We start from the raw sequence: 57,671 nt of genomic DNA, 5'->3' as shown, positions 1-57,671 counted from the left end.
AGCTGCTTCATCTTTAAGCATTTCTATCAATTGTTCTCTTGCTTCTTCCCTAGTAAGTAAGGCTACTTTTTCAAGATCGGTAATGCGTTGGTGAGTTACTTTATCCAGTTCATCTTTTCGTACCTGAACAGCATGCAACTGGGCATTGAGGTTTTCTTTTTTACTATCGAGCTCAGCTTCCTTCCTTTTGATTTGCTCCATCTCCTTAGATAGGATCTGCTCACGTTGTTTAAGTTTATTCTCATTGGTGATGAGAATATTCTTCTTTTTACCTACTTCCTCTTCAAAATCTGATTTTAGCTTAAGGTATTTTTCCTTGGCTTCTAGGATCTTGTCTTTTCTTATACCTTCTGCAGTTATTTCTGCCTCACGAACAAGGCTGCGGGCTTTTTCGCGAGCCTCGTCTTCAATTTTCTTACTGTTATTTTTAATAATTAATCCTGCCAGGAAAGCCCCGATCAAAACGCCAATTGCGCCGGATAGTATTATGTATATTGAAATTCCCATAGATATATTTGAGTTTATCTACCGGACAGAATGGGTAACTTCGTTGTTAGGCCGAATGCGACTATAATAGATCAGAGCAATGATTCAAGATTTTGGTTCACCTGTTGAAGTGCATGCTTGACTTGCTCAGTACCTTCCGTTTGGTCATCCTTAATTTCAAGGAATTCAACCATGCAATCGAAAGCCACCATTGCCAACAAGTCCTGACGATCCTCCAGTCCAAATTCCTCTCTGTACTTTTTTATTTTATCGTTAATTAATTTACCTACCCTTCTGATTCTGGCTTCCTCATCGGTCTTCACTTTCATTGGATATTCTCTATCCCCAATTTTAATTCTTATCGAAAGTGTATCCATATTATTCAGACAGGTAAGTAATAATTTTATCGATTTCTTTTATATAGTCATCAATTCTCCCCTTCAATTCAGCAGACGCTTTATTTTCTACCGGTATGTTTCTTACAATTTTACTAATTTTAATTTGATTTTTAAAATCTTCGAGTGCTTCTTCCTGCTCTAACAGTTTCTTTTGGTAGGCCAAAAGTTGATTTTTGAGGGCAGTATTTTCCTGTTCAAGGAACTTTACCTTTTTTTCAACCTGTTCAGACAGGCTCTCTAATCTTTGAAGCTCCTCATATACCTTCATATTATTTTCTAATCAAAGCACCAGCATTTTTTTCGAAGGTTTGCATTAATTTCCCCATGGTTTTGTCAATAACCTTATCTGTAAGGGTTTGCTGATTGTCCTGAAGGTAGAAACTTAAGGCATATGCCTTCTTTCCTTCCTCCAATTTATCCCCTTTATACATGTCAAAGACATTTATTCTTTTCAACAATTTGCCTCCAGCCTTGGTAGCCAATTGTTTAATTTGATCAAAGGTGATCTCTTGATCGATTACTAGGGACAAATCCCTTCTAACTTCAGGGAACTTTGATATTTCCTGAAATTTCCCCTGAGATTTAGCCAATTTGGTAAGCCTAGTCCAGTCAAGCTCTGCAAAATAAACTTCCTGCTTGACATCCGCCAACTTACCAACCTCTGGAGATAAAAGACCTATATGCCCTACAGGTTTTTTATTCACTACTAATTCCAAGCCAAATAAATGGGGGCTGGTTTCAATAACATTCACCTCTTGATTGGAGATATTTAGCTTTGTTAACAAACCTTCCACTACAGCATACAAATCTGTAAAAGTGACAGCTTTCACTGCTTGCATCCAATTTTCACGCGTAGCATTTCCGGTTAGAAAAAGAGAAAGCCTTTGCCCTTCGTCATAACCCTCAGAGCCTTTTGCGTAAACAGTTCCAAACTCAAACAATTTCAGGTCCTTCTGCCTTCTGTTAATATTGTGAGCCAACACTTCCAAGCCAGTAAACAATAAGCTTTGGCGAAGCACTCCCAAATCCTCACTTAGTTTATTTAAAATAACTACGTCCTTTTCCTGATCAAGGAAGGATGCTTGGGTGGCATAACTTGATTTGGTAAGGGAATTGGTCATTATTTCACTATAACCTATACCTGCCAACATTTCAGAAACCCTGTATTGTAATTTGTTTGTGTCCTTTTCTGGGTGCTCAGCAAGGAAATCAGCTTGGTAATCCTCTTTTAAAGGTATGGATTCGAACCCATATATTCTTAGCACTTCCTCAATGATGTCGGCCTCTCTGGTCACATCCACTCTATACGGTTTTACCACCGCAACAAAACCTGATTCGGTTTCATTACTTACCTTAATCTCCAGAGATTCAAGAATTTCTTTAATCCTTTCTTTACCTATTTCTTGTCCTATCAATCTATCGACATGTCGGTAACTGACTGGAATTTCGAAATCTGCAACTGGATCTGGGTAGATATCAGTGATTGGAGAACTTACTACGGCCCCGGTTAGCTCCTTGATAAGCAAAGCTGCCATTTTCAAGGCAAATACAGGCATATTGGGATCAGTACCTCTTTCAAAACGGAATGAAGCATCTGTTTTGATACCATGGAACTGAGCCCCTTTTCTAACTACATCCGTTCCGAAGCATGCACTTTCAAGAAAAATTGTAGAAGTTTGCTCACTTACTCCAGAATCAAGTCCTCCTAATGTTCCTGCAATACAAAGTCCTTCCGATTCATCACAAATCATCAATTCTTCTCCAGACAACTCTCTTTCTTTCCCATCCAAAGTGACGAATTTCGTTCCCGAAGGCATTCTTTTCACCTCAATCTTGTTTCCCTGTATTTTATCCGCATCAAATGCATGCAAGGGCTGACCCAAGTCATGAAGGATGAAATTGGTAATATCTACAACATTGTTGATAGGTTCAAGACCAATCGCTTTAAGGTAATCTTGAAGCCATTTTGGAGAGGGCGCAACCTTAACATTACTAAGCGTCAGGCCTGAATACCGTGGACAATCCTCGTTATCAGCTACACTAACTTCTATGATTCGGTCTGAATTGTCAATGGTAAATGCATCAACATCTGTCAGCACCAAGTCCTTTTTTAAAAGTGCTTTCAAATCTCTGGCTACCCCCAAATGGGAAGCGGCATCTGCACGATTTGGTGTTAAACCAATCTCTAGCACTTCCGTTTGTTTTATATCAAACAGTGGCCCTACAGGACTACCATTTGGAAGATCAGTATCTAACACCAAAATTCCGTCATGCCCTGCACCAAGACCTAGTTCATCCTCTGCACAGATCATACCCAAAGAAACTTCTCCGCGAATTTTAGCTTTTTTAATTTCAAATGATTCTCCGGACGAAGGATACAATATGGCACCAACGGTGGCCACGGGTACTTTCTGGCCTTTGGCCACATTCGGCGCACCACAAACTATAGGTACAATTTCATTGCCTAAATCTACTTTTGTTAGGCTAAGTTTATCTGCATTAGGGTGAGGCTCACAGCTTAGCACTTCCCCTACTACTACGCCATTAAGGCTTCCTTTAACTGATTCATAGGTCGTTACCCCTTCTACTTCCAAACCACCTGCAGTAAGCAGATCAGCAATTTCTTTGGTAGACAGATCGAACGGTATATAATCTTTGAGTCGATTGATCGAAATTTTCATTATTACGGTTTTGACTAAGATACAAATTTACAATAAATGACCTCTCCTAAAAGGTTATTTATCGTAATTTTTCTCCCCTGCCCTAATGGGGATTTCTAAAATATTCTCACGGGGTGGAATTGGGCACGCAAAATCAGGATTATAAGCGCAATACGGGTTATAAGCAAGGTTAAAATCAATGGTAATAGAGGAAGATCCATCTTGTCGTAGGTTGATATAACGTCCTCCTCCGTAAGTTTCATCGGCACTTGTTCCGTCGGCAAAAGCCAGGAAGAAGTTCCTCAAATCATTTTCATCCTCTGCCTGTAGCAAAAGAAGTCTGATTGTTTCGCCTTTTAATTCAAATTCTACAAAAGAATGCCTGATATACCTTTCTAAGGTCCCATCAGTCATAGGTATTTCCACAATTCTTTTGTTTTGAACAGGTACAAGCCTCCCTCTTACTTTATAAGCCGGGTCAATTGGAAAAAAATCCAGTGAATCAAGTTCTTTTTTTTGTTCTTCCTCTAATGGCGAATCAATATTGAACTTCAGAAACTTAAATTGCCGCTCTCTTTCTGCCGCAATATTTTCTTTATAAAGCTCGGGATCCGTTGTACCTGTAAAGGTATAGATCAGTGAACCAAGGACTACCGTACCCACTAAAGCCAGTAATAAATAATTTTTATTCATAGTAATTTAGATCATGCTTTCATCTGCAAAGCTAAAATAGCCAACATCTGTGAAAATTACATGATCCAACACCGGAAGCTCTAAATTTTTACCCACCATGCAGAGTCTTTTAGTGAGACTAATATCTGCTGAAGATGGTTTTAGGTTCCCTGAAGGATGGTTATGAACCAAAATAATGGCACTTGCTAAATTTTCCATGCCGTATTTAAAAATCAATTTAGGATCGGCGATAGTCGCAGAGGTCCCCCCTTGGCTGATCAATTGCTTTTTGATAACCACATTGCTACGATTTAAAAACAAAACATAAAAATACTCAATTGCCTCGTCTAACAACTCCGGACGCATTAGGGCATAAACATCTGCCGAGGAGGTTATTTTTACTTTCTTCTGAGGCTCTGAACCCTTCCTTCTTCTTCCCAGCTCCAGCGCACTTACTATACTTATTGCTTTGGCCTCCCCTATACCTTTGAATTTCTTCAAATCATTTACCGACAACCTCGCAAGTTGGGCCAAATCATTATTGACACTATGTAATATGTACTTGGAAAGGTCCACGGCGCTAAGATTACGGGACCCCGACCCTATAAGAATGGCGATTAGTTCTGCATCCGTAAGCTGAGACTTACCTCTCAACAAAAGCTTCTCTCGAGGCCGATCCTCTTCAGCAAGGGCAGATATCCTGATTGACCTGTAATCCTCCATAGGCAAAAAACGAATAGATTCATTTAATGAAAAAGCCCTATTTAATCGGTTTTGTTGGCACACACAAAAATATAAATACCTGATTACTTAGGGTATACCCTCTAAAAATATAAAAAAATAGGCATAAAAAAAACCTTGCTAAAAAGCAAGGTTTAAATTTCTTGTAAAACGAACTCTTAAAGTGCGTTCACAAACCTAGTCAATTTTGACTTTTTGTTTGCAGCATTGTTTTTATGAAGAACGTTCTTCTTAGCCAGCCTGTCCAACATGGAAGTAACCTGGTTTAAAAGTGCCTGAGCTTCCGCCTTGTCTTCAGTATTTTTCAATCTTTTGATGAAAGTCCTGGTGGTTTTGGCCTGGTACCTGTTTCTTAACCTTTTGGCTTCATTTGCACGAATTCTCTTTAAAGCCGACTTGTGATTTGCCATATTATATATAATTAACTTTTCCTTTTTTGCTTAATATTGGATCGCAAATTTAGCTGTTTTATTTTTAATTGCAAAACAATTAAGTAAATATGCCCAAATAGAAGATTTCAAAATCTACAATTTTTTCACTATTTTGACTTTGTGATATTACATTCAAATTTAAATAGGAGATGGATACTGTGTTTTTCCCTTTTAATGGCCTGTAGTTTTCAAGGGCTTTTGGCTTGGGGTTTTTATGCACACCGGCTGATCAACAGACAGGCTGTATATTCACTTCCGCCAGAACTAATGGTGTTTTTCAAGCCACACCTGTCCTATATCACCGACAAGGCCGTCAACCCTGACAGGCGAAGGTATGCCGCCAAAGGTGAAGCCGAAAAACATTATATAGATCTCGATATATATGGAGACAGTGCTGTTTACAAGCTTCCAAGATTCTGGAAAGATGCCAAAGCTTTATATGGAGAAGACAGTTTAAGAAAATACGGAATCTCACCTTGGAGCACTTACGAAACATTTAAAAACCTAAGCTATGCCTTTGAACGAAAAGATGTACAAGCAATTCTTAGACTAGCAGCCGACTTAGGTCATTATTTGGGAGACATCAATGTCCCTCTACACAGTACACAAAACTACAATGGACAGAACACCGGCCAATATGGTATTCATGGTTTCTGGGAAAGTAGGCTTCCGGAATTGTACGCTACAGAATATGATTTCTTTGTAGGCAAGGCCAATTACGTTCCTTCCCCTCAACTAGAAATCTGGAAAGCGATAGAAATTGCCCACCATGCTTTAGATTCTGTTTTTGGGTTTGAAAAAGTATTGACTCAGGAATTTCCTGATGACAAAAAGTACAGTTATGAGGACAGAGGCAATATTACCACCAGGGTTTACTCAAGAGAATTTAGCAATGTCTATCATCAAATGCTAAGCGGTCAGGTAGAACGACAAATGAGACGCACCATAAAATTAATTGCTGACTTCTGGTACAGCGCATGGATCCTGGCAGGGCAACCGGATCTTGGGGACCTGAATCCTGATAAGATGCAGGTCCCGTATGAAAATGACAGTAGCTATACTCCCCGAGATTCATTAAAGCACATCAGAGAGCATCGAGCTTATATTATTGATCCAGAAGTACTTTTTTGGAAGAATTCAGGTAAGTATTTATACTTTTGGCAAGCCTTTCAAAAGTATTGCGAAAGACGTCCTCGTTTTCTTCCAGTAGGGTAACTCTAAAACCTCTTAAATCAGAACAAAAGGAACTTACCGGAACCACACAGATTTTTTCGGAAGCAAGCAAGTTATAAACAAACCTTTTATCGTTTGGCATGTCCTTTTCTTGTAACCATTTTTCTAGGTGTACTTTAATAGCATCGTCCTCTACAGGGAGAAATTGATCTTCCTCCAATACTCCTTCGTCAAAAATAACTGTATTGTAGAATGCTCCTTTCGTTTTATTAAACTTAATCCCTTTCACATTCCCCAGCACCTCTTCCATTATCCTACTTCTTGTCCCTATAGCTGCATTTGCAGTAACTCGGTATTCTTTATAGGCAGGGTGGCTCATGATCTTTGGTATGGCCAACTGAGGCAAAGTGGTAGAGCACACTTCTATCATTTTGGCATTTTCCAGCGTTATACAGAGTTTGGTAAACTCTTCGGAAGTATGCTTGTTGTAAAACTCCATCCAACCGCATCTGGATCCAGGCCAAGGAAACTCTTTTGAAATGCCTTTTAAAGATATTCCAGGCAAGTCATCTCCTAAAATCTCAGCTAGACCAATGGCCTCATAGCCATTATAGGTTATATTCTGATATATTTCATCTGCAATCAAAAGCAAGTTGAATTCTCTGGCAATCTCCACGAACCGATCCAGTACTTCTCTTGGATAAACCATTCCAGTAGGATTGTCCGGATTGATGATAAGTATACCTACAACAGATGTATTGTACTTGACTTTATTGTACAAATCCTCCATATCAGGATACCAATTATTGTCAGGATCCAATTTATAAGTCAATGGTGCCGAATTGGCATGCGCAGCCTCGGCAGAACTGTGCGTTGAATAAGCAGGAGATGGGCCGATTATCCTGGCTGTAGGAGTAAGAAACTGGTACAACTTGGCAATTCCATCTCCTAACCCATTAAAAAAGAGAATATCTTCAGAACCAATTTTAACGCCCCCTTTTTCGTTGTTCAAATCAGCAAGAAACTTCCTTGTCTCGAGCATGCCTTTACTATCCGCATAGCCATAGCTATGGTCATCCTGAACGAGTTCAGAAACAATGGCCTTCATCCAGTCCGGTATGGTATTGTTCTTCTGTATAGGGTCCCCTATATTCTCCCAAGTAATACTATACCCGAGGTCTTCGATCAGACGTGCCTTTTTGACAATCCCCCTAATCTCATAATTCAATTCTTCAGCGCCTGGACGCAATAGCAATTGTCTCATCATAATCAAACGTGCTCCTAGCTTTAAAACACAAATAAACAAAAAACGAAAATAAACTGAGCGAAAATTATAAAAAAGGAAGGGCTATAGCTCAAAACTTTTATTTATCTCTGTTCATTTACGCTCTGTTCTGTAATAGCTAGCAAGCCCTATAATAAAAAAGTGCTAAAAAAAATCCCCTTTGCTACGGCAAAGCGAAACAAAGGGGACCTATCAAGTAATGGGTACTTATTTAAGTTTTTTGTATTTAATCCTTTTAGGCATCAAATCACCCAAACGTTTTTTCTTATTTTCTTCGTAATCTGAGAAATTCCCTTCAAACCAATAAACACTACTGTCACCTTCGAAGGCCAGAATATGTGTACAGATCCTATCCAAAAACCACCTATCGTGGGAAATAACCACGGCACAACCAGCAAAATTCTCAAGTGCTTCTTCCAAAGCCCTAAGTGTATTTACATCTAGATCATTGGTAGGCTCATCAAGCAATAACAGGTTACCGCCTTTTTTTAAAGTCATCGCAAGGTGAACACGGTTTCTTTCACCACCCGAAAGCACTCCAACTTTTTTCCCCTGATCAGATCCTCCAAAATTAAATCTGCTCACATAAGCTCTGGAATTCACTTCCTTATTTCCCAACTGCACAAATTCATTGCCTTCGGAAATGGTTTCATAAACCGTTTTATCAGGACCCAGAGTGTCATGCTCTTGATCGACATAGGCGATTTCTACTGTTTCTCCAATTTCAAAATGTCCGGCATCAGGTTTTTCATCACCAGTAATAAGATTGAAGAGGGTAGATTTACCAGCACCATTTGGACCAATCACACCTACAATTCCACCTTGAGGCAAAGAAAAGGTTAGGTCATCAAATAGCAACTTGTCTCCAAAAGCTTTAGAAACCCCTTTTACTTCAATAACCTTACTACCTAATCTAGGACCTGGAGGGATATACAATTCAAGCTTGGATTCCTTTTCTTTGGCATCTTCTCCGACCAATTTATCGTAGGCATTAAGCCTTGCCTTGCCTTTAGATTGCTTGGCTTTAGGCGACATTCGAATCCACTCTAATTCTCTTTCGAGCGTCTTCTGTCGCTTTGATTCTGTCTTCTCTTCCTTTTTTAACCTTTCTTGCTTTTGTTCCAACCAGCTAGAATAATTCCCTTTCCAAGGAATTCCTTCACCCCTATCCAGTTCAAGTATCCAGCCGGCAACATTATCAAGAAAATACCTATCGTGGGTAACCGCTATAACAGTTCCCTTATAATTTTTCAAATGTTGCTCCAACCAAAGTACTGATTCTGCATCCAAGTGATTGGTAGGCTCATCAAGCAACAATACATCTGGTTCTTGGAGAAGTAAGCGGCAAAGAGCTACCCTTCTTTTCTCACCACCTGACAAATTTCCCACCATTGCTTCAGCCGGAGGAAGACGCAATGCATCCATGGCTTTTTCTAGCATTGTTTCCAATTCCCAAGCGTTGGCTGCATCAAGTTTTTCCTGAACATCTCCTTGCTGATCGATCAACTTCTGCATGGCATCCGGATCTTCCATAATCGCAGGATCCATGAACTTTTCGTTGATCGCTTCAAATTCTTTTAGCAAATTAACAGTCTCACTAACAGCCTCTTCAACTACCTCTTTTACCGTTTTGGTAGGATCCAATACTGGTTCTTGCTCCAACATGCCCACCGAATAGCCTGGGGAAAATACTACCTCACCTTGAAATTCAGTTTCTACTCCAGCAATAATTCTAAGCAAGGAACTTTTTCCTGAACCATTGAGTCCAAGTACACCGATTTTAGCACCATAAAAAAACGAAAGATAGATATCTTTAAGTACTTTTTTCTGCGGAGGGTATACTTTTGAAACACCCGCCATAGAAAAAATTATTTTTTCATTACTCATGGTTAATTTCCGTTTTAATTAAATAGCAAAGATGGTAAAAAATCGGCTTTCTTAGGATAAATGGAGCATATTTAATTAATTTGCAGAAATCCGTACCACCACTAAATATTTACAACCAATCTTTAAAACATGACTGAGCATCCATTTGGATATATTATAGGAGAAAAAATCTATCTGAAAGGCTTTTTAGGCCAGGAAGATCGTGTAATAGGAGAGGTTAAAGAAGACGAAGCCTCTACCTTCCGGTATTTCGAAGATAGATTTGAAGCTGTAAAACAAAAGGTAGAAAAATTAAAAAGTGATATTCAGGAGAATCAAAATAAAGGTTCTTTTCTGATGAAACTGATCCACCTTAAATCCTCCCTAATGACATTTGATGGATTGGGAGATTTCCCTGCCCTGATAAAAGAATTGGAAGAACAAGAGGCTTTTCTTGAAGAAATCATTCAATCCAACAGACAAAAAAACCTGGAGATAAAGAAAGAGCTTATCCAAGAGGCTGAAAAGTACAAGGAAAGCACTGACTGGAAAGAAACTTCAGAGGTCTTTAAGGAATTGAAGCTAAAATGGCTTAAAACCGGCCCTGTAGAGAAAGAATTCGAAGAAGAGATCAATGAACAGTTTCAGGACATTTTAGACGTTTTTTACGGCAACCGTAAAAACTTTTTTGACGGACTGGCATTACAAGCAGAACAAAACATCAAGGTTTACGAAAACCTGTTGGAACAAGCCAGAGAAGCGCATGACATGGCAGATGTAAAAACTGCCTTTGAAATCAGTAAGAAGATTCAAAAGGAATGGAAGACCTCAGGTCGTGTTCCTGCTTCAAAAAGACAGCCTATTTGGGATGAATTTTCCAAATTAAACAACCGCATATTCAGCAAGTTCAAACGAATGAGTCAGAATATGCCAAAACTCAGCCCCGGACTTATCATTAAAAAGATCGAAAGATGGTCTGAGGAAATGAGACTAATGTCTAAAGGACCTGTTGATGAGAGCAAAGTCAACCACGCAAAGAAGCTGCAGGCTGAGTGGAAAAAACTTCCTCCAAAAAAACCAAGGAATGCACAACAAAGTATTGGTACTTTCGTATTCTTTTCAGAAATCATTTTTGAAAAATCATTCCTTGAAAATCTTTGCCATTCCAAATATGAAGGATTTGCTGACATGCCCGATGCTGAGCAAAACACCCTTAAGGTAAACTTACTGAAGGACCTAATTGCACGGGATGAGCGAGAACTAATTACAGTAAAAGAAAATGCGGAAAACTTCCGAAGCCAGGAAGGCGAATTTGACCAAATGATGCGGAAAAAAATCGCTGCCCATAAACGAAAGGTTGATGTCAAGAAAAGTATTTTAAAAGAACTTACAAACAATTAATGCGTAAATGTTTTAGTTTAAGAAAGTATTTCTATTTTTGCACCCCTTTAAGGGGATCTTTAAACTTGTGTAGATTATGTATTGGACTTTAGAACTTGCCTCCTATTTGGAAGACGCTCCGTGGCCAGCCACCAAGGATGAGTTAATTGATTTTGCTATTCGCTCTGGAGCACCTTTAGAGGTTGTCGAAAACCTCCAAGAGCTCGAAGACGATGGTGAACCTTATGAAAACATTGAGGAAATATGGCCTGACTATCCAACAAAAGACGATTTCTTCTTTAATGAAGACGAATATTAAGTACCAAGCCTTCTCTTTTTTTAAGTGAAGGCTTTTTTACTCCTTATATCCGTAAAGCCTTTTTTAGTTTCACCATTCCATTTTTACTAACAGGTAACTGCGTGCCATCTTTAAGAAAGATCAGGTAGTTTTCTTTTTGGTAGGGCTCAATTTTGCTTATTGCCGAGATATTCACCAGATGAGAACGGTGAATGCGGATGAAAGCATGTGGATCAAGCATTTTTTCGTAATAAGCCATCGTTCCTAATTTCAGGTAAACTTTCCCTTCCGAATTGATCCTTACGTAATCCCCATCAGAACTAAATGATGCAATATTATTTGCGTTGATTACTTCTATCCTATTGCCTGTCTTTACAACAACTCTCTTTAAAAACCCATCTTCAGGCAAATCCTCCCTAACCTTACCCATTTTAGCCTGAGTAGAAAGCCCCGTCTCCTCAATGCTTCTTCCTATAGCTTGGGCCAACCTGTCTTTAGAGAATGGCTTTAAAAGGTAATCAATGGCTTGCAATTCAAAAGCTTTGATCGCATAGCTATCATAGGCAGTGGTAAAAATCACTTTGGGAGGATTCTCTAAAAGCTCCAATAGTTCAAAGCCGGTTATTTTAGGCATTTCTATATCCAAAAACAGCAAATCAGGTTTAAGTTCTCCTATCGCTTTGAAGGCCTCAAATCCATCGTTACATTTTCCCAGTACTTCGATATCAGGAAAATCGGCCAAATAATCCTGAAGTAAATCCTGGGCCAAGGGCTCATCATCAACAATCAAACATCGTATCATCTTAATTGAGGTATTTTTAAGGTAGCGGTAAACTGACCGTCGACTTCCTGATATTCAAGCAAATCTTTACGGCCAAAAACAAGAAACAATCTTCTCTGTAGACTTTCCAACCCAAAACCAGTTCCAGAGGCCTGACCTAAATCACCATCACAGGGATTTTGTACGGAAATCAGGAGATCATTGTCCTTCTGACTAACATCAATTTGGATCAAAACATCACCAGTAACACCATAAAGCCCATGCTTTACTGCATTCTCGACAAGCCCTTGCACCATTAGGGAAGGTAATTTTAAAGTGGATGCATCTTCAGGTAAATTTATTTCATACTTCAACCTATGGCCAAACCGAATTTTTTCCAATTTAAGGTATTGACCAATGATTTTCATTTCATTATCCACCTGCTCCCACTTTTTTGGATCCATCTTCAGATTTCCTCTATAAAAATCAGCGAGCCCCTGAACCATCTCTCTAGCCCTCTCTGGATCTCTTAGCAATAAGGCATTGATGGAATTTAAACTGTTAAAAAGGAAATGAGGCTGCATTTGCTGACGCAGGTAATGAAGTTCAGCATCAGTGGACAGTTTCTGCCGAATCTCCTCTTGTTGAAGCATATTTAAATCTTTGGTACTGGACTTGTCCGACAAGACAATTAACCCTATAAGATGCAGTAGTAAAGTAGTAACTGTGCCCCTAAGAAAAATAGTAGTGTCAAACAGTGCAAGAGCATCGGTATATTCCAACCAACCGGACTCCCATAACAATCGATTCAAAAAGGTAAGTATACCCGCTATAGTGAGGGAAAATAAAATTGTCGGCCAACTTTTTATCTTTCCAACAGGATAATAATTTAACATTAACCTTATAAGAAAAACACCTATTCCAAGAGTGATGGTGCTAAGCAAGGCATCAACAGTACTCCACTCCAAGTTACCTTGCCAATAGTAGGTACTGCCAAAGACCCCAGCAAAAACCGTCAAAAGAAAAATCACATGGTCTCCATAATTATCATTGATCAAATAGGATTCATGTGATTTTTCCATAGCGGGTTATATTTTAGTAGGAAGTAATTTCTATCCCTCCAAAAAGGACTGTTCCTGTAAGGATTAATCTCTTTTCAGGGGATTGGGTATTTGCCTGCTGTCCATACCTTTTATCATCTATACCTGCTGCCAGGTTACTTACGCCTAACTGCACATCCCAGTGCGGAGGCACAATTAATTTTAATCCACCAAATGCGACCGAAACCTTCAATACCGCCTGATCTTGAATATCAGCATGCATTAAGTCTATATTTGACCCACCAAAAACACTGGTTACTTCTCCCCCTTTAAAGTTCTTGGACATAACCTTTCGCTTTATCCCGGTAAGAAAGGCATCTACTTTTATGTAATTAGAACTGTCTTGACCTAAGGTACCTAAATCCTCGGAAGTACTTCGGTCAAAGCCCTTTTCCCATCCAGCCATATTAAAGGGCTTGGATCTGTTTTTCTTAACAATAATGTATAACCCCAATACAATCAATCCTATAGGAAATAACAATGCACCTATGTGGTAGGGAAGAAAAAACGTGTTTTTCAATAGGAAAAAACCACCTATTAAAATCATGATTATAGAACCTGTATTCTGAAATCTACTTTTATAGCCTGTATAAATCCCAATTGCAATTAATATCATAGGCCAAGAAAAAATCCAATATGGGATAAAAAAGCCCAACTGCTTTAACAATAGTAATGACCCTATTACTAAAATCAATACCCCTAATACGAAATTTCCATTTCTTTTATCATTCATGGTCTTATTATTTATTTGATGATTGAAAGGTAGGTCAATCAGATACCAATAAATAGACTGCTTCGCCTAACGAAAAAAAAATACCGATGAACGACCTGATTTAACTGTTAATTGGCTTTACCATTTAAGCCAATTAAATAATCAGCATAACTCAAATCTTCAGGTGTGGTTAATTTAATATTTTCTGGATTCCCTGCAATCAAATGTACTTCCCACCCCATGTTTTCATATACAGTAGCATCGTCAGTAAAATAGAATTCTTCTTCAGTGCAGAATGCTTCCTTTATTTTATTCAATTGGAATGTTTGTGGGGTCTGTACTAATCGGTAGTTGTCTCTATTTTTGAATTGGGAAGATCCATTTGAGTCAATACTTCTTATGGAATCTTTTAAAGGCACCACAGCGATGGCACTTCCATATTTGGCGGCCGCTTTAAAACTCTCATGAATCACCTCCTTAGACACAAACGGGCGTACCCCATCATGAATAGCCACCAAGCCTTCCTTCTCCGCTATGCTATCCAATCCATTCTGAACAGATCTAAACCTACTAGCCCCTCCTTTTACTAGTTTATGTGGGACATTAAAACCAGATTTCACGCATAAACCCTTCCAATATTCAAATTGACTCTCAGGCAATACCAAAACTAGATGAAGCGCTTCATCATAAGCCTTGAATTTTTTCAAGGTGTGCATCAATACAGGTAAACCACCTATGGGCAAAAATTGCTTGGGTATATCTCCTCCCATCCTTACTCCTGCTCCTCCTGCAACTACAATGGCATATTTTTCTTGATCCTTTAGCATAGCTTCTATCAACTTACCAGAAGTTTAGAACATACCAATGCGGACAACACTTCTTCTTGACCACCATAAGCTACTTTCATGTTCTTGTCATAAGCCTCTACTTCCAAAATCTCTACCTCTACACCTAAAGCTAGGCCTTTGCTATTGAGGTACTTTAAAAACTCATCAGAAGTTTTGCTTAAAGCCTTTAAAGTCACCTGTTCATTGGGTTGGCAATCTGAAAGCAACCTAAATTTTTGTGTGGCAATTTCTCCATTACTTGTAGGTATAGGCGAGCCGTGTGGATCCCGTTCAGGGTAGCCTAGAATTTCATCCATTCTGTCAAAGAAGGCATTGGACTGAATATGCTCTAGTTGTTCGGCTATCTCATGTACCTCTTCCCATCCAAAGCCCATTTTCTCAACCAAATACATTTCTGTTAGCCTGTGCTTCCTAATAATCATGGCAGCCATTTTTCTGCCTTTGGCTGTAATTTTAAGCGGCTTGTATTTTTCATACTCCAGCAAACCCATTCCGGCTAATTTTTTAACCATGCTGTTTACGGAAGGCAGACTGACTTCTAAAGCCTGGGCTATACTAGTAGTGTTAACGTCATCAGTCGCTATGGCTTGATTAAAAATTACTTTAAGGTAATTCTCTATGGATTGGCTATTGGTCATTCTTTAATTATTTCAAAACAAAGATAAAAAAATATTGAAATATATTTGTTAGTCAAATCTAACTATTTAAATTTGTCTCGGCTAAATTAAAGATGAAGCTAACTAAACACAAGTTTTTATAAGTGATACCCATTCATTTAAGAATTGATGAAGGATTATTAATCACATGATTACTCAAAAAAATAAATTTTAAAAGATAATATAAAATGTTTGACATTATTGTTGACTACCTAAGTAGTATTTCTCCGGCATACGCTGCTTTGATTGCAACCACATTTACTTGGTTTGTCACCGCCGTTGGGGCTGCTTTCGTGTTTTTCTTTAAGAAAATGAACAGGCCTTTCCTAGACACAATGATGGGATTTACCGGTGGAGTAATGATAGCTGCCAGCTTCTGGAGTCTTTTGGCACCAGCCATCAATATGAGTGAAGGAGAGAGCTTTGTTAAAGTTATGCCTGCAGCCATAGGTTTTTTAGGAGGCGCATTGTTTATTTTTGTTTTGGATAAAATCCTTCCACATGTCCATATCAATTTCAAGAAAACAGAAGGTATCAAAACCCCTTGGCAGAGGACAACCCTATTGGTTCTTGCCATTACAATGCACAATATTCCTGAAGGATTAGCGGTAGGTGTTTTGTTTGGAGGAGCAGCCTCTGGTGTTCCTGAAGCAAGCATTACAGGAGCTGTTATTTTAGCAATAGGCATAGGCTTACAAAACCTCCCTGAAGGAGTCGCAGTGGCTGTTCCACTGAGAAGAATGGGAATGAGCAGAAGAAAGAGCTTTTTGATGGGACAGGCCTCTGCCCTGGTAGAACCAGTTGCAGGTGTATTGGGCGCCGTAGCTGTTTCACTTTTCACTCCCATTCTGCCTTATGCTTTGGCATTTGCTGCAGGAGCCATGATATTTGTTGTAATAGAAGAAGTAGTACCTGAATCCCAGCAGGATGGCAATACCGACATGGCCACAATGGGTTTTATTGGCGGTTTTATCATCATGATGGTTTTAGATGTAGCCCTCGGTTAAGGCAGGCTTATTTCCCTTGATGCACTTCTGGATTTACGGGATATGGCAAAGGATCTCCTTTCAGACCCGCTATGACATTCTCTACAGCACATCTGGACATTTCATCTCTGGTTTCTTTTGTCGCTGAACCTATATGTGGAAATACAACCGCATTCTCCATTTCCAATAGCGGATTGTCCTTAGACATGGGTTCAGGGTTGGTTACATCAAGGCCAGCTCCCCATATGATCCGCTCTCGCAAGGCTTCAGTAAGCTCATCTTCCTTATGTACGCCTCCACGTGCAGTATTGATAAATATTGCTGTAGGTTTCATTTTCTTGAATTGCTCCATCCCAAACATGCCTTTTGTTTCTGGGGTAAGTGCGGTATGTACGGAGACCACATCACTTTGAGCCAAAAGCTCATCCATACTTACCTTCTTAGCTCCAAGTTCTTTCTCTGCTTCGGCATTGGTGCTTCGGTTGTGGTAGAGAATTTTCATTCCCCAGGATTGGGTAACAATTTTCGCAAGCTCTGTACCTATTCTCCCTAAACCAACAATCCCGAGGGTTTTCCCAGCTAAATCAAAGCCAAGGTCCTGGGTAGGCTGCGAGGCTCCCCATTCTCCTTTTTTTATTTTATTATGTAGATAAAGCGCTTTACGAGCAACTGTCAACATCAGCAATAAGGCAGTTTCAGCAGTAGCTTTATTTAAAACATTGGGCGTATTTCCCACAGGTACACCATTCTCTGTAGCCGCTTTTATGTCCACTCCATCAAACCCTACTGAGTGAAGCGCAACAACTTTAAGGTGATTGCATTCTTTGAAAAAATCAGCATCCAGACCCGCTTGGCCAACGCTAATAAAAGCATCATGTCCTTTGCAAAACTGAATGGCTTGGCCCCTATCCAGTATTGGTTTTTCCTTCCATACGGTATAGGCAATACCTGCCTCATCAAGCAGTTTAAAACCTATTTCTGGGATAATTTTATTTATAAAAACTTTCATAAAATTTCATTTTTCCACCTAATGGTGTTAGTGTAAAAAAATAATGACGGGATTATTCCCGCCATTATTGGTCATTATTTAACGTACCTAAAATCAAATTTTTGATCAAAACTCTTTAAAAAGGCAAGCATTAAGCCAATCACATTTTCGATATCTTCCTTACTAGCCGTTTCTACAGTAGTATGCATGTATTTTAAAGGCAAAGAGATCAAAGCCGCTGGTACACCTCCATTGGAGTAGGCAAATGCATCTGTATCAGTACCTGTACTTCTTGAAGAAGCTGATCTTTGAAAAGGGATATCCTCTTTCTTAGCGGTATCAATGATTAAATCCAATAATTTTTTATGTACTGCAGCACCACAGGTTAGCACCGGGCCTTTTCCAGCAGTATAATCCCCACTGGCAATTTTGCTGTACATTGGAGCCGTAGTATCGTGACAAACATCAGTGATAATCGCCACATCAGGCTTAATTCGAGCAGCAATCATCTCAGCTCCTCGCAAGCCTATTTCTTCTTGAACAGCATTGACGATATACAAACCAAAAGGCAATTTAATATTGTCCTGCTTCAATAACCTGGCCACTTCCGCAATCATAAAACCACCGATGCGATTATCCAGGGCACGTCCAGTATAAAACTTTTTATTCAATTCGGTCAACTCATCCTTAAAAGTAATGACACAACCCACATGAACCCCCATTTCCAAGACTTCATCTTTTGACCTTGCTCCAATATCAATGAAAATATTTTCCATTTTAGGTGTCTCCTCTTTTGCTTTGTCTCTGACATGAATGGCTGGCCAGCCAAAAACACCAGGTACAATTCCTTTGTCGGTATGTATATTGACACGCATAGAGGGAGCGATCATATGGTCTGAACCACCATTTCTGATCACATAGATATAACCCTCTGGAGTGATATAATTGACAAACCAGCTAATCTCATCAGCATGGGCTTCAATAACTACCTTGTATTCTGCATCGGGATTGATTACACCTACTGCTGTTCCGTAAGGATCTGTAAAATAATCATCCACAAAAGGTTTTATATAATCCAACCAGATCTGTTGACCTGAAGCTTCAAAGCCTGTTGGTGAGGCATTGTTAAGGTATTTGTAAAGAAATTTTTCGTTAGTATCCATATATAGATTTAATTGTATTCAGTACTTGACCACAAAATAGCTGCCATTAATCTCTGTACTGAATTCAGTGCAAATAAAGCTATTCTATCAAATCAATTGGGATAAAGTTACAAACAAGATTGTTAGGGTAAAAATAGTGCTGGCACCAATCTTATGCAGAAGCTGAATATTTTGCTTTTTGTATACTAATACAAAAATTAGTCACTCCATGATACTCAAGTTTGTTGTGACTATTTGTCTCTTAATTTCTCTATCCTTAAATACTCACTTTTCATTTTACTTATTTCATTGAGCCTATTTTGCTTAGTTTTCAGAACATCGAGTGCATACTTTATCTCTTCAAGTGCATCTTCATAAAGCATTAACTTTTCATAGATACCTATCTTTATGCCACTAGTCCATTCACTGTCCCTATCCAGCTCTTTTGCTATATCTGCCAATTTCAGTGCTGTTTTCAAATCAACCTCCCTAAAAGCCAAATAAGCCGCTGCACCAGCATAATTATCCGCCACAGTATTTTTACCGGTCAGTAATTCCTCTTCTATAAATTGTTGAATAATCCCATTTGTCGTTGTTTCAATAGGAAAATTGACCTCAGTATTGGCCCAAGATAAGTAAACCCGGGCATCGTGCTGTTGCAATTCAATATCGAAATTTAAAGTCTCATAAAAACGACTTGTTACGGAAGGAACCACTACAAATCGGGCTGCATCTTTATGGTAATCATAGTCATAAGTCCCATAAAGGGTAGTGTCAGAATTGATTATTACTACCCATTCTTTTGGATTGGGAATGGTAAAAATGGAGTAACTGCCAGCAGCCACTTTTTGACCTCCAACCATAACCTCATGGTCAAATCGTATTTTGGTACAATTTCCTGCTCCTGTGCGCCAGACTTTACCCCAAGGGACTAATCCTCCAAAAATTTCTCTCTTTCTGGCTGAAGGCCTTTCGTATTCCATTGCAATCAAGGTATTTCCCACAATCTGAGAAATACTCCCTTTGGGACTAAAAGAGGGAAAGTTAAAAGCTACGCCTTGCCCTCTAACTTGAAAGGTTGCGAAAATCAGTATTGTCACAATTATAATATTTCGCATCATTTTTAAATCTAAATGTATATGAATAATAGAAGGATATTTGGCTGCGTTTATTTACAGCTTAATTTTAAATAGGGAAAAGCAAACATTTCAATGTTCTCCCATTTTGGTATCATTTAATCGAACTATTGAATGACAAAGCTTTATCAATCCAATATTCTAAATCTGCATCCCTATCAAATCCTTCTGGAATTATGAAAATATAGCCTTTCATTGGTCTACCGGTAAAATCCATTGGTAGGCAAACCTCTTTTTTTATCTCTGATTCGTAAGCTTCTGGTCCAATCTTCGCCATTAGAAGACTGTCTCCATATTTTTTATCAATATGGATGCCGCAACACATTTTACCTTTGACCATAAAAACCAATCCTCCCATCATTTTCTTGTCAATAAAAAAGATGTTTTTTGTTTGTAGGAATTGTCGAATTCGATCGCCTAAATGTTCATCATATGCCATTTTTAAAAGGTACTAAATTCAAGTGTAAAAATTAAGTCAACCACAGAAAAAACGACCCATAAAACATTAATAAACAAACTTATACAGAATACACCTACCCATCATTGCTAAGCAAATAAGCAGTTGCCTTAATATCAATTGACCTAGGATGATAAGGGGACAATGGTTCTATATAAACCCGAGGAAATTTCATCAAGGATAAAATTGTACTACTGGTTTAGCTAAGTTTCCCTTCAGAAAAAAGCCTTCTGATTTCTTTTTTGTCAAACTTTCCAGTGCTGGTTTTTGGCACTTCATTGATAAAAACAAACCTTTTAGGAACCTGGTATTTCACAAAGTCTCTTGATAAAAACGCAATTAATTCTTCCTCCGAAACCTCATCTTCCTTGTCCATTAAAACCATAGCAGCCAATGGCACCTCTACCCATTTATCGTCTGGAATCCCTATAACTGCTGCTTCTCTAATTTTAGGATGGGCCATTATTGCAGATTCCAGGGCCACGCTGGAGATCCATTCCCCTCCACTTTTAATAAGGTCTTTGATCCTATCTTTAATCTCCATATACCCATCTTCATCAATTGTACTTACATCGCCAGTTTTAAACCAGCCATCTTTTGTGAAGTTTTCGTGATTATTGGTTTTAAAATAAGCGCTAACGATCCAAGCTCCTCTAGTTTGCAGCTCCCCTATGGATTTACCATCATTAGGAGCAACCTTGCCATCCTCTTCAACAACCCTTAACTCAATCCCAGGAAGCGGAATACCCTGATTGGCCCGAACGGCAACTTTTTCTTGGTAGGAAAAAGTGTCATGTTTTGGCTGAAGTCGGCTGACAGTTGCCAAAGGAGAGGTCTCGGTCATCCCCCAGACTTGTACCCCTTTTATCCCAAAGTCTTTATCAAAGGCTTCAATAAGGCTTTTTGTCAATGCAGAACCACCAACCAGGTACTCTTCAAGCGCTAACTTTTCTTTCGGCGGATTCATCTTCAAAGCATGGTACACGCCCAACCAAATGGTCGGGACACCATTGGCTTTATTCACTTTCTCATCTATGAGTATTTGAATAATTCCCTCAGGCTTTAAATTTGAAGAGGGCAAAACCATATCTGAGCCCGACAACAAACAGCTATAGGGCAAACCCCAGGCCATCACATGAAATTGGGGAATAATCAGTAAAACAATGTCTCGGTTATTGAAGTTAAAAGCGTTTGGAGCCGTAATGGCAGATGCATGTAGGTAGGTGGATCTATGGGAATACAAGACTCCTTTTGGCAAACCTGTGGTTCCACTTGTATAACAAATACAGCAAGCGTCATTTTCATTGATTTCAGGCCATGCAAAATCATGGAATTGTTCTGCTAACAAATCTTCATAATGCAGGGTATTAGGCAATGTGGTTTTGAAATCTTTAGGGGCATTTAATAGAACATAGCATTCTACCGTTTCAAGTAAAGGAGCTATCTTCTCTAAAAGATGGACCAACGTAGCGTCAACGAATATTACCTTGTCTTCAGAATTATTGATTATATACTCGGTTTGATTGTCTGACAAGCGAATATTTATTGGATGGCATATCGCTCCTACACCAGATATCCCATAGTACAATTCTACATGCACACCATGATTCCATGCAAAAGTGCCTACCATATCCCCTTTTGTGACGCCTAATTTCTTGGTCAAGGCATTGGCTAGCTTTTTACATCGCTTGTACATGTCACCAAAAAGGTACTCTTCACGGGTTCCATCAGGCAAATAACTGATAATCTTTTTATGATGATAAACACTGTTTCCATACTCAAGAATAGTATTTGTCGTGAGTGGGTAATTCATCATTAAGCCTTCCATTCTTTAATATTTTGGGTTTTTATATTATTAATTATTCTACTTACTATTGAAGATTATAGTAGCTTTCCTATGAAACCTACTTAAAAGAAAAAACCTATTCTCCATCATTATACAATGCTAAGAATAGGTTATTACTAGGTAAATGAAACCTGTTTGAATGGCTGATTTCACTAATGAAATTAATTGCGATTATTTTATTTTTTGATGATAACCCTAGAAGGGTTCGAGTAATATCTGGAAGACTTTTAAAAAAATATCCATTCCAATTAAAAACCCTTAGGAGCCAAATACTACAAGAGACATGGTCCGAACAAACAATAAGTCCACTCCTTTTCAAAATTATTTGGGTTAAGGTTATATTCAATTTTAGGCTTCCTGCATTAAATAGTCAAACCTAAGAATAAATGCATCTCTACATTCATCCTAAAATCTTCATTACTAATCTACTGATTTTTTGAAGGGTACAAAATGATTTGTGGATACATGGTTAAAAAATAGCCTAAACCGGCTACTCCGGCATCTAATTAGCATCCCTATCCAAATTCAGAGAGGAGATTGTCAAAAGGCCTTAACCTCGGTATTGCCTGTAGGCCACAATCACTTTGTGCGAGATCGGAATACTTTTAAAATAATTATTGATTTATCAATTGTAGCAGAATCCCTAATAGCCCAATAAATAAACAGAGGGGAGAGAAAAAATTCAGATCTGCTTTTCCAAATGGGGTGTTTTTAATTTTTTTGAAAAACCCCACATACTTAAAATCACCAATGGCTCTGAAAATAAATATACTAGGGATAATCCATCCCCCATAAGTCATTACCCAAACAGGGATTGGGAGCAGTAAAAAACCTGATTTCAATAAATAAAAGAGGCCGAAAAAAGTTAAACCAAACCCAACAATTGCACTGTCAATTTTTTTTGGATTCAATACCCTTTCACCACTTTCATTGGTGGGTAAGGTTTTTTCTAAACCCCAAGTTCCTCCAAAAGCCCAGGAAAAATGAATAATCCCAAGAACTGTAAAAATAGCAAATAGCACTAATGCGCCTATTGAATGCATGATTTTTTAATTTAAATCTCCCTACAAGGTTTCGAATTTAACTATTACTTGTCTTTCCTCTCCAATATTTCATTATAAAGGGTTGTAATGCTTTCGGTGGAAGGTTCTTTTCTCATATTGCCTCCCTGTACTTCGTGAGTAGCCTGCCACCTGTACAACCAAGAAGCACCCCATTTTTTATAATAATTTTCCTTTTGCTGGTAAACCTTATCTGTCAAAGCCTCTCCCAGACTTATGAATTCATACCCTCTCTTTTTTAACTCATTTATTAATTGAGGAAGATAATCTGCATTCAGTTTAGTGTCGTGGCATAAATATATTTGATTGACAGTACGCTGATAGTCCTTAAAAGCCAGGTCTTCAAAAAATTCAAAATAAGCCAAAGTTGTCCTCAAATATTCCTCTCCGATCTCTTTCGCTTTTTCAACCTCCCCTTTATCTAGGAAATCCTCATAGACAAAATTGAACATCCAGTCCACACTCTCCACTGTATAGGGCGTAATAGTATACCCATTATCTTTTAAGAAGTTTCTTACTTGCACATGTTGGACAGAATCTTCGCCTAAATCATTGAATGGAAACCTAAAGTATTGAAGGCTTTTATTGTATTTCTTAGCAAGTTGTCGAGTGATGGCTTCCCCATTTATAATTTCACTTGCATAGGCATCTACTCCTGTGATGGAATACCGAGCATGGCTAAATGAATGATTGCCTAAGGTTATGTATTCCTTTTGGGCCCAATCGTTTAGAAGTCCAAAGTTTCTGGTTATGGACTCTGTACTATAAACACGTGCCTCGTTAATGAAAATGGCAATGGGTATTTCTAAGGAATCCAATTTCTGCATGAGAACAGATTGGAAGCCATCTTTTTCGAACCTGCGGGTGTTGGGAACATCATCAATGGTGATAGATACCATTTTTTGACAATTCGCCAACTGACAAATCATTAAAAACCCGGGTAAGAATAAGTATTTCAAATTCAATTTATTCCATGATTTTAGTTACATGCTAAGTTCTTATTATTTTATTAAAATTAGGCCATTTCAAGTATGCTTTGATTCAATTTATTAAAGAATATTCTATTGGTCTATTTAATCCCTATGAGTATATCTCTATAAAGTTGAAGTGCTAAACCCCAATTCCATCTAATAAGGACTTTAAGAAAAAGGCTTGACCATCTATTGAATAGTCAAGCCCTTGTAGTCTTTCATTTTATTCATGCCCCGCTAAGTCAGGTAAAATCAAATGATAGTCCTCGGATAAGAACTTTGCAGTTTGCAGAAACTACTTAGGTCACCTCCCATTCCATGAATCCAAATCCGATTTATTGCCAGCCTCGTTCTCGTAATAGTTTACAGGATAGCCATTTACATCAACTGTTTTCTTTTCCAGGTTGGCTGCTTTGGCATAACTTTCTGGAGAAAAGAAAAAAACAATTGTACCTGATGCAAAAATATCAAAAGCACAACGACAACGATTTTTTTAAAGAATTTTTCATGAGTGGTCCTTGTATGACGTCATTATATTATAAAAAGTATTCTTTTACATGTTGCAATAATTTACCTCCATCAGGATCTGCTTGCGTTTTTAATTGGCACAAATTTTCTGCCCATTCAGAAGTCCGTACGCGCAAAGGCGGATTTTCAGAAATAGCTACCTTCAATATTACAGCTGCCACTTCTACGCTTGTCTGGTAGAGAGAAGGTCCTTCCTTTTTAATCGCTCTGTTCTGCGCACCCTCTATGTATTTTTGAAAAATTGGCGCATAGACACCTGATGCCATTTCTCCTTTTTCATTGACTGTTTTGGCTACTGCATTGTTCATGAATTCGGTTGCTATTCCTCCAGGCTCAACTAGAGAAAAATTGATATTAAAAGGGTCGCTAACATAAGAAGCAAGCGCCTCCGTAAACCCTTCTACCGCAAACTTGGCCCCGCAATACAGCTCATTAAAAGGTTGTCCCACAAGACCACCCACTGAGGTTATGTTAATGATATGACCAGCCTTTTTCTCACGCATATAAGGCAACACAGCTTTGGTCACTCTGACCACTCCTGTGTAATTAACATCTGTTACCCAGTCAATTTCTTCTTGGGTAGTCTCTTCCAAAGTTTTGGCAAATCCTGCTCCTGCATTGTTAATTAACACATCTATTTTCTCGTCTTTTTTTACGATAAACTTTACAGCTTGGTCTATAGAATCCAAATCTGAAACATCAAGCTGCAGTAACTCAACATCCAAATTGCCTTTTTCCACTCTTTCCTTTAGCGCATCTGCTTTCGCCAGATTTCTCATTGTAGCATATACCTTAAAACCATGTTCTGCGAATAAGATGGCAGTATCTAATCCTACTCCTGTTGAAGTTCCTGTAATTAATACGTTCTTTTTCATTGTTACAATTGTTTAACTGGAATGAATATTCATTCCATTTTTTTGATAAAAAATTTTTATTCTTTTATGGCGTCCCAGACCATGTCCATTTGATTTTTAAGTGAAGTAGTTTTTATACCAGATTGAGAAAAATACCATCTTAGATAAGACATAATTGTCCCGCCTATAAAAATAAAGATCTCATCAATTTCAATAGGCTTTATGATCCTTTCTTTTTGCCCTTTAACCACCAATTTATAAACTTCTTCATAGGAATTCTCTCCCTTCACTTTACTCTCCAAACTTATGATAGGAGAAGCATGAAGTTGTTCCATAAATTTAAAATAAATAGGGTGTTCCACAAAAAAATGAATGATCGCCGTTAGGTAATTTTCAAATTGTGTTTTAATTGGCTGACCTGATACAAAGGGAGCAAATACTGACTTCTCCTCCCCTTTGATCTTCACATATATCTCATTTATTAAAATTTCTTTGTTAGGGAAATAGTTATAAATCGTGCCCATCCCAGTCCCTGCCGCTTTGGCAATTGCCGACATTGGTGTATTGTGAACCCCTTTTTCAGTAAGTAGCTTTAACGCCGATGACAATATGACCTCTTTTTTATTCACTGTACAAATGTAAGCAATTTGGAATGAATGTTCCAAATTGCTTACCCGTTTTTATTTAAATCACCCGATCATTTTATTGAAATAAAATTAAAAACTGTATATTTAGGAATGAACAGAAATATAATAATCCTATTTCTATTTGTATTAAGTTCTTGTGAGACAGCATCAGAGGACCTTTCCTACAGAATTATCCAAGTGAAGGATTTCAAAGTAATTCCCATTACTTCACAAAAGTATTATTTCGAGGAAATCATCAATCCTTCTAAAATCGGATTAGTTGATGACAAAATTCTGATCTCTGAAGCATGGAGAGTTCCTGAGGAAAATCCCCGAATCCATATTATCAATTCCAAAGATTGGACTTATGATAAACCAAAGGGGAAACATGGTGAAGGTCCTTTAGAATTGATTGATGCTAGCTTGTTTTATAAAGGAGAAAATGCTGATACTTTCTGGACCTATTCGATGAATAGGAGGAAAATAGTCGAATATTCGATGTCAGACGCTACACTTCTTGGGAAAAGTGAATGGAAAATGACTGAGCCAATGATGGGTCTTCGGTTTTTCACTCAGGCTACTGACAGTAGTTTCCTGGGAATATCAAGAGTGAGTGAAAATCGAATTCTGGAATTTGATAAAGAAGGTAATAAAATCGGAGGATATGGAGCTTGGGAAAAGGTAAAGGGTAGACCTGACCTGAATGCTCATCAACTGGCAGAATTAAACGGTAGTTTTTTTAAAGGAAATGCTGATGAAGGACTTTTTATTAGAGTGGGACTATACAGGGATAGGCTTGAGGTTTTTAACAACCGAGACAAATCCTTTATCATCATAGATGGGCCAGATCTAGCATTGCCAGCATTTGAACTAATTGGAAATGATTTATACCTGGGAACAAATCCTCACTTTCGCTATAGAGATGCTGTTGTTACTAAAAGCTATATTTTCGCATTGTATGGGGGAGTAAGCCTATCTGAATTCAACAAAACATCGGTTATGGCTGAGCAAATATGGGTTTTTGATCACAAAGGAAAGCCCCTCTGGAATTTAAAGTTGGATAGGTCACTCATCAATTTTGATATTAATGAAGATACAAATGAAATTTATGGATTGACTACTGACGAAGATCCTGGCATTGCGGTTTATACTATCCCAGAGGAGTTGTTGTAAAACAAAAAACAGCTAAAAAGGGTAACCAACCTATTTCCCTTTATTTAACCCAGAAAGCTCTTCTTTGCCAATGGTATTCATTAGTTCTGGGGACAAGCTTGTGATATTATTGGTCAATTCCTCAACGCCCGAAACATTAGAAAGGATGACCACCCCATTTTTTGCTTTCACATCTATAATCATAGAAGAGGTATAGCCTCCCGTTCCCCCATTGTGCCAATTCCATTCTTCTCCCGATTCTGTTTGAATGACACTCCAACCTAAAGCCATAGCATAACTTTCGCTTACTTTAAAAAATGCCGTTCGCGAAAGAACCAAAGCTTGGTTTGAACTGTCAAATTGTGCCAAGGCAAACTTTGACAAATCATTTACCGAGGATAAAATTCCACCGGCCCCCATCAGCACAGCCATGTCCCAATTGGACACCTCTTCCCCTTCATCATTAAGCCCCTTAACCAATTTATCCTCCACCTGGCTCCTTAGTGTAGTTGACGTATTCATCCCATATTTAGAAAAAATTTCCTTTTGAAGCATCTCTTCGTAAGTCATCTGCGCTTTATTGCTTAGCAAATAACCAAGCATTCCAACGCCAAGATTTGAGTAGTCAGAAACCTCCCCAGGTTTATGCATCATGATCAATTCTTGGGTCAGATAGGTTTTAAGCTCCTTTTCCCCAAAATCCTGGTACGGGTTTTCTAAACTCAACGCCTCTAAACTTGCTGGAACCCTGGGCAGCCCCGAGGTATGGGTCGCCAATTGCTTAAGGGTAATTTTAACATTATCCTTCAATGAATAATTTAAATAGTCGTCAATTTGATCCTCCAAATTGACCTCTTCCTCCACCAGATAATTGGCTAACAAGGTGCCTGTAAAGACCTTTGTTATGGACCCTATTTCGAAAACCCGGTCTTGATTTTGAATAAGCACCGTTGAATCCTGTACCCGTTTAACCCCGACAAAATTAACCTTCCCATTTTCAATAATGGCTATGGCAACCTCTGCTTGATTTGGCAATGCCTTTACCTTGTCAAAAATCAATTCATACTGCGCTTCAGTCAATGTTTCTACTTCTTCAACCGGAACTTTAGATTTCTTGGTTGGAGGATTTCCACAGGCATAAACGACTACTAATAAGATTAGAATTTGTAGGTACTTATTCATTAATTCCTGAGTTTATGACTTCCAATAGAAGGATTGTTATGCGCTTTTCACTTCAATACAAACGACAATAGCACTCAATTCAAATAGCCATTTAGCGATCCTTTTTAACAATGATAATGCATAGAATTGTTGATACCAAAGTCAAAAGCGTTCCAAGAATTAACTCTAATAGGCTTTCCGAAAAAAGATTCCCAATGGTATTAAGGCCAAAAAAAGCCGCAAAAACCCAAATGAGTGCATTTATTATTTTATTCTCTTTTTCCCTTTCAATCAGTTTGTATTTTATAAATAGTATGGTCATTAGAAATATATTCAACAGGATTGAGAAGGTTTCAAAAGTTTTCATCTCCTCCACAGAGTTGAGTTTTCCAGCCCAAACGATATCGTAGGGAATAAATTGAAAAAATACCAAAAAGTGAAATACCAAAATCACTCCAAGAAGGCCAAACATTATCACCAAAGCTGTTTTCTTCTTCATATTTCTAAATTTTCAATTCCTTACAAAATGTTTTACTTTTAACCCTTTAATTCTGAGTAGCTTAATTTTTCAACATTAAAAAACCCAGTAACCTACTCACCACAATACTATTAGTACTAAACAATTGACAAATCCTTTAATGACTATGTTTAACAAAAACATTTCTGTCTTTTGACCTCAGTGTAAAGGGTAATTGAAAAAGACATCAACCCAAATTGAAATGTTGAGCACCACACATCAGGAACTTTAACCCGAAATATGCAATAGACATTCTATTACATAATCCGGGTTTAACAACTCTTGTATTTGAAACTATGGAAAGTATGTTCCAAGTGAATTGGGCTCAAAACCTCCCATCCATTGGCCAATTGCCAATGAATTTAGCTCCAAAGCTGGTTTGATTTTGTTAAAATAACAGGCGCATCATCTGTGACTAAAATTGTTTGTTCGTGTTGGGTAACATATCCACCTTTGTTCCCCACCAAAGTCCACCCATCCTGCAACTCCACAGCAATATTTGAGCTGGTTGAAATAAAAGTTTCAATCGCCACAGTAGTGTTTTTCTTGAACCTTTCTCTATTGCTTCTGACCCGATAGTTTAAAATATCCTCAGGTTTTTCATGTAAGCTCCTTCCAACACCATGTCCTGCTAAATTCTTGATTACCTTGAACCCATGTTTTTTTGCTTCTGTTTCAATCAAGCCCCCAATATCTGCTATTTTCACACCTCCTTTAATATTACCAATGGCTTTGCGTAAAATATTTTTTGAAGCATCTACAAGTGGTTGGAGCTTATTAATGTCCTTTCCAATAATAAATGAGCCTCCATTATCAGACCAAAACCCATTCAATTCGGCCGAAACATCTATATTAATTAAATCTCCCTCATTAAGAATTTTATACTTGGATGGAATGCCATGCGCAGCTACTTCATTTACACTAATGCAAGTATACCCAGGAAAACCATATGTTTCATAAGGAGCTGATTTTGCCCCAAAGCCTTTTAGAATTTCACCTCCATATTCATCCAGTTCCTTGGTTGACATACCAATTTTGGCGTATTCTCTCATCAATTTCAGGGTTGTACCTACAACCTCACTGACACTTTTCATCCCCTCTAAATCGGATTCTTTTGTAATCGACATGCTTTGTTTTAAAAAGGTTAATGACCTGTATAAAAGATAGAAAAGGTAATCTCCACCTCTTAACTAATTTATAATTTTTAACCGACAAATGGATATTTACAGTAAATTCAAACCCATATTCAAAGGTTAAACAATTGAATATGGATTGAAATTCCAATTGCGAATCAGCTTATTAAACCTTTGTTGATCGCGGTTAATGCAAATTATCTCATCGACAGCAACTGGAGGTTATAATTGCTATTAACTTGAAACCTCTCCTATCATCACATCCACACCACCTGTGGCGAAATTAGGAATATCATTTACAGCAGCTTGCCCTTCAGCGGTAGCCATTTGCTTTTTTAATTCTTCTATAGAGTCGAAATACAATTCTGCCATTCTATACTGAGAAGGTTTTCCTCCATCTGGTGTTCCAATGAATTTAGTAAACTCAACACGACTTAAACCCTTAATTTTAGCGGCGATGGGAAGGTGAGTTTCAGAATAGTAAGTCTCAAAGGCTGCAGGATCTTCTGGGTGTCCATACATTACAACTAATTTTACCATGATTTATTTTTACTGTGGTTATTTTCTATAATTCTATTCCTCAATGATTCCTTAGAAAAAAAAACATCCAAGAACATGATTTGGGAAAATATTCTCTTCAAGATAAGAAAATTTAATTTAGTGGTTATTAGAACACGAGTAAATTGCAAACAATTCCCAAACTTCCATTCTTGAACTACTTAAACCTTTTTCAAACAACCGATAATTACTAACCTTTTATTGATTTCATTTATTTCTATCAGTCAGTTACTATTTCGATTTCCATTTGATTCCATTTGTAATAGGTACTGTGGTTATTTCCGGCATCAGACCAGATCAAAACCATCTTTTTACCATCTTTACTGATCCATTTTGGACTTAACTTCATGCCATAAGTACGGTTTTCCTTGTTGTCGGGATAAAAGGCATCTTTATAATAAAACTGCTTCCAGGGCCCCCAGGGGTTTTCAGAATACCAAAATCCAATGCTACCTGGTAGTGGACAGTCCCTGCACCAACCATCCCAGAAATCCTTACTTGGATCCTTTATCCCATAACTGGTCATAATATATAAATCCAGGCCAGCATTGTATACGACGCTTGGGAACCAACTGGCCCACATCCATTGCTCACCTTCACCTGCCTCAGGATACTGTATTGTAGCACCTCTCCGACGCATGTCTGAGGTCCATATAGCTTGATTGTTATTGATCCCCTGAAAATATTCATAAGCTGATTTTTCTAAAATTTTATTCTTATGAACCCTAGCCAAAGCCAGATTACGAGGATTATGCTGTTCGGGAGAGTACATATAAATAAACTCATCCTTGGCCGCTGAGTTGGCTTTCCCATTTTGCAAAAAGGCAATCCAGTTAAAGGCATAGGCCTCTTTCCCCTCTTTAGGGCGTGGGTTTTCCTTATGGAAGAAAAATGCGGTTGAGTCTAATTCTTGAAAGGACTTATAGTTCTCTAAGGTTCCATCCCAACGGTAAACCGTTTTGCCAAAATCTTTCGTATACAAAAGCCTATTGGCGGTGGCCCTTCGGTACCAGGTATCTGTTTCACTTCTCCATAGCCACATATAGATAGTACTATCTACGGCTAAGGTGCCGTACCCATACAATGGTGAATCAACTAAACTAACCGGCCATCCAGGCATTTTTTTTACGTTCTTTTCGGTAAAATTTTGATCCCCCGAAATTTGTAAGAACATAGATCCTTCCCAATCTGCTAAGCTGTTCAATTTCTCTGAACTCCCCCACCATCCATTTCCATCGTCCAAAATTGTATATACATTGTCATCAATGGCCCAGGTTTGGCACCAGTTGTCACCAAAATTTCCCTTGCGAACAAGGGTAGTAGAATCAAAGCGAACACCTATCGGATTGGTCTGTGAAAAGGCGGTAATGGTGGTCGCTATAAACAAAAGAAGTAATAAATATTTTCTTGGTTTCATGATTTTATAATATGTAGTGAAACGTGTGCAACTGATGCAAAAAGATCACAAGTACTTCCTTCTCCATTCTTTAGTTGAAAGTCAACGGTTGAAATATTATTTCTCAACAAGCTATTACAATCTCCAGCAAAATACATAAAAAAACGGAGGGCTTTATAATAGTGGGCAGACAACGAAAGCATTAAACAGGTAAAAGTAAATGTTAATGTTTTGCCTTACTTAATTCTCATCTTTGGGTAAAACATTGTATCCGTCCGATAAACCACATCTTCCAGAAATTTCAAATAGGGTTAAACTTGTGTTATGAAAAGACATTGCTAGAAAGAAATGAAAAGATATGTCAGGAAAGGTCCGAATAGGGTAAGAGCAAGTATGAATTTACGGCTTCCATGGGCCTAGTTTCTACCATGTTTTACTATCGGCAAAAAAATCCAGCACCTGAATAGAAGCACCTTCAGCAGGAAACGGTTTTCCGTTGTTGAAACCGGGTCCTCTTTTGGACGTGGCCGCATATTGGGGTATATTCTTTATTCTCTAGGTGTAAGCCTAGAACTTTATAAAAACTGTTCCACTGAATACCTTGGAGTTCTGCTCAGGTAGTGGAATATTGATTCTTTTTACTTACTGCCACTACTTTAATTATGCCTAGCAAACCGACATACGTTTTGGTATCAATACACTTTCAGAGCTATTTCAGAATGAACCTGGCTCCGATCCGATGAATAAGGACGTCTTCATGTTCATAGGCAAGCGGTCCAACCAAGTCTGGACTTTGAGGTGGAACGGGGATGGTTTTACCCTGAACATCAAAAAGCCGGGACAGGGCATTTTGAACAATCTAGGCTTGAGGGAGACGCAATGTCAAGCGTTCAACTGGTTCTGCTTTTACAGTAAAACCAATTCTATTCAGAGAACGGAATAACCCCTTAAAAAAGTGGAGAAAAAAGTGCTTTTTTATTTGATAAAAAGTGGATTAAAATGTTCATAACCAAATTTACACCTGTTTTCATAACAGGATAATAGACTATAAAGAGTTATAAGAGCATGAATTGTAGATGTTTTGTTTTATAACAACGTCTCTTACAACAACAACTCGGGTTATACCCTTGGCAAAACGACGACTACGGTTAATAATATTGAATTTAGCAATAAAGTCCCGAGTTATCGGAGTGGATTACATCACCATAACAGTTGGGATTTGTCAGATTATACGGTTTCTGCCAGTGATTTTGTAAGTTTGGATCCTAGCTCACCGGATTTCCTGCGATTGAAAGCTGGGTCAGGACTTGTGAATGTTGGATCTGATATTGGATTCCCATTCAATGGAACTGCTCCGGACCTTGGGGTTTATGAACAATACTAAATTTTAATCAATCGCATAGCTTATAAGGCGGATTCGGAAGAATGGATTAAAAACTATACATAATTGATTTATATTTACTTGAAAATTTTCATGAGACCTTTAAACTTGATCCTTGTATTCTCTGCCCTATTATTTTGGCATGATGGCTATAGCCAAATTCCAGATGAGAATACTACCAATCCTTATGCAGTATCTACCTATGAATGTACTGGCCTGTATTGGACAACACCTGAGTCTGGAATTTGCACTGTAAAATATAAAAAAGCATCGGATTCAGATTGGACGCAGGGACTTAACCTGGTGTATGATGATAGAGACGGCCAATATCGGGGAAGTATTGTCGGTCTTGAGCCTAATACTGAGTATCAAGTAGAACTATCGAGTGATCAGGACAAAACAGTCATGAATTTCACAACTCGAAACGATCAATTTCTAATTGGAAAGACAACCTACCTGCCGGAGGGCGAATCAACTGACCCCATCATTATCACAGAATCGGGAACGGCAGATGGCTACCATCTAATCACAGTACCTGAAAATACCAGTTCAGTGATCAATATGGGCAATGTTGGCAATGAGGGAATAAAAATTGATGCTGACTATGTAATCGTCCGGGGAATAGAAATACGTAATGCGAGAGTAGATGGTATTCGTATAAAGGAAAACAGACATGACATTGTCATCGAACAATGTTACATCACTTTTTGGGGAAGAATAGGCGGCCCCATCACTTACGGAAATCTAGAAGGAAGCACGGATAGTGGTATTAAAGCAGAAAGTGGCACATGGAATTTGACCATCCAAAGAAACTTGATTGAAGACCCCAGAGGTGCATCAAATGATTGGGAAACAGGTCATCCATCAGGACCTCAAGGTATCACTATTAGCCAAAGCTTAGGAGGGAATGTAATACGGTATAACGATATTCTTTCCACTGAAGATCATGGGTTCAATGATGCTATCGGTGGTGGCGCAAATTATTCCAATGTGGGCAATATGAACCGGGACTCGGATATTTATGGCAATCTGATCCGTAGTGTTTGGGATGATGCCATCGAAGTCGAAGGAGCCAATATGAACGTTCGGGTATTTGGCAATTATGCCCATAAGTTCTTCAATGGTATAGCTACCGCTTCTACTACGAAAGGCCCGATATATATTTATAAAAATATAGTAGGAGAAAGCAGGATAGGCCATCGTAACCCCAGTGGAGGATCCTTTATCAAAACTGGAGAGCGAGAACCGTTTGCCGGAGGTAGGAGATATGTATTTCACAATACGATAGTGCAACCGATGGGTGCTTCCCATGCTTTCTCTGGTCATGGTATTTCCAATACAGTCACAAGGAACAATATCTTTGATGTTCCAGGAAGACTGGCAGCTGATCGTGAAACAGTTGACAATAGCGATTACGACTACGATTATTTTTCAGGTCTATCATCGGGTGTGGCCAAGGAGAAAAATGGCATAAAATTCGGTACCACACCATCTGCCACCAGACTCTACAGGACTTCGTATTCCCTGGAATATTTCCCTCGATCCAGGATCAATTCTATAGTCTGGGGAAGGAAGCCCTATCAGTTCGGCGATGTCCAAAGAAACATTACAGATCCTGTTGTGCAAATTCGTAACCCATTGATTGATGGTGGCATCGAAATCCCGGGATTCAATGACGATTTCAAAGGGGATGCTCCAGACTTGGGTGCTTTTGAGGTAGGAGCTGCCCCTCTGGAATTCGGTAGACGTGCCTATTTGGCCCATGATGAAGGCTGGTCTGCCTGGGAGAAATAGATTAGCCCTGGATAAATTGGTTGCATGTAGTCTATAGCTGAGACCAATTATCAGTCGCTTTACCCAAAAAGAGTGCAATAGATTGTCTATTGCACTCTTTTTGATTAAACCTTACTCAGCACAATCAATTACAAATGGCGAAGCTATATTTGTTATTCCCCGATTATAATATAACTTCCATTTGTACCAGAAAACTTGACTCCCGTATTTGAAATGTCCTTAGTATCCACAGATAAATCCCCAGAACATATTACCAATGGTCTGGTTTTAAAAGGTCGCGTAAATTCCAGTGTTTCTCCACCAACAGCCAATCCTGTAAGCCTTCGCTCTGAATTGAGATTTGAACGGGAATCATAGGTAAAAACACTTAAAACAGCTACATCCGCATCTTTTGCCTGTAACCGGACCTTATGCAGGCCAAAACCCAAATTCAATATGCCCTTGCGGTTTTCCAGGTAATTAACCTTTTTGTCGGTATCGATGAAACCTATATTACAAGATTGAGACTTCATAAGCTGGTCATCAACGAAGATGTCAAGCGTCCCTGCATCAGGATCATCTACCCAAGCTACTGAAAGATCAGTACAAACAACTTCAATTTCAATGTATTCCCCAGGCTTAAGCGTGATTTTCTCTGTGCCGTATGGCGCTCCCCATTCTGAATGAAACGGCTCTATTGTTTGGCCCGATAAGTTCCAGTTTGGATTTGATACAGGAAAAAAGCGTCTATTTGGGTTTACTTTGGAATCTACGTAAGTTAATTTGGCATTCTCTCCTGCTATTTCAAGAATATGCCTGTCCCCTAAACTGGTTCGCCCGTGTCGGAACATTGAATTGCGTAGGTTGTATGATGGACTTGACCTTCTTGATTCAAACTTTACCCCATCAACATAAGGTACTGGAGGCTCACTGTCGGTTTTGCCCCAGCTATTGATTGCATTGTCTTCAAATATGAATCTATTGGTCTTTATTCTTGAGCTAGTGGAATCAAACGTTACCATATTTCCTTCCCAACCGTAAGTATTCGTATGAAGCCTTTCAGGCAATTGAAGCTGAGCTTGTCCTGCGAAAATCGGATTCCAGCACTCAAAAGCTTTCTCCACTTGTTTGAACCAGAGATAATGAGCTGCTGCTTGTGGATGTCCATCCGATGGTACCAGGGAATACTTGTTTCCCAAGCCTGTAAGATCATCAGCTATTTTTGGATAATCCATATATGGGATCTGGTATCTTAGAGATAGCGCCTGAAGGTCTACTGTATTTGGCGTATATTTACCCTGATTCTGATAAGGGCTAAACAAGAATTCCGTATTGGGATAATTTTGTTGAATCCATCGTATTGCCCCCTCAAAAACAGCTACTTCATCTGGTGTATCCGTTTTCTCATTGGCACCACTGCCAAATATCACAAGATCAGGTCTTGCACCTTCGCTGCGGTTAAAAAGACCGGGATATAAATCTTCCCAGCTTTCCCCTTCCTTATGGCCATTTAAATTAGGATTGGGAGGTATTGACAATGAAAAATACTGCTGTAATCCTGAGTGTGATTCACCGATACTTGATCCATCAGCAGCCATAAAATTAAGGCATATTTTATCGGCACTAAGGTTGAATTTTCTCATTAGCTCAAGCTTTAGCCTTCCAGCATAACTGTAATAATGCCTCCACTCTCCATAATAGCCATCAAGATCCTCTCGACCAGCTTTTTCTGGATCAAAAAGACCTTCTGAAAGAGGCTGTTTGTAGGTAGCAGAGCTCGGGTCTTCGTCGTACATGTACATGGGTGGATTGGCACTTCCCCGGTCAATACTTGAGCCCATTACAATAACATGAATGGCTTCTCCTTTCCATAACTTTTGAATTGTTCTTGGAATGTGCCTGTAGTTTGGCGTCATCTCCCTTGAAGGATGGAGGCTATTTCTATAAGCCTCTTTAACGCTGAGCTTTGGAGCATAAATCCAGACCGTATCGGAGGAGCTTAAATTCTCAAATTCAACCTGAATTCCAAATGTATTGATGTCTTTTGAACCTGATATATTGCCAACGCTTGCTTTTCCAATGATCGTGGCATTCTCTACCAAGACCTTAATGGTTCCGGACTTCTCCATTGAGGCGCTATATTCTTTGGCCACAACCAGCTCACCCCTTGCATGTTTCGGGAAACTACGGCTGTCTCTCATTCCAAAGTCCTTAGGACTCCACTCACCATCTTCACTATCTGCTTTCATCACTTTAATCGCAGATTTAAGCTGATTTGCCTCTTTTTGATATCCATGGACGGATAAACTCAATTCATCCCCATAGGCCAGACCTGCCTCGGGAAGTGTGAAAAATTGCCATATCTTTTTACCAGGGCTTATCGCTACCAGATTATGGGTTGAAAAATCAGGTCTTATGGGTTTGGAGACATGTGATTCGCGCATAACTTCAATATCACCCCATGCCTCAGTGTTCCAGAAAGCTACATTATGAGATTGAAAATCTGAAGCCTTTCCTGTTCTGTGACTCATAAAAGAATGGAACTCAAAAGATGAATTCAAAAGTAGATTGGGTGCCTCTTCTGTACTTCCTGAAGACGAGGGTTTTCCATCTTTAATGGTCAAGGCGCTTAGACTAAGGCATAGCATCAGTATTGTAATCTTCAGTGTATTCTTCATTTGTAGCTTTTATAAGGTACTTTTTAAATCTCAGTTTAGGGCCCCTCTACTTCACCATTCTCGCCAGCAACAAATCACACAAAAGATTGCTGTCAAAGAATTTTCTTCAATATATTATTGTATTAAAAGCAATAAAAGTACAAATAAAAACCGATTTACAATAAATAAACCAAAATATACAAAAAAGACTATGGCAAAGAAACAGAAGCAGGTCTGGAAGATCAAAAAACACAAAGTACCTTCGGTAAAATCTAGGATTCTCATTCAAATTCTATTCTTTGCAACAAAAGCACCTTATCTTTATAGGGTAGCCAATTTATTATTAGTGTTTTGAAAAGAGTAAATAATCAGGAACTGTCTATGAATACTTCCTCAGATGATTCGTACCCAAAATCTATTGTATTTGGCTTTAACCCGAAATATGCAATAGCCCTTCTATTACGTGATGTAATCACTTTAAAATCAGTCACTTCGTTGCTATTTTCGACTTCACCATAGCGGTGCTATGACTCAGTCTCCAAATAGCCTGGTTTTATTGTGATTACACCACTCATAACGAATCCTATTACATAATCCGGGTTTAAAATTTTATTAACAATTTGGAAGATTCGCTATGCCTACCACTAATGTTTACAGCCATGCACTTCTCCAAAATCAACATTTGTAAAATGAGGAAAAATACTATTCAGAAAATACCAAAGAGAAGGACAATACTCATATTTTTAATTGGTCTTTCCCTTCTATTTATCAACATTTCAAAGGTGGCACAGGCTCAGGCCCATAAATCACCCGGTACCTTTACTGACATACTCTCCTCCTCAGAAAACCCCCGCAATAGTGAAGGTGATTTTATCACACTTAAAGATGGTAGAATCCTATTTGCCTATACCCGCTTTATGAATTCCACAAGTGACCATGCCCCTGCTCAGATTATGGGAAGGTACAGTGAAGATGGTGGCAAGACCTGGTCTGTTAAAGACAAACTGATCGTTGAAAGAGAAGGCGATCAGAATGTGATGTCTGTCTCTTTTTTAAGATTGCAGAATGGCGATATTGCATTGTTTTATGCACGAAAAAACTCACTTGAGGATTGCATACCTATGGTGCGTATTTCAAAGGATGAAACACAGACCTGGAGTGAGCCAACACCAATCATCACGAATCAAAATGGTTATTTTGTATTGAATAATGACAGGGTTATCCAACTAAAGAGTGGAAGGATCTTGGCTCCCGTTTCTCTGCACAAAACGCCAAATTCTGAATGGCGCAACAGAGGGGAAATCAGGTGTTTTTATTCCGATGATATGGGTAACTCCTGGAAAATGGGACAGGTATTGCCGGTTACCATAAATGCAATCAGCCAAGAACCCGGTGTTGTAGAAATGAATGACGGACGTATCATGATGAATATCCGAACAAATCAAGGCGCGCAATACAGTTCTTTTTCACTTGATGAAGGCATCACCTGGAGCCTTGCAAACAAGACCATTATACCATCCCCTATCTCTCCCGCATCTCTGAAAAGATTAAACGGAACTGGAGACCTAATTCTGGCCTGGAACAACAATGGTAAATCAGGACCTGGTTATTTCAAATCCAAAAGGACACCTCTCACGGTGGCTATTTCCAAGGACGAGGGTCAATCCTGGGTGAATATTCAGAACATTGAAGGAAGCAGTCATGCTTCATATGCCTATACTGCGATTCACGAAGTGGATGATCATATTCTCTTCGCTTATTATGTGAAGCATGATGACAAACCGGGCTATGACCTTCGCATCAGACGGATGTCTCTAAAAGAAATATACGATTTCGATAATCCAGACCCTGTTTTGATCGTCGCCAATAAACATTCCAATACTTTGTCGTATCTGGACCCAGTCAAAATGGAAGTTTTGGAAACCATCAACATAGGCAACAATCCCCATGAAATTACGATATCACCGAATCAGCGATTTGCTTACCTCAGTAGCTATGAAGCCCCTGGGGATAAAATTTTTGTAGTCGATTTGATGAAAAGGCAACAGGTAGACACAATCCACACCGGAGAGTATACACGTATACATGGAGCTGCTTTTTCACCTGAAGGGACACATGCCTACTTTACAGCTGGCCAAACTGGGCATGTGGTAGAAGTAGAAACTGCCACCAATACTGTATCCCGTGCCATTCCTACCGGAGGTGAGATTTCTCATATGGTATATCTTTCACCTGATGGAAAACACCTTTTGACGGCCAATATTTCTTCTGAAAATATCTCTGTTATAAACAGAGAATCTGGAGAATTAGAAACTTTAATTCCTGCTGGGAAAGGAGTGGAAGGAATGGCTTTCACCCCAGATGGTAAATATTTATGGGCTTTAAACCAAACAGGCGGAAGTATAACAGTCATAAATTGGCTTTCCAAAACAGTTGTAACCGAATTTGAATGCTCGGGAATGCCTGTTCGTATCAAGTTTTCTAAGGATGGTAGCCGGGCTTATGTAGCAGGCTGGGAAAAGAATGGAACATTGACGGTTATTGATGTAGCATCCAAGAAAGAAATTAAAAGAATACCAGTTGGCAGCTATGCCATAGGAGTTGAAATCTCCTCCGATGGCAAATATGCATTTGTAGGTTGTGAAGATGCTGGAAAAACAAGCATTGGCAAAGATGGTGAAGAAAATCTTGAAAAACTAAAAGCCAAGTCTGATGGTGTGCATGTGGTAGACCTCCACAAACTGGAGGTTGTAAAGGTAATTGAAACCGGTTTAGGGCCTGACCCCATGCAAATGTGGTGGCCTCCTAGTAAACTGGTGGAAGACTTAATACAAGGTGAGCGATTATAGCCCCATCTGGAATAAGGTAGTTAAACCCGAAATATGCAATAGACATTCTATTAAGTGCTGAAATCGCTTTAAAATCAGCCACTTCGTTGCTGTTTTCAATTTCACCATAGCGGTGCTATGCTAAAATCTCCAAACAGCCTGATTTTTTTTGCGATTGCAACACTTCCCGTAAACACGGGACAGGCTATTACGAATCCTATAATCCGGGTTTAACAAACTATTTTATTTAGGTTGGTATGAATAACTGACACCTTTGTTTGCATCAATACCTGTGGGAAGTTTAAAGATCAAACAACCCTTCCTAGCTTCTTGGCTTCAGCATCTTTTCTGGCCCCGTAAAGTATCCCTAAAAACATTCCCAAACTTGTCCCCATCGACAAACTCATACTTGACCCTAAAAGGGATTCAATAGAAGTTCCATAAAATATCCCTAATGCCGTTCCGAAAATCATACCGTAAACCATCCCTATTTCTGTATAATGTTTTTCCGTAGTGAAATAAAACTCCTCTTTAAGAAAAGCTTTAAATTCAGACAGTTTTTGTTTATAGTATTTTTTCAAGTTGTCCGTTGAAGCTTCTAGCTGTAGTGAATCAAGTTCTTTCTGGATTTTTGGTGATTGGCTTTCAGTTAAACCCTTGCTTTTTAAACTATTCAGAATTTGAATAAAGCCCTTGTAAATCTTTATTTCCCCTTTGTTGTGGGTTGTTTTCAATAATTCATTAAAAACTTCAATTGCCTCTGTAATGCTCATGTTCTTTGTATTTTTTGTTTGTATCCAAAATATTGGGTTGAGATACCTTATTTTATTCAGCTCTTAATTCTTCCATGTCTGAAATCAACTCGTCAAGCTTTCTAATTACTCTTCCATAAATAATATTTAAATCCCAATAGTAAATCTTACCTCCCAAAAGTGCTAAAACAGCAAGAATTAATATTAAGGCTAAAAGTCCGATCAAAGGTATTCCAAAAACCACATTAAGGTCAGGGTATTTCACCATAAGCTCACTCATTACCGTTTCGTTTAGTTGCTGTCCATTTTTGCTCGAAAACCAAAACCCCATTATAACAGATAGAAAAATTATGGGGTAATAAAACCTCGCCAATTTCATATTGACTGATATTTGATCATCCAACCAGCTTCTGAATGATTTAATGTATTCATAGCTATTAACATTTTCATCAATCCTCTCCAAACCTTTTGAAAGTCTTATATTCACTATAAACACCAAACTCGAAACCAGAAAAAGACCTATTCCCATAATGGGAATCCCTAATAAAAAGGAAGCTCCCAAAACCATTATGGATCCAATCGCAATGGCATTCAAATTAGTTTTAAACATCCTCTTATATTTATCGATAAAATGAATCGATTTTTGGTTGTATAGGTTGGTTACTTTTGGACCTACCAATGCCTCATTTTTCATAAATCCTTCTTTCCAAATTGCTTCAATTGACTTTTCCATCTAATCGTTTTTTTAACCGTTCTTTAATTCTTTTAATGCGCACCCCGATGTTATTTGGGTTAGTACCAATAATGTCTGCTATTTCCTGATAAGACTTTTCTTCCAGATAAAGTAAAATCACTCCCCTGTCAACTTCCGACAGTTGCCTAATGGCATCATACAAATGATTTAGTGCCTCATCTGAAAATGCATGGCTATCTTCAACCACCTCTTCAGGCAAGGCATCAGAAGCGAAATACTGAGAACTGTTTTTCTTTTTCTTCAACAAGGTCAAGCAAACATTCAAAGACAATCTGTAAACCCAGGTAGACCACTCAGACTGCCTGCGGAAATTGTCTCTGCTTTTCCAAATTTGTAAACATACTTCTTGATAGTAATCTTCAAAATCTTCTTGCGTATTGGTATATGCGCGGCATATCTTAATGATGATTGCTGCATAGGGTAAAATTGAAGATCTATAAAAGTCGCTGCTCACTGTTTTTTTCTTGGTTAGTGGCGAGAATTAAATATTATTACACCTAATTGAAAATATTTGTGAAAAAAAATTGGGTGCAGGTAAATTGGACCCCTCAAATGAAGAGAAAAATCATTGCCCCTGAATAAAACCGAAAGATTCAAAAATCTTTCGGTTATGAAATCACTTTTCGAAAAAAGATCGGAACAGGCCCTTAATAGTATGGCCATACATTATGAAATCTGAAATAAACTTAGTTCAGACCCATCGGCATTTCTCCAATGTTGTACCTAATGTCTGTAATATTAAGTTTTAACCAAGTCCAGTATCCCTGTGCCAATTTCCACTCCGCCTTCGATTCAACTGGGATTTTTATCCCATTTCGTTCTTCGGTTTTGGTAGCGGTAACTGTCCATTCAGTAGGCAAAACATCATCTGCATCCTTATACCGCATGGCCACAAATTTTTTAAAATCCCCATTTTCTTCAAAGTGAAATATGCCTGAACCTTCGGTCCCATTATATTCCATTGTGGCTTTCGCCGAATAGTCATCCATTGCCTCCCAACTTATATATGGGTTCAAGGCAAAAGATGGGAACCAAACCATTTCGGCCAAATACCGCTGTAAGGTGGCTTGATTTACCTTATCATTGTTTTTTGCATCTACAACAGAAAAGAAGGAAAGCAACTTAATCGTCATTTCTCCTTGACCATTTTCAAATTTATCTCTCCCAACCACAGCTAATAATGGATTCATTTTTAGCTTGACTGACCAAATAAAAGCTGGAGGTGCAATGGTGAAATATTGTCGGGCTTTTGCCTTGTTCCATTCTTTTTGCTCAGGTTTCATCAACATTTGCAAGTCTTGTTCCAAATAAACATTGTAAACCAATGGTTTTGCAATTGCCCCACTATTAAGTAACCATTTTTGAATTGTTGCAGGCAAGTCCACTATCATTTGCTCCGATAAAATGGTGTTTTCTAAGGTATTTGAATCCTCAAACATTTTCGCTGTTTCATCACCCACCATTTTCTTAAAGCTTCCCGATGAATAAAGAAGAAAAATTAAAACCAGTACGACCAAATTTATAATTGTCCCGAACTTGGCATCACTCCAATAGTTTAGAATTAATAACTGTGAAAGGATTACACCCACAATTCCAATTGCCCACCAATAATTGGACTGAATGGACAATAAAAATACAGTTACAGCAAATAATACAAAGGTCAACAACCATAATAATCCAAACGCTTTGGAGATGGGTTGGGTAATGGCATTAAATTCGGAAAGGTCAAAGGCCTTTAAAAATCCAAACAGATGGATAACACCATGTATCCCAATTACTATTATTAAAGCTATTCGCATAATTTTTCTATTTTAATGTAGAATAATGCCTGACAACTTAATTTCTTTAACTGCTCTAAAATAGTGAAAAAATAAACGACTAGCACCTCAGGCGCTTCAAATCTTGAGAGGCTCCTTTCAGCACTTATTCTTTATTGAATTTAGCCTTAAAAATGTTAGGGCATTCCTTTTCAGCTTTTCATTATTGATAGTATTTCATTTACTTTCAGGCTACATAAGCCAAACAAATACCTCTTATTGATTCACGAATACACACGAAGATTATCAACTCAAGAGAAAATTTCAATGTTTTCATAGTTCATTAAAGCCATGCTATGTACCTTAGTTTTCTCTGTTAATGGTTATATTATAGATTAAAACCATCCTTCAATTCCAAAAACAAATACCAACACTGATGGCACACTTTATATGCAATGGCTACTCTAAAATCTTTGGCTTTAGCAGAGGTAAAAATATAGGAATATCCCTCTTCCTTACACTTTTCACCTTATTACCCCTTCTCATTCAGGCGCAAGGCAAAAAAGAACTGAATGTTTTGTTTATGATCTCAGATGATCTTACAGCTACAGCATTGTCTAGTTATGAAAATGGCGCTAGCCATACCCCAAACATAGACAAATTGGCTTCTGAAGGGACGCGGTTTACAAAAGCCTACTGCCAATATCCTGTCTGTGGTCCATCCAGGGCATCCATGATGTTTGGCTATTACCCAAATGCGACAACCACCTATGGCTACGTTAGTGGACGAGAAAAGGTAGGCCCAAACCGCCAGTCATGGGCCCAATTGTTCAAAGACAATGGTTACTATACTGCTCGCGTTGGTAAGATATTCCATATGGGCTCTGTCGATATCCTGAAAGGAAGAAATGGAAAGGATGATCCTGTATCTTGGACAGAAAGATTTAACAGCCCAGCCCCTGAGGTTTTTGCTAAAGGAGAGCATGAATTGGTTCAAAACAATCCTTTTGGTTTGCTTACCTTACCTAAGGATAGCCTTTGGAATGGTGGCAATCAAATTCACATTGTCAAGACGGAAGAATATGAGATTCAGACAGATGCCGAAACAGCCAATAAGGTATCGAAACTCCTGAGAGCGCATAAAAACGAGCCGTTTTTTATCGCGGCCGGCTTTTTCCGCCCTCATGTACCTTTTGTAGCTCCTAAATCTTCCTTTGATAGCTATCCACATGAGCAAATTGTGATGCCTCCCAAGGTTGATGGCGACTGGGATGACATTCCTGAGCAAGGGATTAATTATGTGAACAGTGTAAATGGGGAAATGACAGTCGAACAAGAGAAAAAAGCTGTGGCTGCTTATTATGCTTCTACCTCCTTTTTGGATGACCAAGTCGGCAAAGTATTGCAAACCTTAAAAGAAGAAGGACTCGAAAAAAACACTATTGTTATCTTTACCTCTGACCACGGCTACTTTTTGGGAGAACATCGGTTTTGGATGAAAGTCGGATTGATGGAAGAATCCGTCAGGGTTCCGTTGATCATCAAAGTACCTGGACAAGCCCCAGCAGTGTGTTATTCTTTTGCAGAACTAATTGACCTCTATCCAACCATTTCGGAATTAGCAGGCTTACAAGTTCCAGAAGCTATCCAAGGCAAAAGTCTGGCCCCGCTGATCGATAATCCCAAGTTAGAAGTAAGGGACTTTGCTTTTTCCGTTTCTCAGCGGAATGGTAGAATGGGCTATCTAATTCGCTCATCTGAATGGGCTTATATTCAATATGGAGAGCAGGCTGAAGGAGGCATGGAATTGTACGACATGAATTATGATAAGGGACAATACAACAACCTGGCTTTGTATCCAAAATACACAGAGGTGGTCTCAGAAATGCAGGGCCTCTTAAAGGATAAATTAGCTGAAGTGCGTGCCAATGATTTGGGTATTGAGTATTAGCATATCCTCCACATCTATGCTAAAAAGGCCTTGATTCAATGCAAACCCTATCGGAAAGTGTTGAGCAAGAAAAGGCTGTGGCGGCCCATCTTTTTTTAGAACCACCATAGCCTCCCCACTCATGTCTGAATATGCGAATTTCAGCATGCAATAAATTTTCTATTGCATCTCGGATTAAATCATAAAAAAAGAATTTCTAGCTACATGTCTGCATCCCAAATGGTGGCAGCAATATGGTGAAGGTCTTCTTTGGTAGACCAATAATAGAGTGCTACCATTTTACCATCTTCACGCTTTAATAAAAGTGGGTATCCAAGATCAATGGTTTCCATATCCTCTGAGCCATATCCATCTCTCAGAATCTTCGGATTGCTCCAGGAGACACCTTCATTGTCACTGTACACTACCATCATGGTTCCAGGCTCTTTCCTATTCCCGAAAATCGCAACAAGTCTTCCATCATCAGTAATATTGAGTGCGGGAGGATTGCCATTCCCTGCCCCTGCATCTCCTACTTCTGATAGAAAGTTCCACGACTTACCGTCATCCTCGGAGACATAGGCATCAACCCAATTATGTCCTTCATACCTTCTGCGCATGGCACTGATCAACTTCCCGTTTTCTAGTATGACTGTCTGGGACATAACTGCGCGGCATTGGTCTGGATGAGGATTTAAGGCATCATCTTCTTCTAGTTTTACCTTTATTGAAAGGTCAACTTTCTTTTCATCAAAAGGAGGCACTATCCAGTTCAGGAAAGAAAAAGTTCTTCCGCCATCCATTGTACGCATGCTAAAAAGCCTGTCTGTTCCGAATTGGTCTTTTTCACGTACAGACATGAATACAAGACATTCATCTTTTCCTTTCACTAAATAATCTGTTCTTGGAGTTAACTCTGTCTGGGCAGGAAGAGTGGTATTTTTCAATTCAGGCCATTCCCGAATATCATCAGCACCAAGTCGATAAGGCCCACTCCATGACTTACCAGCATTATAGGAGTAGAAAAAGTGTCCTCTCTGATCTTCCGCACCATGATAGGAAGTCCCCACGATACGCATGGCAAATTGAGGATGAGAAAAATTTATGGGATTGTCTAAGGTTAAGAGTTCAGGTTCTTTGCCAAAGTCACCGACATAATTTTTCGGATCATAACCTTCCCAGGTTTTACCCATATCAGTACTCCGGGCCAGCCAACTTTCCTGATTTCCTCCTATGTTGTGGTTGTCTTTAATAAGTTCATAATCTCCACGAGTAAACCCTACGAGCATGTTCACTCCATCTGCAGACCATGCGCCATTATTTGCAGGCCAACCGAGGAATTTACCCTCTTCCTGATAAACCACAACATGCTCCGCATTTTGAACCTGCTGATAATTTGATGGATTTACACCATTTGTTTGGGCAATTAAGGTTTGAAAATGCAAGAGAAACAGCATTACAAATAATGCTGATCCGGTGCCCTTTAGCATTTGAAAATTTATCTTCATCGGTTGGTTATTGTTTTTAATGGATTAGTTGTCCTTTTTTACTTTCACTGGAGGATACCCCCCTAAATCTCAAGTGTTCTTTGGCTTTCCAATAACGAATTAAAAATTCCCGATTAGGAAAGCTAAAAACATTTATTAATACCTCGTTTCCACCGGATGTGACTATCCTTATTTTTTCATCCGGAGCTAAACAAACATAAGTGGTGTAAATGAAACAAACCGTTAAAATAGAAAAAACTTTTAACTCAAAATTTCATCCGATTCTTTTGTCAAGGCTAATTACTATATTTATTAATTCGAGTAAGATTTCAATACTTAGTAAAGCTTATATTTGATCGCCCATATTGGGATAAACGTTAACCCTGAATTCAAGAGAGACCTTGTAATTCTTGGTAAAAACGACTTAAAACGAGCCAATGGCAGTACTAAATCCACAGCAGGTGCTCCGAGGCGACTTCAAAAGCTGCCAGTTTTTACTGGATTGTAGCACTTAACAGAAAGATTTTACCCTGTTATAGGCCCAGTAAGAAGACAATGCTTTTAATAGAAATATTTTAAAATGAGTGAAACCCTTTCCATTCAAGAAGCCCAAAAACTGGTATTGATATCACACAATCTTCCGCCTTCTCATAAAAAAGGAAACGCTATAGACCACACCCTATCAAGCATAGAAAATCTTGGCTATGTTCAAATCGATACCATCTCTACTGTTCAACGTGCACACCATCACACCTTATGGAGCAGAAATCCGCGGTACCAAAACGCGCACCTTGATGAATTGGTAGCGAAGAAAAAAGTCTTTGAATATTGGTCTCACGCTGCCGCTTACCTACCAATGAAAGACTATAAATATAGCCTTTATCGAAAAAATGCCATTTTAAGGGGTGAGCAAAAACATTGGTTTTCTAAGGATATTGGTCTTATGAAATCGGTATTGAATCGCATCAAAGAAGAAGGGCCATTAATGGCCAAAGACTTTATGCACCAAGGGAAATTAAAAGAATGGGGAAGTAAACCTGCCAAGCAAGCGCTTGAAAATTTGTTTATGCAAGGTGAATTGATGATTTCTTCTCGAAAAAACTTTCATAAGGTATATGACCTAACCGAACGTGTACTACCGAATGACATAGACTGTAGGGAACCTTCACAAATGGAATACATTAGGTATTTGATTAAAAACTATCTCAAAGCTAACGGAATTGGGCAGGCTGCTGAAATCTCTTATTTGCTTAAAAACACAAAAGCCCTAGTCACCGCAGCATTGCAGGAAATGCATTCCAGTGGGGAGTTGGTACAAACAAACGTTAATGGAAATATTTACTATGCACTTCCGGATGTCTTATCCTTATTGAACAATTCCCTGAACCGAAACCAACTAAAAATCCTCTCCCCTTTTGACAACTTGCTCATTCAACGCAAGCGCATGCTAAACTTATTTGATTTTGACTATCAGATTGAATGTTATATCCCGGAATCAAAACGTAAATACGGCTACTTTTCTTTGCCCATATTGTGGAATGCAAATTTAGTGGCCCGAATGGATTGCAAGGCGGATAGAAAGACTTCCATTTTACATATCAATCATTTGGCATTGGAGGAAAGGCTGCAAGACAAAGATGGTTTTACGCATGCTTTTTGTAAAGAACTTGAAGCTTTCAAGCAATTTAACAACTGTACAGAAATTAAATTGCACAAAACGACCCCACCTGACTTTAAAGCTACTTTGCAAAACCTTTTATAGTCTGCTCTTAATGCTTTCAATAATGTGGCAGACCTCTACTGCTGAGGCTCAGCATTTTCTCAACGCATAAGAGATCTCCACGCCTTCCAATGAGGATTCTGTTATGCAATTGAGGCGAACGGATGTTTACCGAAGCCCAATAAATTTTCAACCTTTTGTCATAAAAAGCAAAATTGAATAGGCCATCTCCTTAGCTATAAAGTAATAAAACAAGACATTGTGATTAGGCTAAATTAGACATCCGAAAGCTGGGACATTCCCTATATTTAAAACAATTGCTTATTGAAAGTCTATTAAACCCGAAATATGCAATAGACATTCTATTACTTAATCCGGGTTAAATCATTTAAACACCCCCTTTTAAAGAATCATTATTTACTAATTTTAACACCTATTAATCCTCCTTACAATTGCTTATGAAATCGCTTTTTATCTTTTTGGTTACCCTCCTCTCAGCAACAATGGCACAATCTCAACAACTGCCCAATTTGCAGTTTAACAATGACAAGGAATTTAAGGTTGTCCAGTTTACAGACACCCATGTCAACGTAGAAGCAGGTAAGAATATGGAGGTATTTACGACAATTAAAAAAATACTTGATATAGAAAAGCCTGATTTGGTCGTTTTGACAGGAGATGTAGCTACCGACGGCAACCCCCAAAAGACCTATCAAGCCTTTGAAAAAGTATTTGAGGAGGCCAAAATGCCATGGATAGTAACCCTTGGAAATCATGATTCTCAAGCCGATCTCTCCAGAAAAGAGGTCTCCGACTTCCTACAGGGGTTAAGTTACTGTTTGAATAACGATAAGGGAGAAACTTATGGAAACTCCAATTTTGTGTTTCCCGTCAAGAGTAAAGAAAATAAAGCCGAAGCACTTATTTACATCATGGACTCCAATGCTTATAGCACTTTAAAACCTGAAGTAGACGGATGGGGCTGGTTCGATCATTCTCAAGTCAATTGGTACAAAGAAAAGAGTCAGCAATACACCAAGGCAAACAATGACGAACCTTTACCTGCCATTGCTTTTTTCCATATTCCATTGCCGGAATATTACCAGGCATGGAGCAATAAAGAAGTGAAAGCCATAGGTAAAAGAAAAGAAGATGAATGCGGACCGGAAATCAATACCGGCATGTTTGCCGCCATGTTAGAATCTAAAGACATCATGGGAACCTTTGTCGGTCACGATCACAACAACGATTATATAGGCGTACATCACAATGTGGCCTTGGCCTATGGAAGGGTTACCAAAACAAAAACCTATAGAAAAGCGCCCGTTGAAGGCGCAAGAATCATCGTTTTAACGGAAGGAGAAAGAAAATTTGATTCCTGGATCCGTGAAGTAAACGGAAGAAAAGTATATCCCTGTACCTGGCCGGATTCATTTGTGAATTAATCCAATTAGCAATAGGCCAAACCTTTTCGGTAACCTATTAAATAAATACTAAGACACGGAAACAATCACGAAATTGGCTAAATAAGACCAGGTATTATAAAATGCCCCTAGGCCTAATATTAGTTCTTAGCAATTAATATTAGGCATTTATGCCCCCAATTTTAGATCAAAATTGATTAAATAATTATTTTTTAATCTCTTTCAACAACAAATGTCTTGGTCAACTTATCATATAGGTTTTGGTTTTTATTGTCCCAAAGCAACCATATTATTGGAATTAAAAGAATGCTTGAAGCGTATTTTAAAAACTCACGAATGGCTCCCTCAGAAGCTTTCTTATAATCCGCTCCAGATTCAGCGCATATGACTTTTAAATTGAATATCTTATGACCTAAATTCCCTGAAAAAACCGGATACAATACGCCTCCAATCAAAAGTGAAAAAAAGGCCAGGTGTTCAACTTTTACAAATGCACCTACATTTGGGTCCATATTTTTGGTAAGCATTTTATATAGCACATTAGGCCCTATTAAAATTACGAAAAAAATGAAAAATTCTGTCAAATTGGCTAGAAGTCTGATTCCTTTCGGAGCTAATTTGTACCCGTAAACCAAATCTGATTTTATCCTATTTTCATTGTGATGTTTCTCACTATTCAGTACCTCTTCTATGTTTAACTCAAGGGCTTCACAAATTAAACTTAAAGTTTTACCCCGAGGGTCACTTTCTTTGTTTTCAATTCGCTGAATTGTTCTTAAATTCACTTTAGACATTTCAGCTAATTCCTCTTGAGTTAATCCTTTAGCTTTCCTTGTTTCACAAATTATTTCACCAATCACACCCATTTTTGTATCGTTAATTTTCTTTAAAGTTATTGAAGAAAATATATTTTGATAGCGGTTACCTTACGGCATTCTTACGACATTTCTAAAAATTCTGGTTTATCTTTTCAATTTTAATTGGCCTTAGATAAGTTTAATAGATTGCTCAATGCAATAAAAACACTTCCTAACACCATTTCATAGGTTTTTTGGCTGGTTTTAGGGCTATGGCCTGATCAATTAAAGAAACCCTTTTCTTATAGCGAAAAAGGGAAAAATAGAATTATGGTTCAGGAATATAAATATCAAAAGTAGCTCCTTTATTTAATTTGCCAGTTGCCAATATTACCCCTTCATGATTTTCTATTATTCTCTTTACAATAGCCAACCCAATACCCGTTCCGGTATAGGCTTCCTTATTGTGTAGCCGTTGAAAAACTTCAAATATTTTCTTACTGTATTGCTGGTCAAAACCAATACCATTATCGCAATACTGTATATGGTTATAATTTTGATCAACATTTAAGGCTTCAATTCCTGTTTCCTTTCCTTTTATTGATTCGCAACTAATTTTTATATGGACAGGCTGATCCTTTTTGGCAAATTTGATGGAATTACTAATTAAGTTAAGGACTACCTGTCTGAACTGAACGAGTACCACTTTGACCTTGCCAAGATTATTTAACTCAAAGGTAACATCGCTTTGTTCCAATTCTTCGGTTAACGTTTCCTTAGTGTCTTCAATAATCTCAAGAAGGTCCACAATCTCATAATTTATTTCTTGATCGTTGGTTCTGGAATAAGCAATAAGATCTTGAATTAAATTTTGCATTCGGTTAGCCGACTTATGCATCCTGGTGAAATACTTTTTACCATTTTCGGATAAAACATCGTATTCTGTTTCAATAATACGGGAAGCAAAAATCTGAATCTTTCGTAAGGGTTCTTGCAAATCATGGCTGGAGATGTATACAAACGATTGCAACTCTTTATTGATTTTCTCTAGGGCCATGTTCTTTTGTTGTAGCTCATTTGTTCCCAACTGAACCAATTTTTCCAGTTCGGTAGTAAACATTTTTTGCTCTTGAACATCTGTACTGGTACCTACCCACATTTTTATGGTCCCATCTGCATCTTTTTGTGGAATTGCTCTGCTCAGCTGCCAGCGATATTCTCCATTGTGTTTGCGAAATCGATGCTCCAACAAAAAGTCTTTCCCCGAACGAACGGCTTCCATCCATTGCTTAATATTCTCCTCCTTATCATCCGGATGAACTATCTGTTGCCAACCGTCTCTTTTAATTTGTTCTAAGGTTAAGCCCGAAAAATCAAAAACGGACTGATTGAAATAATTCAGGTTTCCCTCAGGATCTGAGGTCCAAACAAATTGCGGCATCGAGTCTGCCAATAAGCGAAACTTCTCTTCCCTTTCTAATAATTGCTGGTGAAAAGTCCTCTCTTCCGTAATATCCCTCACGGTTCCAAGCATGCGTTCAGGCTTATTGTTTTCATCGTAATAAACCTTGCCTTTTACATCCTTCCAATGCAGAGATTGGTCCTCCCATACAATCCTTATCTGATAATGCAACGAGCCCTCTACATAAGCCTTTTCAAATGCCTCCGCTCTAAGTTTTACATCATCAGGATGCACATGGGCAATAAGCTCCTCTTGGGTTAGACTCTTCTTATTCGCAAAACCTAAAATATTATAGCAACGCTCAGAGGCAACCATTTCTTGTGTCTTAAGATCTAAATCCCAAATCCCGAGCTCACTTGCCTCGATGATAAGTTTGAGCTTATCCTCATTCTCCTCAATTATATGTTTTGCCTTGACAGTAGCCGTTACCTCGGTGGCTACCACCATAATACCCGTTATTGTGTTATTTTCTTTTAAAGGATGGTAAACAAAATTAAAGAAGCTCTTCTCCGTTTTGCCATGACGGTTTAAATCCACAGGAAACTCATAACCATAAAAAGCATTACCTGTTTTATAAATACCCTCAATAATTGGGGCTATTTTTGTTCTAACTTCTGGCAAGGTTTCAAAAAGAGGCTTCCCTACAAATTGATCTTCAGTCTTGTCTATTATCTGTAAATAGCTTTCATTGGCTACCTCAATAACGTTTTCTGAACCTCGGAAGATAACTATACCCAGCGGTGCCTGTTTCACTGAATCCCGGAATCTTTTTTCACTTTCCTCTACTTTTTGAAAGGCTTCTATAACATCCTGCTCAGCTTTTTTCCTTTCAGAAATGTCACGTGCTACGGCAAATAACAAGTTTTTTTGGTCCACCTGAACCCCTCCCATATTAATCTCTACAGGATAAATGTGCCCTTGTTTATTTTTATGCATTGTTTCAAAAGGAGGAATTTTTTCCCTTTGCGCACGCTGAAAAGCTTCTCTGTATTTTTTATCATCGAAAACAGTATCTACATCTGGCACTTTCAACAAGCTCATCTCCTGCTCAGTGTAGCCCCATTTTTCAAGAGCCGAATTATTGAGATAGGTAAAACTTCCATCTTCCTCCATAAGAATAAAGGGATCAGCCGCCGTATCTGCCATAAACTTAAACAGCTTAATTTCTGACAGGGCTTCTTCTACCTTCTGCTTTGCTTCATGCAACTCTGTTACCTCAGCTGCTGTATTCATTACTGCGTCCACTTTTCCAGAAGCATCCAAAAGCGGGGTGAAGCTATAGTTGTAATAATAAGGTTTTAATTCCCCATTTTTTACTATGTCTACTTTTTGATTTTTAGCATGAAATGGAACCCCAGTACGCAAGACCTTACGTATCTGTTCAAAAATATGCTGGTTTCCAAATTCTGGTAATATATCCGAATACCGTTTCCCTACAACATCATTCCCTTTTCCCCAGGCGTCCATTATGGATTGATTAGCTAGAGAAATACGCATTTCTTCTCCTACAAAAACACCTATGGGAAAAGGTGCACTTTCTACTAAAGCACGAATGTTTTGTTCGCTTTCTTTTATTTTGTTGTTCAGTATGGCTTGAGAAGTAACCTCTGTAGCGATGATACCAAGTCCATTTATATTCCCTTCCAAATCCCGCTGGGGATACACATTGAAATTGTAGTATTTCATGGTCATTTTACCATGTTGCAGGATTCGTACTGGCGTTTCAATGGCTGTAAAAGGAATTCCTGTTTCAAATACTTTTTCAAAGACCTCAACGTACCCTTGCTCCACCATTTCTGGCAAAAGTTCAAAATAAGGTTTCCCTAAAACATCTTTTCCTTTTCCCCAGTATTCGATGATGATATCATTGGCTATGGTTATCACTAAATCTTTTCCAGATAAAATAGCGATAGAAGATGGGGAAGAGTTTATAAGGTTATGATAACGCTTTTCGCTTTCTTCTACGGTTTTTCTTGCTTCTACCTGAGGGGTCACATCATAACCTATTGCCATGATGCCATTGATTTCCTCATTTGTATCATACAATGCCTCGTATGAAAAATGGATGTACACAGTTTCTAATACACCATTTCTTAAAAGTTGAACAGGCCTTTCCGGCGTGGCAAAACGATTGCCCGTACTGAAGACACCATCCAGTAATTCTTTTATACCCTGAGAAGCAATTTCCGGCATAGCCTCAAATAGCGGAATGTTAAGCACTTCTTCCTCTTTTCTACCCCAAAGTTCCAAGGCATATTTATTGGCAATTTCTACTGTGTAATTGGCACCCCTAAATATTGATATGGCAACGGGAGCCTGAAGAATCATAAGCCGAAGATTTCTTTCGTTTTCTTCTATTTTTTTTCTAGCCAATACCCGTTCGGTAACGTCTTCCAAAGTACCGTTTAATCTGTAAGCAAATTTCTCTTCATTAAACCTGGCTTTACCTTTGGCATGGACGATGGTTTCTTCTTTGGTCACTGCATTTACAATTGTATATTCGATATCGTAAATGCCACCAGAAGAATATTTCAAGACTTTATTAATGGCTTGGGATACACGTTCTCTATCCGTTTCCGCAATAGCAGCCATGGCTTGATTAAATGTAATCTTTTCTTCGGGAGGATAACCAAACCACTCTTTCAATCTGGCATTACCAGAAAAGGTATTAGTCAATGGATTATAGTCATAGGTTCCTAACTGAGCCGCCTCGATTACGAATTCCAAATCATTTTTATTTTCTATAAGGTCGTTTTCAGCTATTTTTTTTGAAGTGGTTTCTACTACTGTAACCAGGACTCCTCCTACTTCCCCAGTCGCTAATCTTATTGGACTATATGAAAAATCGAAATAACAATTTTCTAGATATCCATTTCTGTCCAAAGGCAACATTAAATCCGAAAACCGAACCGCGTCTCCCTCCATCACCTCATCAAACAGAGGCCCGATGATGTGCCAAATTTCAGAAAAGGTTTCCTTTGTACTATTACCCAATGCCTGAGGATGTTTGGTAGCACCTAATATCGGACGATAGCCATCGTTGTAGATTTGAATATATTCTTTTCCCCAAGAAATGTACATACCAAAGGGATTTTCAAGCAAGACACCTACCATCGTTTTTAATGGTTGAGGCCAAGTACTTGGGTCACCTAGAGCTGTGTTTTTCCAATCTTTTGCTCTGATGAGCTTCCCCATTTCGCCTCCACCTCGTAAAAAAATATTGTCTCGCCTTTCTGTACCCATTTAATCCATCATGGTTTAATTATAAAACTTTCTCTTGAACGCTGAGGTGTAGTTGTGATAGCTAGGAAAATCATTAAACCTTTGACATGCTACTCCTACTCTATTCCCTAATACTTGAATGTTAAAACAATCTCAATGCTCCCAAGCTTAATCATTATGTCCTTTCAACTCTAAATAGAAGCTCCGCTTCACAAAGTTTACTCAAATTAACATCATTAAAATTAACAATAAAAAGTAAACTACAACCCCAATCCTACAATTTTTCAAACAGCCTATAAATAAACACAAAAAGGAGATGACTATCCCCTTTTTGTGTTTATCATAATACCTGACTTCATTTCTACTAAAAACCGATATAATTCTTGACTATGAAATTCTAGGACCTTTTCAAGGCATTTGTTTTTTAGATTAAAAGTAATTTTTCTTGTAACACCTAATTATTTACACGAAAATTCATATAGTATTTATTTTCGCTTACTATTACCCTTTTATAATAAGCTTCATAATGCTCATTCGTCATCAGATTTACCTGGTAAAAATGTTTGCCATAATTTTTAGCATTTTTTTCAAGTTTGCTTACATGTAGTTGCCCAAAATCAGTAGGGCTATAATTATTCAACTCTTCATTACTAATTCGCTTCCCGTCTATCCAAACGCCATACATTTTAGCATCCTTCCAGGACTCAATTTGCTGTTCAGTAGGTGTCGTTTTTTGCATCGGTGGAGGCAAGGTCCTAAACATTATCATTTGTTGCCCTTGCTGCTCTTTACTCATTAATAAATACAAGGATAATAATCTTTCTTCGTCATCCTTAGAGATTTTGTATTCCACAGGACGTCCTTTGTCATTTTTCGCTTTGTTCACAATTTCACTGTACTCAGCAAGTTGGGCAGGGGTCGCCCCGTCGGTCGTAGCAGGAACGACAATTTGTTTGGGCTGAACAGCCTCGGTTTTATCTTGTGCAATTGTTATAGTGCTGAAAAAAAACACAGCCATACCCAAAAGGGGAACAACGGCCAATTGCTTGCAGAAAGTGTTTCGGAATGATTTGGTTTTGGTCATCATAAGTAATCGTTTTTTGGTTATAGAATGGTTAAACTGACTTGTTATAAATGAGCTGTTTTGCTTGCTTACTTTATAAAGCAGCAAAATTTGATAGGCTTTTACATCTGTATATTCCTTGATTACTGCCTCATCAGCTAAGAACTCATGGTTCAGCATTATGGTTTTCCGGTAAAGAAAAATAAATGGGTTAAACCAAAATAGAATTTGGACGATTTCTATGAATAAGATATCCCGAGAATGTTTTTGTTCTACATGTGCCAGTTCATGAAAGAGAATTTCTTGTTCAATATTTCCACTCAAGTAATCATCCGCATTGAGGAATATATAGCCTAAAAAACTATGTGGTCTTTCGCTTTGGTCTAAAAGGATAAGCTTGCAGTTTCTAAATGAAAGGATATCATTTGCCCATGCTTTATTTATTATCGTTTTAAGGTTTATAGAAAACCTAAAAAACAATAAGGTTGTAATGGTCACATAAATGGTCAAGAGAATAAGCAGTAGGTAATTGTTCTCATTAGACACCAATGCTATTAAGTTAAGGAAAAAATGGCCTCTTGAGACAAAATAAGCCGATTTTCCTTATGAAAACCGGCCTACTTTAGTTAAATTATGTTGTCTTAAACATATAGCTATGAAGGTACAAAATACCAACCAAAACACGA

The 57,671-nt window shown here is 38.4% G+C and carries 49 protein-coding genes (1 of these 49 running past the window's edge); 12 read left to right on the top strand and 37 right to left on the bottom strand.

Annotated features, from left to right (window positions below):
* The 7 genes from rny to rpsT form a co-directional block, all read right to left on the bottom strand.
* Nucleotides 1–507: the beginning of a ribonuclease Y gene (gene rny, locus AC13EX_RS24030; RefSeq protein ID WP_048640627.1), read on the bottom strand. 1,059 nt of this gene lie to the left of the window's left edge; the window shows 507 of its 1,566 coding nt (coding positions 1–507); the start codon lies at nt 505–507; the stop codon falls past the left edge of the window.
* Between the two features lie 71 nt (nt 508–578).
* Complete coding sequence (locus AC13EX_RS24025) at nt 579–863, bottom strand: cell division protein ZapA (protein ID WP_482894612.1); 285 nt, start codon at nt 861–863, stop codon at nt 579–581.
* Nucleotide 864: 1 nt separating this feature from the next.
* Nucleotides 865–1,152, bottom strand: a complete 288-nt coding sequence (locus AC13EX_RS24020) for a hypothetical protein (protein WP_048640629.1) — start codon at nt 1,150–1,152, stop codon at nt 865–867.
* 1 nt (nt 1,153) lies between these two features.
* Complete coding sequence (pheT, locus tag AC13EX_RS24015) at nt 1,154–3,565, bottom strand: phenylalanine--tRNA ligase subunit beta (protein ID WP_482894611.1); 2,412 nt, start codon at nt 3,563–3,565, stop codon at nt 1,154–1,156.
* 54 nt (nt 3,566–3,619) lie between these two features.
* On the bottom strand, nt 3,620–4,237 hold the full coding sequence (locus AC13EX_RS24010; protein WP_048640631.1) for a DUF1684 domain-containing protein: 618 nt from the start codon (nt 4,235–4,237) through the stop codon (nt 3,620–3,622).
* A gap of 6 nt (nt 4,238–4,243) precedes the next feature.
* Complete coding sequence (radC, locus tag AC13EX_RS24005; protein ID WP_339712245.1) at nt 4,244–4,939, bottom strand: RadC family protein; 696 nt, start codon at nt 4,937–4,939, stop codon at nt 4,244–4,246.
* A gap of 176 nt (nt 4,940–5,115) precedes the next feature.
* Nucleotides 5,116–5,367, bottom strand: coding sequence for a 30S ribosomal protein S20 (gene rpsT, locus AC13EX_RS24000; RefSeq protein WP_048640633.1), 252 nt, complete (start codon nt 5,365–5,367; stop codon nt 5,116–5,118).
* A gap of 195 nt (nt 5,368–5,562) precedes the next feature.
* Here rpsT and AC13EX_RS23995 point away from each other — a divergent pair, with 195 nt between their 5' ends.
* Nucleotides 5,563–6,603 (top strand): zinc dependent phospholipase C family protein, encoded by a 1,041-nt coding sequence (locus AC13EX_RS23995; protein WP_482894610.1) that lies wholly within the window; start codon nt 5,563–5,565, stop codon nt 6,601–6,603.
* On the opposite strand, the gene AC13EX_RS23990 is transcribed toward AC13EX_RS23995, so the two are convergent.
* Nucleotides 6,494–7,825, bottom strand: coding sequence for a pyridoxal phosphate-dependent aminotransferase (locus tag AC13EX_RS23990; RefSeq protein WP_339712248.1), 1,332 nt, complete (start codon nt 7,823–7,825; stop codon nt 6,494–6,496). The two genes, AC13EX_RS23995 and AC13EX_RS23990, sit on opposite strands and share 110 nt — an antisense overlap.
* Nucleotides 7,826–8,053: 228 nt before the next feature.
* Nucleotides 8,054–9,733 carry an energy-dependent translational throttle protein EttA gene (ettA, locus tag AC13EX_RS23985; RefSeq protein ID WP_482894609.1) on the bottom strand — a complete coding sequence of 560 codons (1,680 nt, stop codon included), beginning with the start codon at nt 9,731–9,733 and terminating at the stop codon, nt 8,054–8,056.
* Between the two features lie 129 nt (nt 9,734–9,862).
* Between ettA and AC13EX_RS23980 the strand changes: the two genes are divergently transcribed.
* Nucleotides 9,863–11,113: a DUF349 domain-containing protein gene (locus AC13EX_RS23980; protein ID WP_482894608.1), complete on the top strand. Its 1,251-nt coding sequence runs from the start codon at nt 9,863–9,865 to the stop codon at nt 11,111–11,113.
* Nucleotides 11,114–11,189: 76 nt separating this feature from the next.
* Nucleotides 11,190–11,411: a DUF2795 domain-containing protein gene (locus AC13EX_RS23975; RefSeq protein WP_010855875.1), complete on the top strand. Its 222-nt coding sequence runs from the start codon at nt 11,190–11,192 to the stop codon at nt 11,409–11,411.
* 43 nt (nt 11,412–11,454) lie between these two features.
* Here the strand turns inward: AC13EX_RS23975 and AC13EX_RS23970 are convergent, their stop codons facing one another.
* The 5 genes from AC13EX_RS23970 to AC13EX_RS23950 all read right to left on the bottom strand — a co-directional run bounded on the left by AC13EX_RS23970 (nt 11,455) and on the right by AC13EX_RS23950 (nt 15,448).
* Nucleotides 11,455–12,192: a LytR/AlgR family response regulator transcription factor gene (locus tag AC13EX_RS23970; protein ID WP_482894607.1), complete on the bottom strand. Its 738-nt coding sequence runs from the start codon at nt 12,190–12,192 to the stop codon at nt 11,455–11,457.
* Nucleotides 12,189–13,232, bottom strand: a complete 1,044-nt coding sequence (locus AC13EX_RS23965; protein WP_482894606.1) for a sensor histidine kinase — start codon at nt 13,230–13,232, stop codon at nt 12,189–12,191. Before AC13EX_RS23965 ends, AC13EX_RS23970 begins: the two co-directional genes overlap by 4 nt.
* Nucleotides 13,233–13,245: 13 nt before the next feature.
* Nucleotides 13,246–13,983 (bottom strand): LiaF transmembrane domain-containing protein, encoded by a 738-nt coding sequence (locus tag AC13EX_RS23960; protein WP_482894605.1) that lies wholly within the window; start codon nt 13,981–13,983, stop codon nt 13,246–13,248.
* A gap of 107 nt (nt 13,984–14,090) precedes the next feature.
* Nucleotides 14,091–14,789 carry a 2-C-methyl-D-erythritol 4-phosphate cytidylyltransferase gene (locus AC13EX_RS23955; protein ID WP_482894604.1) on the bottom strand — a complete coding sequence of 233 codons (699 nt, stop codon included), beginning with the start codon at nt 14,787–14,789 and terminating at the stop codon, nt 14,091–14,093.
* 8 nt (nt 14,790–14,797) lie between these two features.
* The gene (locus AC13EX_RS23950; RefSeq protein WP_482894603.1) at nt 14,798–15,448 is read right to left on the bottom strand and encodes a metal-dependent transcriptional regulator; all 651 of its coding nucleotides are present in this window, start codon (nt 15,446–15,448) and stop codon (nt 14,798–14,800) included.
* 206 nt (nt 15,449–15,654) lie between these two features.
* Between AC13EX_RS23950 and AC13EX_RS23945 the strand changes: the two genes are divergently transcribed.
* Nucleotides 15,655–16,473: a ZIP family metal transporter gene (locus tag AC13EX_RS23945; protein ID WP_482894602.1), complete on the top strand. Its 819-nt coding sequence runs from the start codon at nt 15,655–15,657 to the stop codon at nt 16,471–16,473.
* Between the two features lie 7 nt (nt 16,474–16,480).
* On the opposite strand, the gene AC13EX_RS23940 is transcribed toward AC13EX_RS23945, so the two are convergent.
* The 9 genes from AC13EX_RS23940 to AC13EX_RS23900 all read right to left on the bottom strand — a co-directional run bounded on the left by AC13EX_RS23940 (nt 16,481) and on the right by AC13EX_RS23900 (nt 26,100).
* Nucleotides 16,481–17,461, bottom strand: a complete 981-nt coding sequence (locus tag AC13EX_RS23940; protein WP_482894601.1) for a 2-hydroxyacid dehydrogenase — start codon at nt 17,459–17,461, stop codon at nt 16,481–16,483.
* 74 nt (nt 17,462–17,535) lie between these two features.
* Entirely contained in the window at nt 17,536–18,603 is a 1,068-nt protein-coding gene (locus AC13EX_RS23935) for a M42 family metallopeptidase (RefSeq protein WP_482894600.1), read from the bottom strand.
* Between the two features lie 230 nt (nt 18,604–18,833).
* A complete protein-coding gene (locus tag AC13EX_RS23930; RefSeq protein WP_482894599.1) occupies nt 18,834–19,703 on the bottom strand; it encodes a DUF2911 domain-containing protein in 870 nt (289 codons plus the stop codon).
* 109 nt (nt 19,704–19,812) lie between these two features.
* Complete coding sequence (locus tag AC13EX_RS23925; RefSeq protein ID WP_482894598.1) at nt 19,813–20,157, bottom strand: TfoX/Sxy family protein; 345 nt, start codon at nt 20,155–20,157, stop codon at nt 19,813–19,815.
* Between the two features lie 217 nt (nt 20,158–20,374).
* Nucleotides 20,375–22,003: a long-chain fatty acid--CoA ligase gene (locus AC13EX_RS23920; protein WP_482894597.1), complete on the bottom strand. Its 1,629-nt coding sequence runs from the start codon at nt 22,001–22,003 to the stop codon at nt 20,375–20,377.
* Nucleotides 22,004–22,635: 632 nt separating this feature from the next.
* A complete protein-coding gene (locus AC13EX_RS23915; RefSeq protein WP_482894596.1) occupies nt 22,636–23,064 on the bottom strand; it encodes a DUF3995 domain-containing protein in 429 nt (142 codons plus the stop codon).
* 44 nt (nt 23,065–23,108) lie between these two features.
* Nucleotides 23,109–23,981, bottom strand: a complete 873-nt coding sequence (locus tag AC13EX_RS23910) for a polysaccharide deacetylase family protein (RefSeq protein ID WP_482894595.1) — start codon at nt 23,979–23,981, stop codon at nt 23,109–23,111.
* 608 nt (nt 23,982–24,589) lie between these two features.
* A complete protein-coding gene (locus tag AC13EX_RS23905) occupies nt 24,590–25,456 on the bottom strand; it encodes an SDR family oxidoreductase (protein WP_482894594.1) in 867 nt (288 codons plus the stop codon).
* A 56-nt stretch (nt 25,457–25,512) separates the two neighbouring features.
* Nucleotides 25,513–26,100 (bottom strand): TetR/AcrR family transcriptional regulator, encoded by a 588-nt coding sequence (locus tag AC13EX_RS23900; RefSeq protein ID WP_482894593.1) that lies wholly within the window; start codon nt 26,098–26,100, stop codon nt 25,513–25,515.
* Between the two features lie 72 nt (nt 26,101–26,172).
* Here AC13EX_RS23900 and AC13EX_RS23895 point away from each other — a divergent pair, with 72 nt between their 5' ends.
* The gene (locus tag AC13EX_RS23895) at nt 26,173–27,234 is read left to right on the top strand and encodes a BF3164 family lipoprotein (protein WP_482894592.1); all 1,062 of its coding nucleotides are present in this window, start codon (nt 26,173–26,175) and stop codon (nt 27,232–27,234) included.
* A 30-nt stretch (nt 27,235–27,264) separates the two neighbouring features.
* Here AC13EX_RS23895 and AC13EX_RS23890 read toward each other — a convergent pair whose 3' ends face one another.
* From AC13EX_RS23890 to AC13EX_RS23870, 5 genes are all read right to left on the bottom strand, one after another.
* Nucleotides 27,265–28,395, bottom strand: a complete 1,131-nt coding sequence (locus tag AC13EX_RS23890; RefSeq protein WP_482894591.1) for a serine hydrolase domain-containing protein — start codon at nt 28,393–28,395, stop codon at nt 27,265–27,267.
* Between the two features lie 91 nt (nt 28,396–28,486).
* On the bottom strand, nt 28,487–28,873 hold the full coding sequence (locus tag AC13EX_RS23885) for a hypothetical protein (protein ID WP_482894590.1): 387 nt from the start codon (nt 28,871–28,873) through the stop codon (nt 28,487–28,489).
* A gap of 380 nt (nt 28,874–29,253) precedes the next feature.
* On the bottom strand, nt 29,254–30,018 hold the full coding sequence (gene map / locus AC13EX_RS23880) for a type I methionyl aminopeptidase (protein ID WP_482894589.1): 765 nt from the start codon (nt 30,016–30,018) through the stop codon (nt 29,254–29,256).
* A 240-nt stretch (nt 30,019–30,258) separates the two neighbouring features.
* Complete coding sequence (locus AC13EX_RS23875) at nt 30,259–30,564, bottom strand: EthD family reductase (protein ID WP_482894588.1); 306 nt, start codon at nt 30,562–30,564, stop codon at nt 30,259–30,261.
* A 238-nt stretch (nt 30,565–30,802) separates the two neighbouring features.
* Nucleotides 30,803–31,999, bottom strand: coding sequence for a hypothetical protein (locus AC13EX_RS23870; RefSeq protein WP_482894587.1), 1,197 nt, complete (start codon nt 31,997–31,999; stop codon nt 30,803–30,805).
* A gap of 658 nt (nt 32,000–32,657) precedes the next feature.
* Between AC13EX_RS23870 and tnpB the strand changes: the two genes are divergently transcribed.
* The 3 genes from tnpB (at nt 32,658) to AC13EX_RS23855 (ending at nt 35,153) form a co-directional block, all read left to right on the top strand.
* Nucleotides 32,658–32,921 (top strand): IS66 family insertion sequence element accessory protein TnpB, encoded by a 264-nt coding sequence (gene tnpB / locus AC13EX_RS23865; RefSeq protein ID WP_482894619.1) that lies wholly within the window; start codon nt 32,658–32,660, stop codon nt 32,919–32,921.
* A gap of 138 nt (nt 32,922–33,059) precedes the next feature.
* Complete coding sequence (locus AC13EX_RS23860) at nt 33,060–33,362, top strand: hypothetical protein (protein ID WP_482894586.1); 303 nt, start codon at nt 33,060–33,062, stop codon at nt 33,360–33,362.
* 90 nt (nt 33,363–33,452) lie between these two features.
* Nucleotides 33,453–35,153: a right-handed parallel beta-helix repeat-containing protein gene (locus AC13EX_RS23855; RefSeq protein ID WP_482894585.1), complete on the top strand. Its 1,701-nt coding sequence runs from the start codon at nt 33,453–33,455 to the stop codon at nt 35,151–35,153.
* A 152-nt stretch (nt 35,154–35,305) separates the two neighbouring features.
* On the opposite strand, the gene AC13EX_RS23850 is transcribed toward AC13EX_RS23855, so the two are convergent.
* Nucleotides 35,306–37,810, bottom strand: a complete 2,505-nt coding sequence (locus AC13EX_RS23850; RefSeq protein WP_482894584.1) for an SGNH/GDSL hydrolase family protein — start codon at nt 37,808–37,810, stop codon at nt 35,306–35,308.
* Between the two features lie 668 nt (nt 37,811–38,478).
* Here AC13EX_RS23850 and AC13EX_RS23845 point away from each other — a divergent pair.
* A complete protein-coding gene (locus AC13EX_RS23845) occupies nt 38,479–40,638 on the top strand; it encodes an exo-alpha-sialidase (protein ID WP_482894583.1) in 2,160 nt (719 codons plus the stop codon).
* A 287-nt stretch (nt 40,639–40,925) separates the two neighbouring features.
* Here the strand turns inward: AC13EX_RS23845 and AC13EX_RS23840 are convergent, their stop codons facing one another.
* From AC13EX_RS23840 to AC13EX_RS23825, 4 genes are all read right to left on the bottom strand, one after another.
* Nucleotides 40,926–41,390 (bottom strand): hypothetical protein, encoded by a 465-nt coding sequence (locus AC13EX_RS23840; RefSeq protein WP_482894582.1) that lies wholly within the window; start codon nt 41,388–41,390, stop codon nt 40,926–40,928.
* A 52-nt stretch (nt 41,391–41,442) separates the two neighbouring features.
* The gene (locus AC13EX_RS23835) at nt 41,443–42,102 is read right to left on the bottom strand and encodes a hypothetical protein (protein WP_482894581.1); all 660 of its coding nucleotides are present in this window, start codon (nt 42,100–42,102) and stop codon (nt 41,443–41,445) included.
* A complete protein-coding gene (locus AC13EX_RS23830; RefSeq protein WP_048640661.1) occupies nt 42,086–42,577 on the bottom strand; it encodes an RNA polymerase sigma factor in 492 nt (163 codons plus the stop codon). Before AC13EX_RS23830 ends, AC13EX_RS23835 begins: the two co-directional genes overlap by 17 nt.
* 232 nt (nt 42,578–42,809) lie before the next feature.
* Nucleotides 42,810–43,922, bottom strand: coding sequence for a DUF6920 family protein (locus tag AC13EX_RS23825; protein WP_482894580.1), 1,113 nt, complete (start codon nt 43,920–43,922; stop codon nt 42,810–42,812).
* A 394-nt stretch (nt 43,923–44,316) separates the two neighbouring features.
* Between AC13EX_RS23825 and AC13EX_RS23820 the strand changes: the two genes are divergently transcribed.
* Nucleotides 44,317–45,831 (top strand): sulfatase, encoded by a 1,515-nt coding sequence (locus AC13EX_RS23820; RefSeq protein WP_482894579.1) that lies wholly within the window; start codon nt 44,317–44,319, stop codon nt 45,829–45,831.
* Between the two features lie 200 nt (nt 45,832–46,031).
* On the opposite strand, the gene AC13EX_RS23815 is transcribed toward AC13EX_RS23820, so the two are convergent.
* Nucleotides 46,032–47,318, bottom strand: a complete 1,287-nt coding sequence (locus tag AC13EX_RS23815; protein ID WP_339712223.1) for a sialidase family protein — start codon at nt 47,316–47,318, stop codon at nt 46,032–46,034.
* A 559-nt stretch (nt 47,319–47,877) separates the two neighbouring features.
* Here AC13EX_RS23815 and AC13EX_RS23810 point away from each other — a divergent pair.
* Entirely contained in the window at nt 47,878–49,059 is a 1,182-nt protein-coding gene (locus tag AC13EX_RS23810) for a winged helix-turn-helix domain-containing protein (RefSeq protein WP_482894578.1), read from the top strand.
* Between the two features lie 416 nt (nt 49,060–49,475).
* Nucleotides 49,476–50,462, top strand: a complete 987-nt coding sequence (locus AC13EX_RS23805) for a metallophosphoesterase family protein (RefSeq protein WP_482894577.1) — start codon at nt 49,476–49,478, stop codon at nt 50,460–50,462.
* Nucleotides 50,463–50,653: 191 nt separating this feature from the next.
* Here the strand turns inward: AC13EX_RS23805 and AC13EX_RS23800 are convergent, their stop codons facing one another.
* The 3 genes from AC13EX_RS23800 to AC13EX_RS23790 form a co-directional block, all read right to left on the bottom strand.
* Nucleotides 50,654–51,307, bottom strand: coding sequence for a helix-turn-helix domain-containing protein (locus AC13EX_RS23800; protein WP_482894576.1), 654 nt, complete (start codon nt 51,305–51,307; stop codon nt 50,654–50,656).
* Nucleotides 51,308–51,566: 259 nt separating this feature from the next.
* Nucleotides 51,567–55,943: a PAS domain S-box protein gene (locus AC13EX_RS23795; protein WP_482894575.1), complete on the bottom strand. Its 4,377-nt coding sequence runs from the start codon at nt 55,941–55,943 to the stop codon at nt 51,567–51,569.
* Between the two features lie 433 nt (nt 55,944–56,376).
* Nucleotides 56,377–57,531: a M56 family metallopeptidase gene (locus AC13EX_RS23790; RefSeq protein ID WP_482894574.1), complete on the bottom strand. Its 1,155-nt coding sequence runs from the start codon at nt 57,529–57,531 to the stop codon at nt 56,377–56,379.
* Nucleotides 57,532–57,671: the final 140 nt, after the last annotated feature.

This window comes from Cyclobacterium sp. L-R (assembly GCF_056859355.1).
Note: the sequence above shows the minus strand (reverse complement) of the source record. Positions and strands in the feature narration are given on the sequence as shown.

Excerpts from the sequence above, each read along its gene's own strand:
- AC13EX_RS24025 (WP_482894612.1), bottom strand. The coding sequence starts at position 863 with ATGGATACACTTTCGATAAGAATTAAAATTGGGGATAGAGAATATCCA.
- AC13EX_RS24020 (WP_048640629.1), bottom strand. The coding sequence starts at position 1,152 with ATGAAGGTATATGAGGAGCTTCAAAGATTAGAGAGCCTGTCTGAACAG.
- pheT (WP_482894611.1), bottom strand. The coding sequence starts at position 3,565 with ATGAAAATTTCGATCAATCGACTCAAAGATTATATACCGTTCGATCTG.
- AC13EX_RS24010 (WP_048640631.1), bottom strand. The coding sequence starts at position 4,237 with ATGAATAAAAATTATTTATTACTGGCTTTAGTGGGTACGGTAGTCCTT.
- radC (WP_339712245.1), bottom strand. The coding sequence starts at position 4,939 with ATGGAGGATTACAGGTCAATCAGGATATCTGCCCTTGCTGAAGAGGAT.
- rpsT (WP_048640633.1), bottom strand. The coding sequence starts at position 5,367 with ATGGCAAATCACAAGTCGGCTTTAAAGAGAATTCGTGCAAATGAAGCC.
- AC13EX_RS23995 (WP_482894610.1), top strand. The coding sequence starts at position 5,563 with ATGGCCTGTAGTTTTCAAGGGCTTTTGGCTTGGGGTTTTTATGCACAC.
- AC13EX_RS23990 (WP_339712248.1), bottom strand. The coding sequence starts at position 7,825 with ATGAGACAATTGCTATTGCGTCCAGGCGCTGAAGAATTGAATTATGAG.
- ettA (WP_482894609.1), bottom strand. The coding sequence starts at position 9,733 with ATGAGTAATGAAAAAATAATTTTTTCTATGGCGGGTGTTTCAAAAGTA.
- AC13EX_RS23980 (WP_482894608.1), top strand. The coding sequence starts at position 9,863 with ATGACTGAGCATCCATTTGGATATATTATAGGAGAAAAAATCTATCTG.
- AC13EX_RS23975 (WP_010855875.1), top strand. The coding sequence starts at position 11,190 with ATGTATTGGACTTTAGAACTTGCCTCCTATTTGGAAGACGCTCCGTGG.
- AC13EX_RS23970 (WP_482894607.1), bottom strand. The coding sequence starts at position 12,192 with ATGATACGATGTTTGATTGTTGATGATGAGCCCTTGGCCCAGGATTTA.
- AC13EX_RS23965 (WP_482894606.1), bottom strand. The coding sequence starts at position 13,232 with ATGGAAAAATCACATGAATCCTATTTGATCAATGATAATTATGGAGAC.
- AC13EX_RS23960 (WP_482894605.1), bottom strand. The coding sequence starts at position 13,983 with ATGAATGATAAAAGAAATGGAAATTTCGTATTAGGGGTATTGATTTTA.
- AC13EX_RS23955 (WP_482894604.1), bottom strand. The coding sequence starts at position 14,789 with ATGCTAAAGGATCAAGAAAAATATGCCATTGTAGTTGCAGGAGGAGCA.
- AC13EX_RS23950 (WP_482894603.1), bottom strand. The coding sequence starts at position 15,448 with ATGACCAATAGCCAATCCATAGAGAATTACCTTAAAGTAATTTTTAAT.
- AC13EX_RS23945 (WP_482894602.1), top strand. The coding sequence starts at position 15,655 with ATGTTTGACATTATTGTTGACTACCTAAGTAGTATTTCTCCGGCATAC.
- AC13EX_RS23940 (WP_482894601.1), bottom strand. The coding sequence starts at position 17,461 with ATGAAAGTTTTTATAAATAAAATTATCCCAGAAATAGGTTTTAAACTG.
- AC13EX_RS23935 (WP_482894600.1), bottom strand. The coding sequence starts at position 18,603 with ATGGATACTAACGAAAAATTTCTTTACAAATACCTTAACAATGCCTCA.
- AC13EX_RS23930 (WP_482894599.1), bottom strand. The coding sequence starts at position 19,703 with ATGATGCGAAATATTATAATTGTGACAATACTGATTTTCGCAACCTTT.
- AC13EX_RS23925 (WP_482894598.1), bottom strand. The coding sequence starts at position 20,157 with ATGGCATATGATGAACATTTAGGCGATCGAATTCGACAATTCCTACAA.
- AC13EX_RS23920 (WP_482894597.1), bottom strand. The coding sequence starts at position 22,003 with ATGGAAGGCTTAATGATGAATTACCCACTCACGACAAATACTATTCTT.
- AC13EX_RS23915 (WP_482894596.1), bottom strand. The coding sequence starts at position 23,064 with ATGCATTCAATAGGCGCATTAGTGCTATTTGCTATTTTTACAGTTCTT.
- AC13EX_RS23910 (WP_482894595.1), bottom strand. The coding sequence starts at position 23,981 with ATGGTATCTATCACCATTGATGATGTTCCCAACACCCGCAGGTTCGAA.
- AC13EX_RS23905 (WP_482894594.1), bottom strand. The coding sequence starts at position 25,456 with ATGAAAAAGAACGTATTAATTACAGGAACTTCAACAGGAGTAGGATTA.
- AC13EX_RS23895 (WP_482894592.1), top strand. The coding sequence starts at position 26,173 with ATGAACAGAAATATAATAATCCTATTTCTATTTGTATTAAGTTCTTGT.
- AC13EX_RS23890 (WP_482894591.1), bottom strand. The coding sequence starts at position 28,395 with ATGAATAAGTACCTACAAATTCTAATCTTATTAGTAGTCGTTTATGCC.
- AC13EX_RS23885 (WP_482894590.1), bottom strand. The coding sequence starts at position 28,873 with ATGAAGAAGAAAACAGCTTTGGTGATAATGTTTGGCCTTCTTGGAGTG.
- map (WP_482894589.1), bottom strand. The coding sequence starts at position 30,018 with ATGTCGATTACAAAAGAATCCGATTTAGAGGGGATGAAAAGTGTCAGT.
- AC13EX_RS23875 (WP_482894588.1), bottom strand. The coding sequence starts at position 30,564 with ATGGTAAAATTAGTTGTAATGTATGGACACCCAGAAGATCCTGCAGCC.
- AC13EX_RS23870 (WP_482894587.1), bottom strand. The coding sequence starts at position 31,999 with ATGAAACCAAGAAAATATTTATTACTTCTTTTGTTTATAGCGACCACC.
- AC13EX_RS23855 (WP_482894585.1), top strand. The coding sequence starts at position 33,453 with ATGAGACCTTTAAACTTGATCCTTGTATTCTCTGCCCTATTATTTTGG.
- AC13EX_RS23850 (WP_482894584.1), bottom strand. The coding sequence starts at position 37,810 with ATGAAGAATACACTGAAGATTACAATACTGATGCTATGCCTTAGTCTA.
- AC13EX_RS23845 (WP_482894583.1), top strand. The coding sequence starts at position 38,479 with ATGAGGAAAAATACTATTCAGAAAATACCAAAGAGAAGGACAATACTC.
- AC13EX_RS23840 (WP_482894582.1), bottom strand. The coding sequence starts at position 41,390 with ATGAGCATTACAGAGGCAATTGAAGTTTTTAATGAATTATTGAAAACA.
- AC13EX_RS23835 (WP_482894581.1), bottom strand. The coding sequence starts at position 42,102 with ATGGAAAAGTCAATTGAAGCAATTTGGAAAGAAGGATTTATGAAAAAT.
- AC13EX_RS23825 (WP_482894580.1), bottom strand. The coding sequence starts at position 43,922 with ATGCGAATAGCTTTAATAATAGTAATTGGGATACATGGTGTTATCCAT.
- AC13EX_RS23820 (WP_482894579.1), top strand. The coding sequence starts at position 44,317 with ATGGCACACTTTATATGCAATGGCTACTCTAAAATCTTTGGCTTTAGC.
- AC13EX_RS23815 (WP_339712223.1), bottom strand. The coding sequence starts at position 47,318 with ATGAAGATAAATTTTCAAATGCTAAAGGGCACCGGATCAGCATTATTT.
- AC13EX_RS23810 (WP_482894578.1), top strand. The coding sequence starts at position 47,878 with ATGAGTGAAACCCTTTCCATTCAAGAAGCCCAAAAACTGGTATTGATA.
- AC13EX_RS23805 (WP_482894577.1), top strand. The coding sequence starts at position 49,476 with ATGAAATCGCTTTTTATCTTTTTGGTTACCCTCCTCTCAGCAACAATG.
- AC13EX_RS23800 (WP_482894576.1), bottom strand. The coding sequence starts at position 51,307 with ATGGGTGTGATTGGTGAAATAATTTGTGAAACAAGGAAAGCTAAAGGA.
- AC13EX_RS23795 (WP_482894575.1), bottom strand. The coding sequence starts at position 55,943 with ATGGGTACAGAAAGGCGAGACAATATTTTTTTACGAGGTGGAGGCGAA.